Raw genomic sequence first — 56,918 nt, 5'->3', positions numbered from 1 at the left:
CATTGCGCAAAACCGTCGAGGCAACGCAATCCATGGCCGAACGCAGCTTTGGCGATGGGTCCGTTTACTTGGAGCGGTTCATTCCCAAGGCCCGGCATATCGAGATACAGGTTTTCGGGCTTGGCAACGGGCAGGCCGTTCACCTGTTCGAGCGGGACTGCTCGTTGCAGCGACGGTTCCAGAAGATCATCGAGGAAAGCCCCGCCCCCGGTTTCCCTGCCGAGGCCGTGGCCGGAATGGCGGAATCGGCCCGGGCACTGGCCGCGTCGCAGAACTATACCGGGGCCGGAACGGTCGAGTTCGTGGCCGACGCGGAAACGGGCGAGTATTTCTTTCTCGAGATGAACACCCGCATCCAGGTTGAGCACCCTGTGACCGAGATGGTCACCGGCTGCGACCTGGTGGGGTTGCAACTGCGGCTTGCGGCGGGCGAGAAGCTGAATAACGCGCTCGACTCGGTGTCCAGCTCCGGCGTAGCGGTGGAATGCCGCCTCTACGCCGAGAACCCGGCGAAGAACTTCCTGCCATCGCCGGGCGAGCTGTCGGTATTCGACCTACCCCAAGGCATGCCCGGTATCCGCATCGATGCCGGCGTGCGCGCGGGTGATACGATCACACCCTACTATGACCCGATGATCGCCAAGTTCATCGCCTGGGGCGAAGATCGCAACATTGCCATTGATCGCTTGCGTGACGCGCTCGAGGCGACCCGGGTCGAAGGGCCCGCGACGAACCGCGAGTTTCTCATCGCGGTTCTGAACGATCCTGACTTCAGGGCCGGGGCGATCTGGACCGGCTTTGTCGAGGAACGGCGCAAGTCGCTGGTGGCCTGAGCGCCACCTTGGGGGCGGGGGCCCGGCTTATGGCCGGACCCCTGTCTGTGGGCGCGGGCCACGGTCGGTGCGCAGTCTTTCCTGTGCGGCCTCGATCTGGCGGCATAGGTGAAACCGCGTGTCGCGCGGATCAATGATGTCTTCCACGGCAAAAGCCTCGGCGGTTTTGAAAGGGTTGGCATAGGTGCGGAACTCTGCTTCCAGTTCCGCCTCGCGCGCGGCAGGGTCGGGCGCTGTCGCGATCTCGCGACGGAAGGCGACGGCCACACCGCCCTCGACCGGCAACGACCCCCATTCGCCTGAAGGCCAGGCAAGTTTGAGGTTCAGCCCCTTCTGGTTGACCATCGCCATGCCGGCCATGCCATAACATTTGCGGATGATGACGGTCATGCACGGCACGCTGGCCTGCAGCCCGGCATGCACCGCACGAACGCCCGCGCGCAACACGCCGGACCGTTCCGCCGCCGATCCGATCATGAAGCCCGGAACATCGGCCAGGTAGATTATGGGGATACCGAACTGGTTGCACAGGTCTATGAAATGGACCATTTTCTGCGCCCCGGCCGCGTCGAGGGCGCCGCCATAGTGCATCGGATTGTTCCCGATCAGTCCGGCAACATGGCCACCGAACCGCGCAAACTGCGTGATTATGGATTTGCCAAATGTTGGCTGTATCTCGAAAGTCGAGCCCTCGTCCGCGATGATCGACATCAATTTGTGCATGCTATACGGCTGGCGCCGGCTGCGCGGGACCAGCGACAAAAGCCTGTCGTCGCGCCTGTCCGCCGGGTCATGGGTTTCCACGAAGGGCGGTGCCGACCAGACGTTTTGCGGCATGTAGCTCAGGAACTTTCGGATGGCATCCAGGCTGTCCGCTTCGGAAGGGTAGGCGTTGTCGATCGAGCCGGCAGTATCCACCGCGATCGCCGCCCCGCCAAGTTCATCGGCTGTAAGGTTTTCACCCAACGCACGTTCGACCACGGCTGGACCCGCAGCAAATACCTGTGACTTTTCGCGGACCATCGTCGAGAAATGCGCGAGCATCGCCCGTGCGGCGGGCCCACCTGCCGCCGTGCCCATGACCGACGTGATGACCGGCACCTCGCCCAACAGTTCGACCGAGCGACCGAAATCATCGGTTCCCGGCATTGGCGCGTATCCGCGCCGTTTCAGCGATGTCACCGAACCGCCGGCGCCGTCGATCAGGTTGATCAGGGGAATACGGTATTCATGGGCAAGGTCTTCGACAAACCCGCCTTGGCCGCCCTTGCGGCGCGCGGTTGATCCTGTTCCGCCGCGCACGGTGAAATCCTCGCCGCCCAGCGCGACATCACGACCATCGATCCTGGCCAGCCCCATCACATAAGAGGATGGCGTAACGCCGACAGGTTTACCGTCTACATACTCACCCGTTCCGGCCAGCTTACCCACTTCGCGAAACGACCCCGGGTCTACAAGGGCCGAGATTCGGTCACGAATTGTCTGGCGGCCACGGGCCTCCTGCCGGGCGATCCCCTCGGCCCCGCCCATTTCCTCTGCCCAAGCACTTCGTTGGGCGATTTCATCGACTTCTGGCTTCCATGACATGTGTGACCTCCTTCGTTGTGGCTTTTCGTTTGACATTAATTATGTTGACATTCTTTAATGATGGCACAGAAAAGTCCATCCTGAACGCTTGTTTCTTGGCGGCGACATGAAAAAAACTGACTGGAAGGTTGCATGAAACTCACTGAAGACATTGCGAAAAACCTCATGCGGCGCGCGAACCTGCCGGTGCCCGACGGGGCCCCGGCCGAAACGGCGGCCCAGGCTGGCGAATTGGCCGCCGGATATGGCGGTACTGTTGCCCTGAAGGCGCTTTTGCCCACCGGCAGACGCGGAAAGAGCGGGCTTGTGCGCCTGGTCGAGGCCTCCGAAGCGCAAGCGGTTTCATCCGAGATGTTTGGCCAGCAGACCGAGCATGGCCCGGTCGAACGGGTTTATGTCGAGCGGGGCGCCCAGATCGAAGAAGAGTTTTATCTTGCCTTCAGCTTCGCGGACCGGATGCCGATGCTGACGATTTCCACCGCCGGCGGTGTCGAAATCGAACAGGTCCATTCCACCACGCCAGAGCGCATTGTCACGATCGCGATCGACCCGCTGAAAGGTCTGCGGCCATGGGAGGCGATTGACCTTTGGTCGCGTGCCGGGCTGTCGGGGCGCCCGCTTGCCGATGTTGGCCGCCTTACGGCACGGCTGTGGCGCGCCTTCGTCGACCTGGATGCCGAGATGATGGAAATCAATCCGCTTGCACTCGACAAGAACGGACGTCTTTCGATGGTTGGCACGATGATTGAAATCGACGACGGCGCCCTGGGGCGCCATCCCGAATTGCCCGATGCACCATCGCAGCAACCCGATAATCCGCGCGAGCGAATGGTGAACGAGGCAAATCGTGCCAACCCGGGGGGCGACGCCCGATATGTAGAGCTGGACGGCGATATCGGGTTGCTTGTCGCAGGCGGCGGTGCGGGGCTTTTGCAGCACGACATGATTGTCGATCTTGGGGGGCGACCAGCCAACCATTCCGATATCAGCCCCGCCCCTGGCACGGTCAAGACAGAGGCCGTGCTGGATGCCGTGTTCACGAACCCGCGCGCCCGCAGCCTGCTGATCGGATACAATCATCTGCAAATGGCGCCTGTCGACAAGGTGGTGGAAGCGCTTGCAAACGCAGTGCGGCACAACAAGGTCGATACGTCACGCTTTCCGATCATCCTGCGCCTTTTTGGCCCGCGCGAGGCCGAAGCCCGCGCATTGGCCGCCGAGATAGGCGGTGTGACCTACCTGCCACCGGGCACTTCCTTGTTGGAGGGCGCCCGCGCCATTGTCGAAGCCACCCGCAAAGTTACAGCAGAAAAAGAAGAAGGGGCCGCGACATGAGCATCCTGATCGACAAGTCAACGCGCGTGGTCGTGCAGGGCATCACGGGCAACCAGGGGCGTTACGATACGCGGCTTGCGCTTGATTACGGCGTCAATATCGTGGCCGGCGTCACGCCCGGCCGGGGTGGCGAAGAAGTAGAGGGCGTGCCCGTCTTCGATACAGTGGCCGCGGCAGTGGCCGGCACCGATGCAAATGCTGCCGTTCTCTACGTTCCGGTGAACGGCGTTTGCGATGCGGTGACCGAAGCGGCCGAGGCCGGAATTGGCGTCATCCTGGCAACGACCGAGAACGTTCCGCGGCATGATGCGGTTCGCGCGGTCGCCGCGGCGAGGCAAGCGGATGCCTGGCTGGTGGGGTTCAACACGAACGGCGTGATTTCCCCGGGTAAATGCAAGATCGGCGGGATTGGAGGCGACAACCCGGATGCCTTGTACCCGGCCGGGCGCATTGGTGTGGTTTCACGCTCAGGCGGGATGTCGGCCGAGATTTCAATGGCGCTGAATGCTGCGGGCCACGGTGTCTCGACCGCGGTTTCGATGGGCGGAGACCGGACAACCGGGCGATCCATGTTCGAGTATCTCGAACTGTTCGAAGCAGACGACGAAACCGATGCAATGGTCATCTACGGAGAACCCGGAACCGGCAACGAAGCCGAGGTTGCCGCCGCACTGCGCGCCAATCGGTTGAGAAAACCCGTGGTGGCGCTTGTTGCGGGCCGTTTTCAGGAAAACCACCCAAAGGGTGTCAGTTTCGGCCATGTCGCCGCGATGATCGGCGATGACGCCGACAGCGCCAGCGCAAAGATCCGGCTATTGAAAGAGTCGGGCGCCGAGATTGCAAGCAGTCTTGAGGAAATCGGCAAGGCGCTTGATCGGCGCCTTGGATGAATTGCGGTTGATGATAATCGTTGGAAGCCGGTGATGCCGCCGGGGAGTGACCGCGACCCACTAGACCGCCAACCGTTTCAGTGGCGCCTGTCTTGGCCGGGGCGACGGGGCAGGGCCCTGGTTTCGCAACCGGCCGGCGCCATGCGCGGCCCGGGGGGCTGCGTTCAACGCGTCACTCGCCGTTTAAAGGACCGGGCGTGCCGCCGCGATAAGGCTGGAATGACGGGGAGATGGCATTCGCCGTATCCTGGAGCTTTGGCAGGATTTCCCGTTCGACCTTTTCTCGGGTCCAGGTATGGGCCGAAACCGAACACTGCACAGCGGCATGGGCGCGACCCTCATGGCCAATGATAGGCGATGCGACGCTGGTTTCGTTCAACAGCATTTGCCCCGACGAGATGGAAAAACCATCCGTCACCGCCTGTTCGATGGTCTGGCGGATCTCGTCTCGGTCGATCGTCGTGCCCGGCGTGAATTTCTGCACCGGCCAGGTCTCGATGGCATGGTTTCGTTCATCTTCGGGAAAGGTCGACAGCATCGCCCGCCCCGCAGCGGTGGACAGTGCCGGAAGGCGGCGGCCTATGATCGTGGCGGCAAAATGCGTGCGCTTGCAGGGCAGGCGGCTGACATAGACGATGTGATCGCCCGACATTTCGGCCAGGTTCACCGTTTCGCCAAGTTCCTGCGACAGGCCGATCAGCTTGGGCATGGCCTGCCCGACCAGCGGATCGGACCAGTAATAGGCATAGGCCAGTTGCAACCAGGCATGAGATGGCCGAAAGCGGCGCGTGACCGGGTCTTTGTCCAGCATCCCTTCGACATGCAGGGTATTGGCCAGGCGTTGGGTGGCGCTTTTGTTCAGGCCGGTGCGCTGCGCCAGCTCGGACAAGGACATATCGGTGTGGCTTTCATCGAATGCCTTGAGCAGCTGCAATCCCTTGGCAAGCGATCCGACGTAAAGTGTATTCTGCTTTGTTTTCATCGGCTTCCTAAAAATTCCTCGTTCACCCCGATCGGAGGGGTTGACGTTGCGCGCCACCTCGGGGTTTAGTTAATCACAATAAAGTGCGGCGTATCATTATTTGATACAACTGTCACCTAGAAACAAAGCGTGCAGACCGCCGTTTTTATCGGACCAACACACGGAGATATCCAATGACCTCATCATGGCTCAAAACCTCAATCGCCAGCATTGCGCTGATCGCCGCCTCGGGCGCGGCCATGGCTGAAAAGGCCAACGATACGCTGCGCGTGGCCTTTACCAAGGAGCTGGAAAATGTCGACAGCTACTTCAACTCGTCGCGCGAAGGCGTGGTGTTGCAGCGCGCGGTCTGGGATGGCCTGATCTACCGCGACCCGGTTACAAATGAATACAAGGGCAACCTGGCCACATCGTGGGAGTGGATCGACGATACCACGCTGGAATTCAAGCTGCGCGAGGGTGTGACGTTCCACAACGGCGAGCCGTTCAATGCCGATGACGTGGTCTATACCGTCAATTTCGTCGCGAAAGAGGAAAACGGCGTCAAGACACAGCGCAACGTGAACTGGATGGAATCGGCCGAGAAGATCGACGACTACACCGTTCGCATCCACCTGAAAGACAAGTTTCCGGCCGCGATCGAATTCCTGTCGGGCCCGGTGTCGATGTACCCCGATGAATACTATGCCGAGGTCGGCCCGAGCGGCATGGGCCTCAAGCCGGTGGGCACCGGCCCTTACGAGGTCGTCTCGGTGGTTCCGGGGCAGCATTTCGTCCTCAAGAAATACGAAGGGTATCACGACAGCCCCAAGGGCGCGCCCGAGATCACCAATATCGACATCCGCACCATTCCGGACGTGAACACCCAGTTGGCCGAGCTTTTCAGCGGCTCGCTTGACTTGATCTGGCAGGTTCCGGCCGACCAGGCCGAGAAGATGAGCGCGATGGACCAGTTCACCGTGATGAACGAATCCACGATGCGGGTTGGCTATCTGTCGTTCGACGCGGCAGGCCGTTCGGGCGACTCGCCTTTCGGCGATCTGCGCGTGCGCCGGGCCATCAACCACGCGATCAACCGCGAAGAGCTGGTGAATGCCCTGCTCAAGGGGAAATCGAAAGTGATCTGGACGCCATGCTTCCCCAGCCAGTTCGGCTGTGTCGAAGAGGCCGCAACCACGTATGAATACGACCCCGAGAAGGCCCGCGCCCTGTTGGCCGAAGCGGGGTATCCTGATGGTTTCGAAACTGAGTTCTATGCCTATCGTGACCGCGAATATGCCGAAGCGATCCTGAGCTACCTCAATGCCGTTGGCATCGACGCTGATTTCAAGTTCCTTCAGTATTCCGCGCTGCGCGAACTGAACATGAAGGGCGAGGTGCCGATGTCTTTCCAAACCTGGGGCAGCTATTCGATCAACGACGCTTCGGCCATGGTCAGCCAGTTCTTCAAGCACGGGTCGCTTGACGACGCGCGTGACGACCAGGTGCTGGCCGACTTGAACGTTGCCGACAGCGCGACCGACCCCGATACGCGGGTCGAGCATTATGCAAAGGCCATCGAACGCATCACCGATCAGGCATATTGGGCGCCGATGTTCTCGTACAACACCAACTACGTGTTTACCAAAGAGGTCGAGTATACGCCCACCGCCGACGAGGTTCTGCGCTTTACCACCATGTCGTGGAACTGATCTGAACCAATTGCCGGGGCAGGGGCCGCATCACGCGGCCCCTGCCTTTGGTTTTCGTTCCCTCCGATCCAACCTGCGCGTGTTCGGCGCGCAGGCGATGACGCAAAGGTACCTCTGTGCTGACATTCATCCTGAAACGATTGGGCCTTGCCGTTCTGGTGGCCTTTACCGTCTCGTTCATCAGTTTCAGCCTGCTTTTCCTTGCCGGTGATCCGGCTGCGGCGCTGGCTGGTGAAACCGCCAGCGGCGAAGACATTGAATCGCTGCGCAAACTTTATGGCTTTGACCGGCCAATGCTGGTGCAATACGGGGACTGGCTGTTTTCCGCCATCCAGGGCGATTTCGGCGAAAGTTACTATTTTCGCCTGCCCGTGGCGTCGCTTATTGCCGAACGGCTCAGCGTGACCATGACGCTCGGGGTTTGCGGCATTTCCTTCGCGTTGCTTACGGCCGTCCCGCTTGGCGTCGCTGCCGCGATCCGGCCCAATTCGATCATCGACCGGGTGGCACTGTTCCTGTCGGTGGCAGGGCAGGCCATGCCCAGCTTCTGGTTCGGCCTGATCCTGATCGTGATCTTCGCGATCCAACTGGGCTGGCTGCCGCCATCGGGTGCCTCGTCCCCCGTACACTTCATCATGCCGACCATCGTGTTGGGCTATTACGCGATGCCGGCGATCATGCGCCTGACGCGGGCGGGCATGCTGGATGTGCTTTCGTCGGATTACATCCGCACCGCGCGCGCCAAGGGCGCTCCCGAGGGCCGCGTGCTGTTTCGCCACGCGCTGCGCAACGCGATCATTCCGGTGGTGTCGCTGGCCGCCGTGCAGATGGGCTTCATGCTGGGCGGCTCGATCGTGGTCGAGTCGATTTTTGCCCTGCATGGCGCCGGCTACCTGGCGTGGGAAAGCATCGCGCGCAACGACCTGCCCACCGTGCAGGCGCTGATCCTTGTATTTTCGATGTTCTACATCGTTTTCACCTTTCTGGCCGACGTTTTGAACGCTTGGCTTGACCCCCGTATGCGGAGCAGCTGAACATGGCGCATATCGATAATACCGATCCCCTGCTGCAAGAGATCACCGGCCCGACACCGGGCCAGATGCTGCGTAAGCGTGTCTTTGGTCACCAGGGCCTGCTGATCGGCGCCGTGGTGTTGATCATCTTGCTGTTCATCGCCATCTTCGCGCCGCTTCTGGCCCCGCATGACCCCTATGCGCAAAGCCTGATGAACCGGATGGAGCCCCCGGTTTTCCTGGGCGGCACGTGGGAGCATCCGCTTGGAACCGACCACCTGGGCCGCGATTACCTGTCGCGCCTGATCTACGGTGCGCGCGTTTCACTGTTGATCGGTGCCGTGGCGGCGCTGATCTCGGGTGTGATCGGCACCGCCATGGGCGTGGCCGCCGGCTATTTCGGCGGGCGTGTCGACATGGTCGTGACCTTTTTGATCAACGTGCGGCTGGCCATGCCCGTCGTGCTGGTGGCGCTGGCCGTCGTGGCCATCCTGGGCGGCTCGCTCCAGGTGGTCATCGTGGTGCTGGGCCTTTTGTTGTGGGATCGCTTTGCCGTTGTCATGCGCGCCTCGACCCTGCAGGTGCGCGGGCGTGAATACGTGGCTGCCGCGCGCGCCATCGGTGCCTCGACACCGCGGGTGATCCTGTCGGAAATCATGCCGAACATCGCCAACAACCTGATTGTCGTTATCACGCTGGAAATGGCCCACGCCATCCTTCTTGAGGCGGCGCTGTCCTTTCTGGGGCTGGGCGTGCAACCGCCCACGCCGAGCTGGGGCCTGATGGTATCGGAAGGCAAGAACATGATGCTGTTCGAACCTTGGCTGGTGCTTATTCCCGGTGCCGTGCTGTTCCTGCTGGTGCTGGCGATCAATCTCATGGGCGACGGTCTGCGCGACGTGACCGCCCCGGAAAACCGGAGCTGAGACAATGGAAAAACCCCTGCTGAGCGTCCGCAACCTGACCATCGACATCCCTGTCGGGGGCGGCACCCTGCACGCGGTGCGCGGTATCGACTTTGACCTGAACCGGGGCGAAACCCTGTGTATCGTCGGTGAAAGCGGGTCTGGTAAATCGCTGACCTCGCTGGCGGTCATGGGCCTTTTGGGCAAGACCATCCGCCGCACCGCCGATCGCATGGATTTCGACGGAACCGACCTGACCCGCGCCAACCCGCGCACCATGCGCAAACTGCGCGGCGCGCGGATGTCGATGATCTTTCAAGAGCCGATGACATCGCTCAACCCGGCCTACACCATCGGCGACCAACTGACCGAGGCATTGTTGCTTCACAAGCCCGTGGGCCGCGAAGCCGCCCGCGCCCGCGCGGTGGAGTTGCTGGAAAAGGTGGGTATCACCGCCGCCGAAAGCCGCCTTTCGCAATATCCGCACCAGTTGTCGGGCGGGTTGCGACAAAGGGTGATGATCGCCATGGCCCTGATGTGCGAGCCTGAACTTATCATCGCCGACGAGCCAACCACCGCGCTTGACGTGACCATCCAGGCGCAGATCCTGCGCCTGCTGTACGACCTGGGCCGCGAGATGAACATGGCGATGATCCTGATCACCCATGATCTGGGCGTCGTTGCCCGTGTCGCTGACAAGGTGGCGGTGATGTATGCTGGCGAACTGGTCGAAACAGGGCCGGCCGCGGATGTGTTCAATACGCCCTCGCACCCCTATACGCGCGGCTTGCTGCGCTGCATTCCGCTGCCGGGCAAGACGGAACGCGGCAGCACGCTTGGCACCATTCCGGGCATCGTGCCATCCTTGGTGGGCGACATCGAAGGCTGCGCCTTTCGCACGCGCTGCCCCTATGCCGAGGCCGCCTGCCGCAGCGAAATCCCCCGTCAGGGTAGCGCGGGCCATGCCTTTCGCTGTATCCACGAAGACGGTAAACGACAGGCTGAGGAGGCCACCGCATGACCCGGCAAAGCACGCAATCCTCTCCGGTGCTCGAACTGCGCAATGTCACCAAGACCTACAAGGTCAAGCAGGGCCTGTTCGGCAAGGCGCGTCCCCTGACCGCTGTCAATGACGTGTCGCTGTCGCTGCCGCGCGGCGAGGTTCTTGGTCTCGTGGGTGAATCCGGCTGCGGCAAGTCCACCCTGGCCAAGATCCTGCTGGGACTTGAAGCCCCGACACACGGGCAGGTCCTGGTGGATGGGGAAGAGATCGGTGCGCAAGACCGGCTTAGCCTTGCGCGGCGCATCCAGCCCATTTTTCAAGACCCCTATTCCTCGCTCAATCCACGCAAGAGCATCTTCGACATCGTGTCGCTGCCGTTGCGCGTGCATGGTGTGGGCGGCCCGCAGGACTGGGAAAAGCAGGTGCGCGAGATCCTTGATATCGTAGGCCTGCCCGCACGAGTGATGAACACCTATCCCAGCCAGATGTCGGGGGGGCAGCGGCAACGCGTGGCGATAGCGCGTGCTCTGATCATGAAGCCCGAGATCGTTATCTGTGACGAGCCGACCTCGGCGCTCGACGTTTCGGTGCAAAGCCAGATCCTGAACCTTCTGGGCGATCTGCGCCGCGAATTCGGCTTGACCTACCTTTTCATCAGCCACGACCTGGCCGTGGTCGAGCATCTGGCGACGCGCGTGGCCGTCATGTACCTGGGTCGGATCGTGGAAGAGGCCGACGTGGCGGGCCTGTTCGACCATGCGCGCCATCCCTACACGCAGGCGCTTTTGAAATCGGTTCTGACGCCCGAACCGGGTTTGGGCGTGCCTGACACCCAGCTTGGTATGGCCTATCCCAACCCGATCGACCCGCCTTCGGGCTGCCAGTTCCATCCGCGTTGTCCCTTGGCCACGGCCCATTGCAAGGCCAAGGCCCCCCGGCCCGTACCCACGCCGCAAGGCTTGGTGGAATGTCACCTGTACGATACGGAAAGTCCCATGTTCGACAACAAGGCTGCCTGAGATGTCCGTGAACCTGTCGCGCACCGCGCAAACCCGCAAAACCGTCATCGAAACCGAACATGGTGTCGTGGCCGCGCAGCACCGCCTTGCGGCGCAGGCCGGGGCCGAGGTTCTGGCCGCCGGGGGCGATGCGGTGGACGCGGCGATTGCCACCTCTTTCGCCATCGGTGTGCTTGAGCCGTGGATGAGCGGCCCGGCCGGGGGTGGGGCGCTGATGCTGTGGCGGGCCGACAGCGGCACCGCGCAGGCGCTGAACTATGGCATGCGCGCACCTGCGGGCCTGGACCCTGCGGACTATCCGCTAACCGGCAAGGGCGTGGCGGGCGACCTTTTCCCATGGGAAAAGGTGGTGGATGACCGCAACGTGCAAGGCGCCACGGCCGTGGCCGTGCCCGGTGTCGTTGACGGCATGGGCCAGTTGCACGCGCGCTACGGCCGGATGCCCTGGGCCGACCTGCTGTCACCCGCCATCGCCTGCGCCCGCGAGGGGCTGTTGGTAGACTGGTATGCCGCGCTGATCATCGCCTCGACCACCCGCGCGCTGGCCAAGGATGCCGATGCGGCGGCGATGTTTTTGGAAGACGGGCAGTGGCCCACGATCAGCGGCTGGACCGCGCTGGCCGAAAAGCGGCTTGATCAGCGCCGCATGGCAGACAGCCTTGAGCAGATCGCCCGCCACGGCGCGCGCGCGCTTTATGACGGTGATCTGGGGGCGGCGATGGCCGCGGATATCCAGGCCAAGGGCGGCAGCCTGAGCCACGAGGATCTGCGCGCCTACCGGGCGCAATTCAGCGATCCCCTGAGCTTCGATTACCGCGATGCGCGTTTCCACGTGGTGCCGGGCCTGACCGCCGGGCCAACCTTTCGCGACGCGCTGGCCGTGGTCGAGAGCAGCGCCCTGGGCGACGCACCCGATGCGGGGGCCTTCAGCGCCTATGCCGACGGGCTGACCCGCGCCTATGCCGACAGGCTGGGCCGCATGGGTGACACCGGCGAAACCGAAACGCACACGGGTTGCACCACGCATTTTTCCGTCGTGGATCGGCACGGCAACATGGTCGCGCAGACACAGACCCTGCTGTCGATCTTTGGCGCGCGGGTCGTGTCGCCCTCGACCGGGTTTCTGATGAACAACGGTATCATGTGGTTCGACCCGGTGCAGGGGCGGCCCAATTCGCTGGCGCCGGGCAAGCGCTGCCTGATGAACGTCTGCCCTGTCCTGGGTGAGACCGGCGACACGCGCTTTGCCTTTGGTGCCTCGGGTGGGCGCAAGATCGTTTCGGCAATGGTGCAGATGGCTTCTTTCGTTGCCGATTTCGGCATGGATGTCGGTGCGGCCTTTCATCATCCGCGCATCGACGTGTCGGGCGGCAAGGCTGTTGTCGCGGATGAAACCCTGCCGCCCGAGGTGATTTCGGCGCTTCAGGCCCATTACCCGGTGCATACCACGCGGCGCAGCCCGTTTCCCTATGCCTTTGCCTGCCCTGCCGGGGTGATGCGCAAAGGCGCGGCCAATAGCGGCTGCACCGAGATAATGTCGCCCTGGGGCGATGCCGTTTCCGAAACTTCGACAGGTTCAAAATGACACGACAAAGCGCGATTGACAGCATTTCCGCCTATTTCGACGACGGGCGGTTCCAGGCCGATCTTGCCGATCTGGTGGCCTTTGAGACCGAAAGTCAGAACCCCGAGCAGGCGCCGGAGCTGGCGCGCTACCTGACGCAGGCGATGATCCCGCGGCTGTCGGCCCTCGGGTTTGAAACGCGGCTCCATGACAACCCCGAACCGGGGGCGGGCCCGATCCTGACGGCCGAGCGGCACGAGGGCGACGAACTGCCCACGGTGCTGACCTATGGACATGGCGATGTCATTCGCGCGCAAACTGATCAATGGCGCGAGGGGTTGCATCCGTTCCGCCTGACCGAAGAGGGCGACCGCCTGTATGGGCGCGGCAGCGCCGACAACAAGGGCCAGCACCTGATCAACCTTGCCGGGCTTGAGGCGGTATTGCAGACGCGCGGCAAGCTGGGCTTCAACTGCCGGGTGGTGATCGAAACCGGCGAGGAAACCGGATCGCCCGGCCTGCACGCCTTTTTCGAGCAAAACAAGGAGGCGCTGCGCGCCGATGTGCTCATCGCCTCGGACGGGCCGCGCCTGCAACCGGAAACGCCCACGATGTTCATGGGATCACGCGGGGGTGTCAGTTTCGACCTGGTGGTTGACCTGCGCGAGGGCGCGCATCATTCGGGCAATTGGGGCGGGCTTCTGGCCGATCCGGCGATGATCTTGGCGCAGGCGCTGTCCACCATCACCGACAAGCGTGGCCAGATCCGCATCCCGGAGTGGCGGCCCGACAGCCTGACCGACGCGGTGCGCGCGGCCTTGCGCGGCCTGCCGATCGAGGGCGGTGACGGCCCTGCCATCGACCCTGACTGGGGCGAAGAAGGCCTGACCCCGGCCGAACGCGCCTATGGTTGGAACAGTTTCGCGGTTCTAGCGATGAAAAGCGGCGTGCCCGAGGCCCCGGTCAATGCCATATCCGCCCATGCGCGTGCCACTTGCCAGCTGCGTTACGTGGTTGGCACCGACCCCGAAGACATCCTGCCCGCGCTGCGCCGCCACCTGGATGCGCACGGGTTCGAGGCGGTACAGATCGTGCCGCATGACCGCGGCTTTTTCCGCGCCACGCGGCTTGACCCCGATCATCCGTGGGTCAAGTTCGTGGCCGCCTCGCTCGAGGAAACCTCGGGGCAGCCGCCGCATGTCCTGCCCAACCTGGCGGGCTCGCTGCCCAATGATGCCTTTGCCGAAATCCTGGGTGTGCCTACCGTCTGGGTGCCTCATTCCTACCGAGGATGTTCGCAGCACGCCCCGGATGAGCATGTGCTCAAACCCGTATGCCGCGACGCGTTGCGGCTGATGGCCGGCGTGTTCTGGGATATCGGCGACGGCAAAAGCCCGGATTGAGCCAATGGGACGAGAGACAGCTCAGCCAAGGCGGCGCAGGCTGTCGCCGCGCCGAACACCAGCCCGGGCCTTTGCGTCATGACCTGGTCAGGCATACTTCGCCGGGTTGTCGTGCTGGTGGCGATATATGTCGGGGCGCTTTTGTTCGGGCTTGTGGCGCATTGGATGCGCTTTCCGCTGCCCTGGATGATCGGGGCGATCGTTTTCGCCTCGACCGTGCGCCTGGCGGACCGTCCTCTGCCGGTGCCAGGGCAGACCCGTCAGATCGGCCAGATCCTGGTGGCCACGTCCGTGGGGTTGTCTTTCACCCCCGAGGCGGTCGGCGCGATGGGCTCGCTTCTGATCCCCATGATCGGTGCGGCTATCCTGACCATCGGCCTTGGCTTTGTCGTGGCGGTCTTCCTGGTGCGGGTGTCGCACATTGATTTCATCTCGGCACTTCTGGCCTCGATCCCCATGGGCCCGGTTGAAAGTGCCACGCTTGCCGTGCGGCACAACGTGCTTCCCGGCCCTGTCGTCTTTGCCCAGACCTTGCGGATCATGTTGCTGGTGATCCTGATCCCGCCCGCGATCGTTGCGCTTGACGGCACGGTCAAGGACCCGGTCGCCGCCCTGAGCCGGATGGAGTGGACGGTTTCGGGCGCGGCGTTGCTGGCCGTCACGGGCGTTGCCGGCGCCTTGGCCGCCCGGGCGGTTCGCCTTGCCAACCCGTTTTTCGTGGGGTCGTTGGGCGGGGCGGCGCTGGCGGCCGCGCTGAGCCTGCCGATCACCGCCTATCCCTATCCGCTTTTGGTGCTGGCCCAGGTCTTCCTTGGGGTCTGGCTGGGCGGTGTTTTCGACCGAGAGCTGCTGCGCCGCGCGCGCGGGTTCATTCCGGGGGCTGTCCTGGCCTCTTTCCTGCTGATCTTCCTGTGTGGCGCGATGGGCGTTGGCCTGACGTGGATCACCGACGAGACTTGGCAGGTCATGCTGCTGTCGACCGCACCGGGCAGCGTGACGGAAATGGCGCTGACCGCGAAAATACTTGAGGATGGCCTGGCGGTCGTCACGGCCTTTCACGTTGTGCGTATCTTTATCATCCTGCCGTTTTCCAGCCCGATCATCGCGCTGACCGCGCGGATGGCCGCCCGCTGGGGCGCGTAGAAAGGTGCCTGAGTGCCGTCTTAGCCGTGCGGCTTTGAAAAAGGGAGTATGGCGCGAATTGGCGCCGCATACCAGGAAAGCGCAAATGCTTGCCAAGCGTCGTGCCCACGTTTCGGGCGGCGGCGAAAATTGTTGGCCCGATGCAGAATTGGCCCCGGACATGGCAACGCCAGGTAGCCCTTGCACCGGGAAGTTGCTGGACGGGGGCGAACCAACCCAAACACCCCGCGCGCCAACAATGAGGCGATGGTAGCGTTTTGGCAGCGACGACTGTTTCGCTGCCCGCGGCGTTGGAATTCCTGGGGCCCTTCATCTTGGCTGCGCAAGTTGTCCTTGCCTTGCGACCAATTTTACGAATGGTTGGACCCATGACAAATTGGTTCCAATGGGTGCGGTATGGCTGATCGCTATTGCGACAACTTGCCTCTCGCGTTGGAGCGCCAGCACCGCGAACTGGTGGATCCCATTGCCGACCATGATCCGGTGCGGCGATGCGGGCGCATCTCGTGTCGCGGTACGCAGGCATTTTGCGCCTGGCGTCGCTGGAGGCGCTCGATGACGCATCATGATCCCTTGCGTGCGCCTCGCCCGCGCGAAAGTTGACCAACCGGAGGAATTGGATGTCTGCCTTTACTACGCGCCCCGAGGTTCTGGGCCGGTTCGGGGTTGTCACCTCGACCCATTGGATTGCATCTGCCGTGGGGATGAAAATCCTTGAACAGGGCGGTAATGCCTTTGATGCCGCGGTGGCCACGGGGCTTGTCTTGCAGGTGCTTGAGCCGCATCTGAACGGGCCGGGGGGCGATCTGCCGGCGATCATCTATTCAAAGGCCAAGGGCAAGGTCGAGGTGATCTGCGCCCAAGGCCCGGCGCCCGCCGGAGCCACGATTGATCATTACAAGGCCGAAGGGCTGGATGTCATTCCCGGCGACGGGTTGCTGGCCACCGTCATTCCCGGCGCGTGGGATGGCTGGATGCTGATGCTGCGCGATTACGGTCGGCTGTCTCTGCGCGATGTGCTGGAGCCTGCGATTTTCTATGCCGAGAAAGGCCACCCGGTTCTGCCGCGCGTGGCCGCGACGATTGCCGGCCTGGGCGATTTCTTTCGCGATGAATGGCCAAGCTCGCATGATACGTGGCTGCCGGGCGGTGTCGCGCCGGACCCGTGGGCCAATGTCACCAATCCCGCGTTGGCGGCAACGTGGAGGCGTATCCTCGCCGAAGCCGAGGCAAAACAGGGCCGCGAGGCGCAGATAGACGCCGCGCGCGATGCCTTCTATCGTGGGTTCGTGGCCGAGGAAATCGCGAATTTCCTTGCCAAGGCCGAGGTCATGGATGCCTCGGGCGCAAGGCACAGGGCCGTGCTGACGGCCGATGACCTGGCCGGTTATGCTGCCCATGTCGAAGACCCGTTGACCTATGACTACCATGGATGGACGGTGGCGAAATGCGGGCCATGGACGCAAGGCCCGGTGCTGTTGCAGGCATTGTCGTTGCTCAAGGGGGTCGACATGGGTGCGATGGACCCGAATGGCGCGGATTTCATCCATCATGTCGTCGAGGCCAAGAAGCTCGCCTATGCGGATCGGGAGGTATATTATGGGGACCCCGAGTTCACCAATGTGCCCTTGGACGTTCTGTTGTCCGACGGCTATGCCGACGCGCGTCGCCAGTTGATCGGCACCAGTGCCAGCATGGAACTGCGTCCGGGCAGCGTGCCCGGATTTGACGATCAGGCCGAGAAAACGATGGCCATGCTGGGCGCCTTCAGCCGCACGGACGAGGCGGTTTACGAACCGACGATGGCGCACCTGTCGGAAAAGAAGGGCGACACCGTCCATGTCGACGTGATCGACAGCGACGGCAACATGGTGTCGGTGACACCTTCGGGCGGGTGGTTGCAATCGTCGCCCACCATTCCGGGGCTGGGCTTCTGCCTGAATAGCCGTGCGCAGATGTTCTGGCTGGAGCAGGGGCTGCCCACATCGCTTGAGCCGGGCAAGCGGCCACGCACCACGCTGACGCCGTCGCTTGCGATGAAAGACGGGGTGCCGCAACTTGTATTCGGCACGCCGGGAGGCGACCAGCAGGACCAGTGGCAGTTGGTGTTCTTCCTGCGCTACGTCCATCACAAGATGAACCTGCAAGAGGCGATCGACGCGCCGCTGTTCCATTCGTCGCATTTTCCGTCCAGCTTCTACCCGCGCTCGCGCCAGCCGGGGATGATCATGGCCGAGAAAAGTTTTGGCGCCGACGTGCTGAACGATCTTCGCGCGCGCGGCCACCTTGTGACCGAGGCAGACCCCTGGACCGTGGGGCGCCTGACCGCCGCAGGGCGCGACCCCGATGGCCTGTTGCGCGCAGCGGCCACCCCGCGCCTTATGCAGGCTTATGCTGTAGGACGTTGAGGCATGACATATTCCATCGTTGCACGTGACCCCGCCACCGGCCATCTGGGCATCGCCGTTGCCAGCCGGTTCTTTGCTGTCGGCGGGTCGGTGCCGTTTCTGAAAGGGCGGGTCGGCGCGATTGCCACACAAGCCTTCGTAAACCCGACATTTGGGCCGGATGCCTTGCGCCTGTTGGAGGCCGGCGCCCCGCCGGATGCGATCGTGCCGATCCTGCGTGACCGGGACAACGGGCATGCCAACCGCCAATTCCACCTGGTCGACGCCCAGGGGCGAAACGCTGCCTTTACCGGGGATGACTGCGTTGACTGGTGCGGGCATTGCGTGGCCGATGGTGTATCGGTGGCGGGCAACATGCTGGAAGGCCCCGCGGTTATCGACGATACGCTGGCCACCTACCAGGCGGCCATGGACAGGCCGCTGATCGAACGGCTGCTTGTCGCGATGCAGGCTGGCGAAGATGCGGGCGGCGACAAGCGCGGCAAGCAATCCGCCTGCCTGGTGGTCTGTCGCGATCAGGATTACGCTTGGCTCGATATCCGCGCCGATGACCATGCCGACCCGCTGGAGGAGTTGCGCCGTCTTTACGCTGTGGCGCAGGAACGGTTCCTGCACTTGGCCGAAACCATGCCGACGCGTGAAAACCCCCATGGCATGATGGACCGCCGCCCCATCGACGCTACCATCGAAAGGCTTGAAGCCGAACGGGTCGCGGCTGGGCGGCCCACCGCGTCGCACATGGTCAACAAGGGTTGAGCCGGTATCGAGGGGCTTTCCCTGCGGGCGCCCCAAGGCGTTGGTCGTTCGCGCGGACGCGATCATGCCATGATCGCGCCCGCTTGCCTTGGCCGATGCTGCAACCCCGTTTCAGGCCGACCTTGTGCGCCCGTCGCGGTCAAAGAAACGCAACGCGCCTGCTTCGACGGCGACCTTGATTTCGGCGCCGGCATCAAGGGCCAAACCATGCCCGCTGCGCATGATCAGCTTGTCCGCGCCCATCTTCAGGTGAACAAGGGTTTCGGCGCCCAGCGGTTCGACCAACGTGATCGTGGCGGGTATGCCGTTGTCACCGATTGACATCAACTCGGGGCGGATACCGACATGGCCCAGGTCGTCGGGCACGCGGGCCTCTTGCGCAAGGAACGCGCGCGCGGCCTCGCCGGTGACGGGCAGCACGTTCATTGGCGGCGCGCCGATGAACTCGGCAACGAAGGTGCTGGCGGGATTGGCATAAAGTTCCATCGGTGTGCCGATCTGCTCGATCCGTCCGGCGGACATGATGACGATGCGATCTGCAAGGCTCATCGCTTCGATCTGGTCATGGGTGACATAGATGAAGGTGGCGCCCAGGCGTTTGTGCAGGTCTTTCAACTCGGCCCGCAACTGGGTGCGCAGCTTGGCATCGAGGTTCGAAAGCGGCTCGTCGAACAGGAACACCGACGGCTCGCGCACGATGGCGCGGCCCATGGCAACGCGCTGACGCTGACCGCCCGAAAGGGCGCTGGGCTTGCGATCAAGATAGGGTTCAAGCTGCAAGAAGCGCGCGGCCTCGGCAATGCGAGCCTCGACCTCGGGTTTCGGCATGCCCTGGTTTCTCAGCCCATAGGCCATGTTGCCCCGCACGGTCATGTGCGGATAAAGGGCGTAATTCTGGAACACCATGGCGATGTTGCGGTCGCCCGGTTCGACCCCGTTCACCGAACGATCGCCGATCTGCACGTCGCCATCGGTGATTTCTTCCAGCCCGGCGATCATGCGCAGCATGGTGGATTTGCCGCATCCAGACGGGCCCACCAGCACGATGAACTCGCCATCCGCGATCTCGAAGCTTGCGTTTTCGACGGCGCTTACGCCACCCGCATAGGTCTTGCCCACACGGTCCAATTTCAGATTTGCCATTTGTTATTTCTCGCTTTCGACAAGGCCCTTGACGAACAGGCGCTGCATGACCAGCACGACCAGAACTGGCGGGATCATTGCAAGAATCGCCGTGCCCATCGTGTAGTTCCAGATCGGAACCCCTTCGCCCACGTTCACCATGCGCTGGATGCCCATGACGACGGTGTAGAGGTCTTGATCGGTGGTGATGAGGAAAGGCCAGAGGTATTGGTTCCAGCCATAGATGAACAGGATGATGAACAGGGCCGCGATATTGGTGCGCGACAGCGGCAGCAGAATATCCCAGAAGAACCGCAGGGGGCCCGCGCGGTCGATGCGCGCGGCCTCGACCAGCTCATCCGGGATGGTCATGAAGAACTGCCGGAACAGGAAGGTTGCCGTGGCCGAGGCAATCAACGGAATGATCAGGCCGGGATAGCTATTGAGCATTCCAAGGCTGGCCACAACGTCGTAGGTGGGCAGGATACGCACCTCGACCGGCAGCATCAGCGTGGCGAAGATCAGCCAGAAGAACAGCATGCGGAACGGAAAGCGGAAATACACGATCGCAAAGGCCGAGATCAGCGAAATCGCGATCTTGCCAACGGTGATCCCCAGCGCCATGAACAGCGAGTTCAGCATCATCGTCGATAGTGGCACACCGCCCGCGGCGGGCACCCCTTCGCGCAGCAGTTGACTGTAATTCGCGAACCCCTGGTCGCCGAACCACATGGGGATCGGCGAGCGTTGCAGCGCCTCGCCCGGATGGGTGGATGCGACCAGCGCGACCCAGACGGGAAAGCACAGGAAGACGATACCGGCAATCAGGACCACGTGGGTCAGAATGGCGGCGAGTGGACGATTTTCGACCATCAGTATTGCACCTTCCGTTCGATGAAGCGGAACTGGACAACGGTCATTGCAATGACCAGCACCATGAGAATGACCGACTGCGCCGCCGATGAGCCGTAATCCTGCCCGACGAAGCCCGTGGAATAGACCTTGTAAACAAGGATCGAGGTCGCGTCGGCCGGGCCGCCATTGGTCGTGGCATGGATGATCGCGAACGTGTCAAAGAACGCGTAGACCAGGTTCACCACCAGCAGAAAGAACGTCGTTGGCGACAGCAGCGGGAACACGATCGTCCAGAACCTGCGCGTCGGGCTGGCCCCGTCGATTGCCGCGGCTTCGATCAGTGATTTCGGGATGGATTGCAGCCCGGCAAGGAAGAACAGGAAGTTGTAGCTGATCTGCTTCCAAGCGGCGGCGATGATCACCAACAGCAACGCCTGGTTGCCGTTGACGTAATGGTTCCAATCCACGCCGAAGGTGCCTTCCAGCATGTAGGCCAGAATACCGAGCGAGGGATTCATCATGAAATACCACAAGACCCCGGCCAGCGCGGGGGCGACCGCGTAGGGCCAGATCAGGAAGGTCCGGTAGGCGGTTGCAGCTTTCAGCACGCGGTTGGCGGCCACGGCCAGCGCCAGGGCCATGCTCATCGACAGGAACGTGACGGACAAACCGAATACCAGCGTTGTCCAGAAGCTGCGTAGATAGCCCTTGTCGGCGAACAGGCGTGTGAAGTTTTCGAACCACACGAAGTTGCGCGAAAAGCCGAACACGTCCTCGACGAAGAACGAGGTCTCCAGCGCCTGATAGGCAGGCCAGATGAAGAAGATCAGGGTTACGGCAATCTGGGGCGCCACCAGAAGGTAAGGCAGCCAGCGATTGCGAAAGACGACACGTTTCTGCATGGTGATCCAAGAATAAAAGTGACCGGCCGGGATGCCCGACCGGTCTTTGCAAGGTCCGTCGACGGTTTAGCCGGCGGTGGCTTCGAAGCGGCGCAGCAGTTCGTTGCCGCGCTCGACAGCCGCGTCCATTGCTTCCTTGGCGGTCTTGTTGCCCGACCAGACGGCCTCAAGCTCTTCGTTGATCACGTCGCGGATCTGGACGAAGTTGCCAAAACGCAGGCCGGCGCTGTTGGCCGTCGGTTCGTTCAGCGTAAGCTGCGAAATCGCCACGTCGGTGCCGGGGTTTTCGGCGAAGAAGCCGCGCTCTTCCATCAGCTCGGCCGCGGCCAGCGTGATCGGAACATAGCCGGTCGCCTGCGCCCAATCTGCCTGCTGTTCGGTGCCCGACAGGAAATCAAGGAACTGCGCGGTGCAGGCATATTCAGGGTCTTCATGCCCCTGAAGCACCCAAAGCGTCGCGCCGCCGATGACTGAGTTCTGGGGCTCGGACCGCACGGCCGGGTCGTAGGGCATCGGAACCTGGGTAAACTCGAAATCCTCGATATCGGCCTTGAAGCCGCCGAAATACCCTGACGAGTTGATCCACATTGCCGCTTCGCCGTTGACGAATTGCGGACGGGAGTCACCGCGACGACCACCATAGGTGAACAGGCCCTCTTCGGCCATGTCGGCCAGGCGCTGGATATGGCCAACAACGTGGTCGTTGTTGATTGTCAGTTCGGTGTCGGTGCCACCAAAGCCGTTCGACTTGGTGCCGATCTGCAGGTCGTGCCAGGCCGAGAAGTTCTCGATCATGGTCCAGCTCTGCCAGCCCATACCGAAGGGCGAGGGAACGCCAGCGGCTTTCAGCGCGCGGGCGGCTTCGACAACGCCATCCCAGGTGGTCGGGATCTCAAGACCGTTTTCCTCGAACACGGTCTTGTTCACCCACATCACGGGGGTCGACGAGTTGAAGGGCAGCGACAGCAGGTTGCCGTCGGTATCCGAGTAGTAGGAAATGACGCCGGGCAGGTAATCGGACTCGTTGAACTCGACGCCCTGATCGGCCATCAGCTGGTGCACGGGGTAAACCGCGCCATTGTCGGCGGCTGACATCATGGTGGCGGTGCCGACCTCGAACACCTGCACGATATTGGGCTGCTCGCCCGCGCGGAATGCCGCGATCGCCGCGGTCATCGTTTCGGTGTAGTTGCCCTGGTAGACCGAGTTCACGGTGCAAGTGTCTTGGAGGCTGTTGAAGGTGGTCGCGAAGGCGTCGGTGCGCTCGCCCAACTGGCCGCCCATGGCATGCCAGAACTGGATCTCGATGCGCTCTTGTCCCTGGGCGGCAACGGCGCTCAGGGAAATGGCCGCAGCCGTGGCAAGGAGTTGCGTTTTCATGTATTTCTCCATCATCTGCAAAGCGACACCGGCCTGCGCGCAATTGCTGCGCGCCAGTCCCAAGTCGCTGGTCGTTTCCGCCTAATGCGCGATTGTGAAGGCCAGCCAAAACTTATGTGTCGGTTTCATGAACTTTGCAGGGCCGTGGCCGATCATGGGCGCAGGGGGCGCGGTGCCGCGCCCGCCGGGGCGGCGCCATGGCCCGGATGGAATTCGGATTGCTGGTTGGGTTCCTGCAGGCGGCCCGCCGGCATAACGCCCGACATTCCCTTGCAGCAGGGCCAAGGGCGTTACGGCGCAGCCGCGCCCCACAAGGGGAGCGCACCCGGACTGCGCTGAAGCGTGTCACAGGTATTTCGTCGGGATCGCCGTTGTGAACTTCAGCTCTTCCATCGAGATCATCGAGTTGACCTGGCTGAATTCAAGCCGTTCGATCATCTTCTTGTAGACGGTGTCGTAAGTGGTGATGTCGGGTACCACCACTTTCAGGATGTAATCCACCGTGCCCGTCAATCGGTAGGCTTCGACCACCTCGGGGATCTCGTCTATCAACTCTCGGAATTGCGTCAGCCATGACATTTCGTGACGGGGCGTGGATACGCCGATGAATACCGTCATCGGCACGTTGGCCCGGCTTTGATCGACCAGCACGACGCGTTTCTTGATCACGCCCGCTTCTTCCATGCGCTTGATCCGCCGCCAACAGGGCGTCGCAGACAACCCGACCTCTTCCGAGATCGTCGTCAGCGGGGTGTCACTGTCGTGTTGCAGGATTTCCAGAATACGCTGATCTATCTCGTCGAAGGTGATGGTTTCCGCGGGTTTCGATCCGGTTTTCCTGGGCTTGGGTGAACTCATGCCGTGACAAACTCCACGATTGTTCCGGATGTATGCTCGGGTGCAACCGCCAGCCCCAGCGCGGTTTCAATCGGCGTAATTCCGGCCTTTTCCAGGCAGGCGCGCAGCGCGGTCATGTCGGCGACTTTTACTCGCATTGCCGTGAATGCGCCCTTGGGCGTGCCCGACAAGTCGATGCCGGGATAGATCTCCGCCATGGCATCGCGCGACATCAGCAGCAGCGGCGCCGAATTGGGGCCGGTCGCAACGGTGTAAACCTTGCCGTCATCGCTGACCTGTCCGTCGGCCCAAAGCCGTGCGAACCTTGCGGCATCGGCTGCCGGGTCGGCGGAGATCGCCAATATGCCCCCCAGCCCGCAGGCGGTGTTGGCATGGCTCAGCAATTCGGGAATCCAGACGGTATCGCGTGTCTTGTGCTGGCACATGAACACGGTTCCCAGCGGCACCTCTTCGGGGGTGAAGGCCACGGTTGAAAACGCGGCCTCGCCGGTACCACCACCTGGCAGCGGCACGGGCCGTGCAAAGCTGCCAAGCCCGTGGGTCGCAATACCCAGGGCTTCCAACTCCTGCGCAGCCTTTTCGGCCGTGTCGATCCGGCAGGCGATCGCGTGAAGCCCTTCACCCATGTCATCCAGCATCTTTCGGCGCGGCGCATTCATTTCCGTCGGTTTGATAAGGCCCAACAGCTCGAAATAATCGTCCGGGAACATGATCGTGTAGTTTGCCGATCCCTTTGCCTCGGAATGCAGGCCGCGTGGCGACAGGGTGAATCCCAGCGCCGCGAACTGTTCCGCGGCCTTGTCGAGATCTTTCACCAACGAGAAACAGTGATCTATGCCTTTGACGGGATGAGACATTTGGAAATTCCTTTTCAACTGTGCGCGACGCGCCGGCGCGATCAGTGGCGCACGGGGGCCAATACGATTTCGTGGATGGCGACAGAGGGGTTCATACGCGCCACGTAAAGCGCGGTCTCTGCCATGTCTTCGGGTTGGATCATTCCTGCCAGCCGCGAGGTGTCAAACGCCGGGCGCTTGGACAAGAGCGGGGTGGCAACCTCGGCCGGACACAGCGCCGTGGACCGGATGCCATTTGCGCCCTCTTCGCCGTTCAGGCTGGCGGATATGTCTGACAGCGCGTGTTTTGATGCACCATATGCCACGCCGGATACCGACGAATGGAAACGCCCCGCCCAACTGGACGTGTGGATCATGATGCCGTTCTTTTGTGCGCGCATCACCGGCAGGCAGGCCCCGATCACGTTCAGCGCGCCGGTGACATTCACCTCGAGCACCCGATCCCAGCTTTCCCAGTCCAACTCGGCCCATGTGCGTTTCGTGATGTTCACCCCGGCATTGTTGCACAAGACATGCAGCCCACCACCCCAGTCGGCGATCTGCCCGGCCAACCCGGCCATCGCCTTACGGTCGGTCACATCGCCCGGTACGATCAGCGCCCTGTCGCGATCGGCAAGCGATGCGGCGACATCTTCCAGGCTGTCGCGGTTTCGCGCCGTGAGTGCCACGTTGTAGCCAGCCCCGGCAAAGGCACGTGCCATGGCCGCGCCAATCCCGGAACCTGCGCCTGTTATCCACACGGTTTGCCGCATTTTATACCTCCGTTTTCGCCTATACCGGGTTTTCTATACCAATCTTTAAACAGAAGAGAGGAATTTTTTCCAAAAAACAACATTAATATAAAATCAAGTTGACATGCGACATTCTGTTCCGCACCCTTGCAACCCTATAGCAAGACCTCGCGCCTTCGACGGGGTTTGCAACCGACCGGGAGTGATAGAATGAAACTGAAACTCAGAAGTCTGGGTTTGGCGCTTGCCAGCACCGCAGCTGTGACCATGGCTTCGCAGGTCATGGCTGAAGAGGTCAAAAGGGGTGGCACGGCCGTCGTGCACATGATTTCGGAGCAACGCATCCTTAATCCTGCGCTGCGGGCCTCCACCGGCGTCTACAACATATCTGGCAAGATCGTCGAACCGCTGATCGACAAGAGCTATGATGGGTACGAGCCGGTTCTCGCAACAGACTGGTCGTCCTCTGACGATGGCCTGGCGATCACAGTCAAGTTGCGCGAGGGCGTCAACTGGCATGATGGCGAGCCTTTCACCTGTGATGATGTCGCGTTTACCGCGATCGAGATGTGGAAGAAGCTGCTGAACTATTCGTCGGCGTTGCAGGCCAGCCTTGAAAGCGTGGATTGCACCGATCCACACACGGCTGTTTTCAACTATTCAAAGCCGATGCCGCTGGACCTGTTCGTGGCGGCCATGCCCGACCTTGGTCATCCGATGCCAAAGCACCTGTATGAAGGCACGGACATCCTGAAGAATGAATACAACACCGCGCCCGTGGGCACCGGCCCGTTCAAGTTCGTTGAATACGAACGCGGCCAGTACGTGTTGGCCGTGAAGAACGAAGATTACTGGCGCGAAGGGTACCCTTACCTGGACCGCATCGTATGGCGCTTCATCAAGGACAAGTCGGCTGCCGCTGCAGCGCTGGAAGCTGGCGAAGTTCACGAATCCGGCTTTATCGGCGTGTCGATGGCCGACGTGGAGCGCCTGTCGGATGATGACCGTTTCGATGTTGGCACCGATGGCTACGAGAACAACGTTGCCCACTCGACCGTCGAGTTCAACCACCGCAACCCCATCCTGGCCGATGTGAAGGTTCGCCAGGCGATGTATCATGGCCTGGATATCGACTATGCGATCGAGACCATCATGCGTGGCTTTGCAAAGCCGGGCCGCGGCCCCGTGCCCAGTGCGGGCGGTGCGAACTATACCGACGACGTGCCAACCTATGAGTATGACCCCGAGCTGGCAAAAACCATGCTGGACGAGGCGGGCTATCCCGTCACCGACAGTGGTTATCGGTTCAAGTTGCGCCACCGTCCGGCGCCTTGGGGCGAATATACACAGCTTTGGGCCGAGTATTACGCGCAGGCGATGCGCGAGATCGGCATCGACGTGGAAATCCTGACGAACGATGCGCCGGGCTTTTTGAACGGCGTGTACCGCGATCATGATTTCGACACGGCCAATGGTTGGCACCAGTTCCGGTCCGACCCTGCGGTTTCGACGATGGTCTGGCTGCGCTCGGGGCAACCCGCGGGCACACCCTGGAGCAACCAGTTCGGCTGGCAAAGCGACGAGATGGACCAGATGATCGACGACGCGGCATCCGAGCTGGACCCGGAAAAGCGCGCGGAGATGTATCACGAGATCCAGGCCAAGGCGATGGAAGAGCTGCCGGTGATCTTCGCGATCGAGCATCCCTTCATCTCGGTCACGTCCAAGAAGTTGAAGAACCACCACAACACGCCACGTTGGAATTCTTCCAGCTGGTATGATCTGTGGCTTGACGACTGATCAGACAGCGGCCGGGCCTCCTTTGCGGGGCCCGGCCACCTCTGGCCGGTGCCTGATCATCCCTTGGCTTGCTGCGCTGCGGTTCGATCGTAGCCGGCAAAAGCCGTTTGGGCGGATGTGCACATAAGCCCGGCAACAGCGCGCCGCCGCGTTCTTTCGATTCAATGATGACGTTACACGACTTCAACCTGCGAAAGCTTGCCCAATGAAACTGCGAATTCCACCAATCATGATCTACGCGCTGCGCCGGTTGATACAGGCCGTGCCGGTGATCGTGCTGATCATGATCGGTACCTTTCTTCTGCTGAAACTGGCCCCCGGTGACACGGTGGATGCACTGGTCGGCGACATGGGTGGCGCCGATGCCGAGTTCATCGCGCGGCTGCGCGCGGAATACGGGCTGGACCAGCCGGTGTGGGTGCAGCTTTGGCGCTACATGCTCAAGCTGGCGACCTTCGATTTCGGGTGGTCCTTCGTCTATGAGCAACCCGTCGCCACGATCCTGCTGGATCGGCTTGGAACCACGTTGTTGCTTATGGCCACGTCGCTCAGCTTTGCCTTTACCATCGGCATTGCCCTGGGCGCCATCGCTGCACGGCGCGTCAATTCGGCCACCGACAACCTGATCTCGACACTTGGCCTGGTGTTCTATGCAACGCCCAGCTTTTTCCTGTCGCTGATGATGATGCTGCTGTTCTCGGTGAAACTGGGGTGGTTGCCCGTGGGCGGGATCAAGACAATCGCCGGGTTCTACACCGGCTGGGATCATGTGTTGGATGTTGCGCGCCACCTGGTGATGCCGACGGCGGCACTGTCGTTGATCTATCTCTCCTTCTACCTGCGCCTGATGCGCGCCTCGGTGATCGAGGTGGCAGATCTTGACTACGTGCGCACCGCCCGCGCCAAGGGGGCGGGCGAGTGGCGTTTGATGATCCACCACATCATGCGCAATGCCCTGTTGCCGGTCATCACGCTACTGGGGCTGCAATTCTCGACCGTTCTTGGCGGATCGGTCGTGGTGGAAACCATCTTTACCCTGCCCGGGCTGGGGCAGCTTGCCTATCAGTCCGTCGTGCAGCGCGACATGAACACGTTGATGGGGATCATCTTCCTGTGCTCCATCATCGTCGTTGTCGTCAATTTCCTTACCGACCTGCTTTATGCACGTCTTGACAGCCGGATCGAACTCGCATGACCACGCTTGACACTGACCTGCGCCCGCCTCAACCGCCGCGGCTTGTCGTTTTCTGGCATCGCTATCGTCGCAACCGGGCGGCGCTGCTGGGCCTGTTCCTGTTTGCCATCGTCGTTCTGATGGCGCTGACCGCCGGATTGATCGAGCCGGGCGACCCGCTGCGCCGCGCCGGGCCGCCGCTGACCCCGCCATTCGTGGACATGGCGACCCCGCTGGGCACCGACCAGCTTGGCCGCGACATCCTGGCGGGCATCTTTTACGGCGCCCGGATCTCGTTGCTGATCGGTGTGGCGGCGACGCTGATCTCCATCGCCATCGGCGTGGTGATCGGCGCCTTGTCAGGCTATTTCGGCGGCTGGGTCGATGATCTTCTGATGCGCATCACCGAGGCGTTCCAGACCATCCCGAACTTTGTTCTCTTGCTGACGCTGGTGGCCATCCTGGGGTCGAAGATCGAATGGATCACGCTGGCCATCGGCCTTGTCAGTTGGACCGCGCCGGCCCGCATGGTGCGCGCCGAATTCATGTCGCTGCGCGGGCGTGAGTTCGTGGATGCTGCCCGCAATCTGGGGGTGACGAACACATCGATCATCTTCAAGGAAATCCTGCCCAACGCCTTGCCGCCCATCATCGTCTATGCGTCGGTCATCATGGCGCTGGCGATCTTGCTGGAAAGCGCGCTGGCGTTTCTCGGGCTTGGCGATCCCAACTATGCAAGCTGGGGCAACATGATCGGGCAAGGCCGCGCCGTTCTGCGCACCGCGTGGTATTGTGCCGCCATCCCGGGCATCGCCATCGTTCTGACCGTGCTGTCCTTTTCGCTGCTGGGCGAGGGGCTGAACGACGCACTTAACCCGAGGCAGAAAAAGTAATGACCAACAATACACCTGTTCTCGAGATCCAGGATCTTACCGTTGCGCTGCCCAAGGGGGCAGATCGGCCTTTCGCGCTAGAAGGGCTGAACCTGACGGTGAACTCCGGTGAAATCGTCTGCCTCGTGGGTGAGTCCGGCTCTGGCAAATCCTTGTCAGCCGGCGCGGTGATGCGCCTGCTGCCCGAGCCGGACGTGCACGTGGCGGCCGGCTCCATCCGGTTCAACGGCCAAGACCTTCTGGCCATCTCCGAAACCGAGATGAAAGCCATTCGCGGCAACCGGATTTCCATGATCTTCCAGGAGCCGATGACGGCGCTGAACCCGCAGAAAACCGTGGGGTGGCAGATTGACGAAGTCTTGCGCCTGCACATGAAGGGCAACAGGGCCGCGCGAAAGGCCCATGCGATTGAAATGCTCAACCGGGTTCATATCCCCGACCCGGTATCGGCCTACAATGCCTACCCGCACCAGATTTCCGGCGGGCAGCGTCAACGGGTGATGATCGCGATGTCGTTGTGCCTGTCCCCCAGGTTGATCATCGCGGATGAACCGACAACTGCGCTGGACGTGACTACGCAGCTGCAGATTCTCAAGCTGATCCGCGAATTGCAGGAACAGGAAGGGGCGGGTGTGTTGTTCATCACCCATGATTTCGGCGTCGTCGCCGAGATCGCCGACAAGGTCGTCGTGCTGCGCCAGGGCGAAATGGTGGAACACGGCCCGGCAGCCGAAGTTCTTAATAGTCCGCAGCATCCTTATACGCAGGCGCTTATCGCGTCGGTTCCCGCGCTGACCCCGCCACCCGCAAAGCCGGTTTCAACCATGCCCGTGGTTCTGAAGGGCACCGGCCTGAACAAGACCTTTGCCGCACGCGGCGGGCTGTTGTCGGGAAAACGCAAGGCCGTCACCGCGGTAAAAGACCTGAGCTTTCACCTGCACAAGGGGGAAACCTTGGGTGTGGTCGGCGAGTCCGGGTCAGGCAAGACCACCGTGTCGCGAATTGTTACCCGCTTGCTTGAGGCCGATTCCGGCGCGGTAGAGGTGGACGGTACTGACCTGTTGGCCTGTTCGCCGCGTGAACTGCGCGCCATGCGCAAGGAAATTCAGATGGTGTTCCAGGACCCGATGGCATCGCTGAACCCGCGCAAACGCGTGGTCGACCTGATCGCGCAGGGCCCCATCGCGCATGGGGAAAAACCCGAAAAAGCGCGCGCACGGGCCCGCGACCTGTTGGAACTGGTCGAGCTGTCGCCCTCGGCCGCCACCCGGTTCCCGCATGAATTCTCGGGCGGGCAGCGGCAACGCATCGGCATCGCGCGGGCCTTGGCGATGGAGCCCAAGGTTATCGTGGCCGACGAACCCGTGTCCGCGCTGGATGTCAGCGTGCAGGCGCAGGTTTTGAAACTGTTGGCCGATTTGCGCGACCGGATGGATCTGTCGTTGCTGTTCGTCACCCACGATCTGCGGGTTGCCGCGCAATTGTGCGACCGGATCATCGTGATGCAGAAAGGCGAGATCGTGGAGCAGGGCGAAACCGCATCGGTATTTGCCGATCCTAAGCACGAATATACCCAGAACCTGCTGTCCTCCATTCCCGGGCGTGACTGGACACCGCCGACGCGCAACACGGATGCCGCATAAGGGCTTATCATGACACTACAATTCAAAGACATCCGCAACGCGATCATCGGCGAGGGCTGTGCGATTCCCGGCCCGTTCGGGCCGCGCCCGCTGATGTACGCGGATTACGTCGCCTCGGGCCGGTCGCTGTCGTTCATCGAAGACGCGATCCGCGCTCATGTTCTGCCATATTACGGCAATACACATACCGACACGTCCTTTACCGGACGCCGGACCACGCAGTTGCGCGAAATGGCCCGCCAGGCCGTGCGCAGCGCGGTTGATGCCGATGCAGATCATGCGGTGGTCTTCACCGGGTCGGGCGCCACCGGCGCGGCGGACAAGCTGGTGCGCGCGCTGGTGCTTCTGGGCATGGATGAAAGCTCGGTCGTGTTCGTGGGCCCTTACGAGCATCATTCCAACGATTTGCCGTGGCGCGAAAGCGGTGCGCAGGTGGTTCGGATTCCACTGGATGCGCAGGGCAGTATCTGCCTGTCTTCGCTGCGCACGCAACTGGAGGCCCACCGGGATGCACCGATAAAGGTCGGTGCGTTTTCGGCGGCTTCGAACGTGACGGGCGTGCGCACCGATCTGCGCGCGATTGCCAACCTGCTGCACGCCCATGACGCGTGGTGCGTTGCCGATTTCGCGGCGGCAGCCCCCTATATTCCCGTCCGGCTGTCCGAGACCGAACCCGGGGCGGATGATCGGATTGATGCGGCGTTCATCTCGCCGCACAAGTATCCGGGCGGGCCCGGCGCCTCGGGTCTGCTGATCGCCGACAGGCGGTTCCTGGATACAAGGCGCCCGACCGTAACCGGGGGGGGCACCGTTTCCTATGTAACCGCCGCTGGCCATGAATACGTTGCCGACCCTGAACGCCGCGAAGAGGGTGGCACACCATCGATCGTTGAGAATATCCGCGCGGGCATGGTCTTGCAGTTGAAGCGCGACATGGACGAGGGGCTTGTAGAAGCCAGCGAAACGGCGATGACACGGCGCATGGAGACGGCATTGCGCGCGATTCCGGGGCTTGAGCTTCTGGGGCCGCAAGACGTTCCGCGCATCGGGATTTTTTCTTTCAACATCAGGGTGAAGGGGAAATACCTCCACCACAATTACGTGGTGGCCCTGTTGAATGACCTGTTCGGCATCCAGGCCCGGGGCGGTTGTTCCTGCGCAGGCCCCTATGGGCACGAGCTTCTTTCGATCGACCTTGAAACCACGGAACGCCATCAAGAGGCCGTCAGCCGTGGCCATTCCGCGTTTCGGCCCGGATGGGCGCGGCTGGGAATCAACTGGTTCTTCTCGGAAGAAGACGTTGACCGCATGGCTCGGGCCATCCGGTTCATTGCCGAAAACGGGCTGGCCCTGTTGCCGCTTTACCGGCTGGACGTGACGGGCGGGGTATGGCGGGCAAACCGTCCGCTTGATGACGGCCCGCCTTCCAGCCTGTCCGCGCTTTGGTCAGGGACGCAGGCGATGCGTGCCGATTTGCCCGACTTCGACGCTTGCCTGGCTGAAGCGGCGGACCTGGTGCGCGCGGCAGCAAAGCAGCCCATGCCGGACAGGCCGGCCCTTCCGCCGGACGAGGACGCCTTGCGCTGGTTCTGGTTGCCAACCGAGGCTGCAAACCCGATCACATCGCAAGAAGGAGCCGCCTGATGGACAAGCCCGTGGAATTTCCGCCGTCGCTTTGGGCCGCAACCGCCCCCGAACGCAGCCCCGCGCCGGCCTTGAACGGCACCGTGGAAACCGACGTGGTAGTGATCGGTGGCGGCTTTACCGGCCTGTCGGCCGCGATCGAGGCCGCCCGGCGTGGCAACGCTGTTACCTTGCTTGAAGGCAAGGCTGTCGGTTGGGGCGCGTCGGGGCGCAACAATGGCCAGGTGATCCCGATCCTGACGGCGGCCGAGCCCGATATGTGGGTCAGCCGCTTTGGCGCCGCGGGCGAACGGATGGTGCAGTTGATCGGCAATTCCGCCGATATCCTGTTTGACCTCGTGCGCGAATTCGACATGCGGGCCGAGGCCGAGCAATCGGGCTGGTTCCAGCCTGCGCACAGCCCCGGACGGGTGGCGCTGTCGCGAAAGCGGGTAGAGGCGTGGCAAAGGTTCGGGTTCCCGGCCGAGCTGAAAGACAGCAAGGAAGCGGCCGAAATCCTTGGTTCGGATTTCTGGTACGGCGGGATGTACAACCCGTCCGGCGGGCATATCAATCCGCTGGCGCTGTCGCGCGCGATGGCAAAGACCGCCGAGTCACTGGGCGCGACGATCCACGAGAACTCGCCGGTTTCGACCTTCGAACGTGAAGGCGCGCAATGGGTCGCGCGCACCACGAACGGAACGGTCAAGGCGCGTGCCCTGATCCTTGCCACCAACGCTTATACCGGGGAACTGGCACCGGGGCTGGCGCCGCGCCTGGCGCGTTCGATCGTGCCGGTACACAGTTGGCAGATGGCGACCGAGCCGGTGGGCGACAACCTGCGCCAAAAGCTGTTGCCTGGCCGCCAGGCCGTGTCGGACACGCGCGGTGATCTGCGGTTCTTCCGCTATGACGCGCGCAATCGTCTGATTACCGGCGGGGCCGTCATCGGTAGTTTCGACGTGGCCAACCGCGTGCGCAAGAAGGCCGCCAACAGCCTTGCCGAGGCTTTTCCCGAACTGGGCGTGCCCGAGATGACGCATGTCTGGTCCGGTTTCATTGGCATGAACTGGGACCGTTTCCCGCGCATTCACAAGCTTGGCCCCGATGGCTGGGCCTGGGTGGCGTGCAACGGGCGCGGCGTCGCGCTGGGCACGTCGCTGGGCCGCGAGCTTGCCAGGGCGGTGACAGGCATCGACGAACACGAACTTGCCTTGCCCGTCACCGAACCGAAACCCTTTCCCGCGCATGGCCTGGTCCGTCGCGTGGCGCCCGCCTACCTGGCGTGGCTCAAACGCAAAGACCTGAGCGAACCGAAACTGTAAGGAGCACCGCATGTCTGACAACGAAGCCCCCCGGACCGACACCATGGATATCAATGACATCCCGATCCTGCTGCGCCGCAAGATCGAGGCCATGATCCTCAAGCACGTGTTGGAGGTGATCACCGAACGGTCCGGTCGCGAAGAGGCAGAGGCCGTGATCGGCGATACCTGTTCGCGATCCGCCATCGAACAGGGCGAACAACTGGCCGAAGCGCTTGGCCGAACACCCAACCTGACCGATTTCGCTGAAATCCTGCCGAACTGGACCCGCGAGGACGCGTTGCAGATCGAGTTGCTGGAAGCCACCGAAGACAAGATGGACTTCAACGTGCGCCGTTGCCGCTATTCCGAGATGTACAAGGAAATGGGGCTGGGCGACATCGGGCACCTGCTGTCATGCAACCGCGATGGCGATTTCTGCATCGGCTACAACCCGGATATCGAGCTGACCCGCACCCAGACCATCATGAAGGGTGCCAGCCATTGCGATTTCCGTTACCGCATGAAGAAGGGCGCCTGATATGGCTGTTGAAAACTGGGTTGCGAAGGAAATCGAAGGTATCACGGCCTTTCGCCGCGATCTGCATCAGAACCCGGAGCTTTTGTATGATGTGACGCGCACGGCCACGGCCGTTGCCGCCGCCCTGCGCACCGCGGGCGTGGACGAGGTGGTTGAAGGCGTCGGCCAGACCGGCGTCGTCGGCGTGATCCACGGTCAAAGCAACACGTCGGGGCGCATGATCGGCCTGCGCGCGGATATGGACGCGCTGCCCATCGCCGAGGCGACGGGCAAGCCCTGGGCCTCGCTCGTGCCCGGAAAGATGCATGCCTGTGGCCATGACGGTCACACCGCGATGTTGCTGGGTGCGGCCAAGCACCTGGCCGAAAGCCGTGCATTCGACGGCACCGTGATCGTGATCTTCCAACCGGCTGAAGAGGGCGGCGCAGGCGCCAAGGCGATGATCGACGACGGGTTGTTCACCCGCTGGCCTTGCAACGAAGTCTACGGGATGCACAACCGCCCCAACCTGCCGATCGGCCAATTCACCATCGCGCCTGGGCCGATCATGGGTTCGGTGGATGAGGTGAAGATAACGATCGAGGGCCGAGGCGGTCATGCGGCCCGGCCGCATGACACGATCGACCCCTTGCCGATAACCGCCGCGCTTATTCAGGCGGTTCAGACCGTCACGGCTCGCACCGTCGACCCGATGGATAGCGCGGTGGTGTCATTGTGCACGCTCAAGGCGGGCAATGCGTTCAACGTCGTTCCCCAATCCGTCGAGGTGACGGGAACGGTGCGAACCTTGCGCGAAGAGGTACGCGCGCATGTCGAGACGCAATTGGCACAACTGGTCAACCACATTGCCGCGGGGTTTGGCGGCGTCGGCACGCTTGACTATATCCGCCAGTACCCGGTGACGGTGAACCACGAAAGCGAAACGGGCCTTGCCGCGCGCGCGGCGCAGGAGGTGGCCGGAGAGGAGAATGTTCATCTGGACATGCCGCCAACGCTGGGTGGTGAAGATTTCTCTTTCATGCTCAACGAGGTTCCGGGCGCGTTGATCAATATCGGTAACGGGCCATCGGCCGGGTTGCATCATCCCGAATACGATTTCAACGATGACGCCATCGCCTGGGGGTGCTCTTATTGGACAACATTGGTGCGGCAACGCCTGCCCTTGGGCTGACGCCGCACTGGGGGCAATGGCCTGAATGGCCCCTGGCCTGTCACTTTTCGGAATTGCGGGGCGCGCCCGTTCAGGGCGTGCGCCCCGGGGCAGGCTGCCCGGCGCCAAGCGCTGCGCCGAGTCGGGTATGGGGCTGGCCAGTAGCACGACAAATTGGATGACATGATCCGTGCCAAGCATGGCGCAAGCCCTTGGTTCGGCCTGGAAGCAATTAGCCCCGCCGGACGAGGTAAAACGCGGCGGGGCTCATACGGTGGCAGCGTCAGCCCTTGCGCGGGCTGTTCTTTGCCTTGCCGGATGTATTGTGAAAGACCGTGTCGGTCTTGCTCGTCTTCCCGTCAGCCTCACGGGACTTGTACTGGGACAGCTGCCTTGGGGCCGTCGAGTCGCCGGCTGCCTTCTTCTTTTTCTTCTTTTCCATTGTCCTGACCTTTCTGTTCCTTCCGGTAACTCCGGTCTCGGTCCTTTCGCGGGTGACATTCGCCTTGCCATATGCCGCCTTGACCGACCCAGGGGCCTGTATGGCCCTTCCGTCGGCCTCGTGGCGGTTTGTCCGCTCGCGCGCGTTGCCAAAATTGCCCTGATGGTGCCGTCAGCCGGTTTCTGACCCGGAAGCGGGATCGCCGGACCTGCACCCAGGGAACAAGGGAAACGGTGCAGGTCCGGCGCCACGATACCCACAATCGCCGCTTGGCAACCGCGCCGCACTAACCTGCGTCAGCCCAACCCGACGTCGCCGCAGGTAAGGTCGGCTCTGCCCGACACGCCGTCAGCCGCATCGCGCGGCCGGTGCGGGCCCATGTATGAAGTGAGATTGCAACCAGTGCCGGCTACCGGAAGGATTTCCAGGCTCGATCGTGGCGCGATACAGACCGTATCGCTGGGCATCATCGCCAGCGTCATGATCATCGCGGCGCTTGACGCGGCAAGCCTGATCGCGGTGCCCACGGTACTCGCCGTGCTTTGTGCGATAGCCCTTGCACCTTCGGTCCGCTGGTTGGAGCGCACGGGGGCCCCGGCCTCGCTTTGCGCGGCCTTCGTTGTCGGCGGCCTGCTTTCGGGCGCGGCAGTCACCGCCTATTCGCTTTCTCCCTCTGCCGAAGCCTTGAATGATCGCGCGCCGCAGATCCTGCGCGAAGCGGAATGGCGCGCACGCCAAATCATATCTGAGCTATCGTACTCGTCTTCGTCCGACGACGAAGCCGCCCCCGCACCGGCAGTCGTGCCGGAAAACAATTTCCAGACCGCGCCGGACGATGCGCCCGCGACCGACTCGCAGGAAGAAACCGGCGACGACACGGGTGACAACGGGGCGAAGGAGCAAGATGACGATGCGGTGGACAGGCTGGTCGAAGGAGGCCAGAGAATGTTGACCGACTGGGCGATAGGAACTCCGAGAATTGCAGGCGGAGCCGCGTTCTGGGCCATGCTCACCTTCTACATGCTGCGCGATCGCGTGATGTTGGCCCGCTGGGTCATATCCGTAGTGCCCGGCGGTTCGGCGCGGCGGGCGGTCGGCCGGGCCATGCGTGACGTGCGCACGAACGTCGCGCGCTACCTGTTGGCAATGTCCGCTGTCAACCTGGCGCTCGGAATCTGCATTGCCGTGGCGTTCCAGCTTCTTGGCGTGGCGAATGCTCCGCTATGGGGCGTTGCCGCGGCGCTTTTGAACTTCATGCCTTTCTTGGGGATCGCCATCCTGGCGCTGATCACGTTGGGCATAGGGATTGCCTCGTTCGAAGACCCTGTCGTTGCCTTCGCGCCCTTCGCGGTCATCGTCGTGCTGAACATTTTGGAAGGTCAGATAGTTACGCCAATGGTAATCGGTGCGCGCATCCGGATCGCCCCCATCGCCGTTTTCGTGGCGATCGCCTTCGGCGCCTGGCTGTGGGGCGCCGGTGGGGCATTGGTGGCTACGCCAGCACTTATCGTTGCGGTGGCCTTCGTGCGCCGGCTCAACGCGGCCTCGCTCAGCGCAGACCGAAATAGCCCAGAATGAACAGGACGATCACGATAAGGCCGACAATGTATATGATCCGGTTCATTGGTTTCCTACCTGTTGGATGATTTGCAATCAGCGAGTCGCCGGAAAAATACCCGCTTGCAAAGCGTGCGAAATAACATGGATCAGTATGTGGCCGACGCGCAGGATATCCTTGGCGCACACGGTCGTTCCTGCTCCAGGGCCGGTGGCAGACCCGCGCCAACGCCAACGCCGACATAATGCACGGTACGCACCGCTGGCTGACCTGCATCAGTCTGGGATGGTGGATTGAAGGGTATGTTGACCTTGGCGGGCGAATCTCCGGCCGCCAAGAGGTTTATTCCAGACATCGCGGAAACACGTGCAGGCCATTCACAGGTCTGTCGAGAATCCTGAAACCGCGATGGGCGGGATTAGGCCAGTAGGAGTTTCAAATGACTATCAAGCTCACTTTGGGTACCACGCTTGCCGGTTTGGTTCTTGCCACATCAGCTTTCGCAGAAACCACGGCAACAGCCTGGACCGACCTCAACCTTCGGGCGGGGCCAAATACGACATATGATATCATCTCGGTAATTCCGGCAGCGCAAAGCGTTGTGGTGGACGGATGCCTTGACGAGTCCAACTGGTGCCGGGTCACGCATGGCGAGATCAACGGCTGGGCATCGGGGGATTACCTGACCGCGATGGTCGAGGCGCCCATCGCGGGCAACCGTGAACGGCTGGCAGTCAAATCCGTGACCTATGAAAAGGATCCTGGCGCGGCAGTTGGCAGCGGCGCGGTCGGCGCGGTTGCGGGCGCCGCCGTGGGGGGGCCGGTTGGAGCTCTCATCGGCGCGGCAATCGGTGCGAGCGCCGGTTCGGCGGCCACACCGACGGACAAGGTAACAACCTATGTCCGCGCCAATCCGCTTGATCCGGTTTATCTCGACGGAGAGGTTGTCGTGGGTGCTGGCATTCCCGAAACAGTCACCCTGTCCGAGGTGCCTGACAGCGAATACCATTATGCCTATGTCAACGGTGTTCCGGTTCTTGTCGAGCGCGAGAAGCGCCGCGTGGTGTATATCGTTCGCTAGGGTTTCGCCCTACAGCGTCGACACATGATTGCTGGCCAATTTCATTGAGCTTTGGCGATCCGGGAAGCCGGGTCGCCTTTTCATGTTCAAGGTCGCGAAACGAATTGAAAACATGATGTCCCCATGTCTGCATGCCACGACATTCCCGGGTCGGGGCAACGGACTGACGCGTGCAAACAACCGGGGCTTCCGGGGAAAAGGGGGTGCCGGTGGGGTTCGCCGCCACACACACAGACGGCACTCCGCGGCGGTTGACGTGATCCATCACGCCGATATTGCGCGCTTTCTCATGACGCATCCGCCCGTCGAAGATCCTTCGACATTTTACGTCATAGTTGCAAAACTTTGCGGGTAAGTGGCTGGGGTGGTAGGATTCGAACCTACGGTACACGGTACCAAAAACCGCTGCCTTACCGCTTGGCTACACCCCAACAGTGACGCGCTAATTACTGTCTTGTGCCCGGGGGTTCAAGACCGGATTTGCGAAAAATTTGTCGATTATTCGCGCGGGGCATCTTCCTTGAGCAAGTCTTCTTCGCCGCCCACCTCTCGTTCTTCCTTGACGATGCGTTCCAGTTGATGTTCGGCCTTGGCCTGCACATCGGGCGATTCGCTCGGATCGTTCACCGGGGTCACATGCCCAGCCTGGGTGGGCACCGCGGTGGTGGCGATATCGCGGGTCAACAGGCGATAGGTGGGTTCGGGCATTTCGATCTCCGCTGCCTCGAACGCGGACAGGATCTGGCGGATCGCCTCGCCACGCGCGGCCAGGAGCGACGTGTTGCCCTGGTTGATCCAGGCGGTCATGCGCAGCGTGATGTCCGACCCGTTCAGCGACTCGGTCCAGATTGCCACGGCGGGCGTGTCCAGAACGAAGGGCAGGGCATTCATCGTGTCGGTGGCCAGTTTGATCGCCGCGGCCAGGTCAGTGCCATATCCCACGCCCACGTCGAACACGAAGCGCCGTTCCGGGTTGCGGGTGAAATTGACGATGCGGCTTTTGAACACGGTCGAATTGGGAATGCGTATATGGTTGCCATCATAGCTGAGCAAGATGGTCGCGCGGCTGGTCAGGCGGATGACCTTGCCCTCGTCGCCGCCAATCTCGATGGCATCGTTGGGGCGAAAAGGCTGCCGGATGGACAGCATGACCGAGGCGATGAAGTTTTCAACGGTGTCGCGGACGGCAAAGCCGATGGCCAGGCCGATGATCCCGGCCGCGCCCAGTATGGTCGAAAGCAGCGCGGTCGCGCCAAGTATATCAAGCGCGACGACAAGTCCGCCGATGGCAAAGGTCAGCCGGATGATCTGGCGATAGATGTCGGCGATGAAGGCGTTCGGCGCCAGCCGATTCCACAGGTTCCGCATCCGGGCGATCATAATGCCCAAGGCAAGCACAAGCGCGAAGGCCAGCAGTGCCACGGCCAGAAGCGGGGTGTAATTCACCAATTGCCACATGCGTTTCTTGAACCGCTCAAGCGCGGGGTCGAGGCGGCGGGCGACATCCGTTGTTTCGCTTACTTCGTTCTCGATCGCCACGACACCATCAACCCGGCTTGCCAGTTCGTTCAGGCGTGCGGCTTGCACGGCCTCCAGCGTGGTGCCGCGCAGCGTGACGATGCCCGATGACACGGTAACCGTGACGTCTTCATACCCCCCCAGTTCAGAAAGGATGTTGCGAATTCGCACGGCGATGGCGGCGTCATCCTCGGCGGTGTCGGTCACGTCGATGGTGCCGGTGGGCTGCTGGTTGGCAGATTGGGCATGCAGGGCGGCAAACGGCAGGATCGACAGGCAGGCGACAAGCGCAAGACGAATGATCATGGGAAATTCTCGTTAAGCGAAATGAAAGACCTTCGCGAAGGCTAAGACAAAACCCGCCCCATGCCCAGCCACGCCGCGCAGTGGAATTGGGGGCTTGTCTAATCTGACTAAAACAGTCATGATTTGCGAAGCCACCCCAGACCTGCGGGCCAGCCGACATATGCAATGTGAAACGCGTGAACAGGAATGTTGCGAATGACCCGTCAAAGCCCACCGGCGCCGATGCGCCACATGCCCAATGGCCCCGACCGGGCCGAAATCGTCAGCCTGCTGCATGACAGCCTCGTGCCCGACCTACTGGCACTGGAAACGCTACTCGACCGGATCGAACACAGGGAGAGCCGGGCATGATCGAGCGGCAGAATTTTTCCCAGAACACCCCCGCCACCAGGATACCCGAGCATGACGCGCGCGATCTGACCGGCAATGACGGGTTGGCCCAGATCAAGCTGGATGACCAGGTTTACGTCTTGCGCATCACCCGCGCCGGAAAGTTGATCCTGACGAAATAGGCCATGACAATGGCGTGCCGCGTTTCGTCGGTTGCACTTTGCGCGCCTGGCCCTGCCGGAATTGCATGTCCAGGTCGTTCGATACGGCCCCAAGGCCGAGCGACCTGTTCTAATCGCGAATTTCGTCCGGCTTGACGCCCCACAGCGCGTCCTTGGGCGCCCAGCCGCGATATCCCGCGACCGACAGGCGGCACCAATCCGGCACACATTCGCCCAGTCGCGCGATCACCCCCAGTTCAAGCTGCGCGGTGATCGTGCTGGCCGGGTCGGGCCGGGTGCGCATTTGCAGCATGTCTCGGTCGACGATCACCGTACGCACACCAGACAGCAACGAGTAATGCACCCAGCCGCCGGCGCCTTCATGGTCACGCACGCGACGCCAGTGACCGTGCTCGGCGGTGATCTCAACCGGCATGTCCTTTTGCGTAAAAACCCAGTCGATGCGATGCGTCAGCGATGGGCCGCGCCGCACATTGGCCTCGCCCGCGCGGATCGACACGTAGCGCGGCATTGGCAGGTTCGTTACCGGTCCGCGCTCTTGCGCCTGCGCCACGCCTGCCAGAACAAGCCCCGCACATAGCAAAAGACGCCCGATCCACGATGTCATGGTGCCTGTTCCAATCGCCCGATGTTTTTGCCCCCGGGTTCTTGTGCCCCGGCTATTCATCGGCCACTCTGCCACCAAGACCCGAGATTGAAAACCCTTTGGGAGGAGTGCGATGCCATCTGATCGTCTGAGTGTTGTCGTTACGCGACGTTTGCCCGCCGCTGTCGAAACCCGCATGACCGAGCTCTTCGACGTGCGCTTGCGCGATGACGACACTCCGATGACCCGGGATGAGCTGATCGTGGCAATGCAGCAGACCGATATCCTGGTGCCGACGATCGGCGACCACATCGATGCCGGCATGCTGGGCCAGGCCGGTCCGCGGCTAAAGCTGATCGCGAACTATGGCGCGGGGTTCGACCATATCGACGTGTCGACCGCCCGGCAGCGCGGAATCCTGGTGTCGAACACGCCCGGCGTGCTGACCGATGACACCGCCGACATGACCATGGCGCTGATCCTTGCGGTGACGCGGCGCATACCCGAGGGGCTGGCGATGGTTCAGTCGGGCGATTGGGAAGGCTGGTCGCCCACGGCGCTGTTGGGCGCGCGTGTCGGCGGCAAACGCCTGGGCATTCTCGGGATGGGGCGGATCGGGCAGGCGGTGGCACGGCGCGCGCGGGCCTTTGGCATGCAGATCCATTACCACAACCGGCACCGCCTGCGTGCCGAGGTGGAAGAGGCGCATGAAGCGACCTATTGGGAAAGCCTGGACCAGATGGTGGCACGAATGGACGTGATCAGCATCAATTGCCCGCACACGCCTTCGACCTTTCACCTGATGAACGCGCGACGGTTGAAGCTGCTCAAGCCAGAGGCGGTGATCGTGAATACCAGCCGGGGCGAGGTGATCGACGAAAACGCCCTGACGCGCGGGCTGCGCGCCGGCGAAATCGCGGGGGCGGGGCTGGATGTTTACGAACAGGGGCACGACATGAACCCGCGCCTGCGCGAGATGCCCAACGTGGTGTTGTTGCCGCATATGGGCAGCGCCACCCGCGAGGGGCGGCTGGAGATGGGCGAAAAGGTCTTGATAAACATCAAGACCTTCGCCGACGGCCATCGCCCGCCCGACCAGGTGGTGCCGTCCATGCTGTGACCCGGCAGGGCGTCGCGGCACGGTGAAATTACCGGCGGCAATTTGCCGGGCGAGTTGAAAGGGGGAGTCATGCGTGGTGTCATTCTTTCCTTGGTTCTGGGCCTGTCCGCCGGCATGGCCTGCGCGCAAGAGGCGGCAGATAGCGTCGCCCCCGAGGCGGGCGGTGCCGGTGTCGTCGTCACATCCGACGCGGTGGCTGCCGCGCAGGCGGCCAAGGCCGCGGGCCAGCCCGTGCAGGCGCGCGAGTGGATGGTGGCGGTGGCCAACCCGCTGGCGGCCGAGGCGGGCGCGCGGGTTCTACGCACTGGCGGCACGGCGGCCGATGCAATGGTGGCAGTGCAGGCGGTTCTGGGGTTGGTCGAGCCGCAAAGCTCGGGCCTGGGCGGCGGGGCATTCTTGGTATGGTACGATGGCGCGACGGGCGAGGTGACCACGCTGGACGGGCGCGAAACCGCGCCATTGGCGGCCACGCCCCGGCTGTTCCAGGATGACGCCGGTGAACCTCTGGGCTTTTTCGAGGCCGTGGTCGGGGGGCGATCGGTGGGCGTGCCGGGCACCCCTGCCTTGATGGAAACCGCCCACAGGCGCTGGGGTGGGGTCAACTGGGGCAGCCTGTTCGACGAGGCGATTGCGCTTGCCGAGGGCGGGTTTGCCGTGTCGCCACGCCTGGCGGCATCAGTGGCACGCGATGCGGAGCGTTTGGCCAGCCACCCTGTGACAGCGGATTATTTCCTGCCCGGCGGCACGCCGATTGCCGAAGGCGACAGGCTGCAAAACCGGGATTACGCCGATGTTCTGCGTCGGATCGCCACGGAAGGTGCCGAAGTGATGTATCACGGCGAGATCGCCGCAGATATCGTGCGGGCCGTGCGCGAGGCGGCAAACCCCGGTGTCTTGTCGGCGCTTGACCTGGCCATTTACGCGGTGCGCTCGCGGGCGGCCGTATGCGTGCCATATCGCGACACGCAGGTATGCGGAATGGGCCCGCCAAGCTCGGGCGGGCTGACCGTGGGGCAGATCCTGGGAATGCTCAACGGCCATGACTTGCCCGGCCCCGACAGCGCCGAGGCGTGGCGCCTGATAGGCGATGCCAGCCGCCTGGCCTTTGCCGACAGGGGCCTCTACATGGCCGACAGCGATTTCGTGCCGGTGCCGGTCAAGGGGTTGATCGCCGCCGATTACCTTGCGCGTCGCGGGGCGCTGTTGACAGGCGATGACGCGCTGCCCGAGGTGGCGCCGGGCGCACCGGAATTCGACCATGCCTGGAAATATGGGCCGGGGGCAGACATGGCGCAGCCGGCAACTTCGCATATCTCGATTTCCGACACGTACGGAAATGCGCTCAGCATGACCACGACGATCGAGAATGGCTTTGGCAGCCGGGTGATGGTGCGGGGCTTTCTGTTGAACAACGAGTTGACGGATTTCTCGTTCCGCTCGCATCGTGACGGGCGGCCCGTGGCCAACGCGGTGGCGCCGGGCAAGCGGCCGCGCTCGTCCATGGCGCCGACAATCGTTCTGCGCGACGGCAAGCCCGTTCTGGTGGTGGGCAGCCCCGGCGGCAGTCGCATCATCGGTTTTGTCGCCAAGACGATCATTGCCTTCGTCGACTGGGGGCTGGACGTGCAGCAGGCGGTTGACCTGCCGCATTTGGTAAACCGGTTCGGCACGTTTGACCTTGAGGAAGGGACCGAAGCCGAGGCATTGGCCGGGCCGTTGCGCGCCTTGGGATACGAGGTGGCCATCGGCGGATTGAACTCGGGCCTGCACGCGATCTCCATCGGGCCGGATGGCCTGCGCGGCGGGGCCGACACGCGGCGCGAGGGCGTGGCCCTCGGTGAGTGATGCAGGCGCTTGATACGGCTGGCAACGCCGGATCAAGCGGCCGTTCCGGTGCGTTCGGTGCCACATGCGCGCGGCGTTCCCTGTCTCGGCCCGCCGCGCAGTGGGCGGCCTATTTCTGGCCTATCTTCGGCTCGGTCCCGGCGCGCAGGCGGGCGATGTTGGTGCGGTGGGTCCAGAACACCAGAAGCGTCACCGCGACACCAAGGAAAAACGCATGGCCATGGCCCAGCAGGGTAAGCCAGAAGGTCGAGCTTGCCGCCGCCGCCAGGGCCGCAAGCGACGAAATACGCCCAAGCACCGCGGCGACCAGCCACGTGGCGCATAGTGCCAGCCCCACGGGCCAGGCCAGCGCCAATACCAGCCCCAGGAATGTTGCCACGCCCTTGCCACCGCGAAAGCCCAGCCAGACGGGGTAGACGTGGCCAATAAAGGCCATCACCCCGGCCAATTGCGCGGCATCCTCCGCCGCCAGCGCACGGGCCAGCAGCACCGCCACCGCGCCCTTGGCCCCGTCAAGCAACAGCGTTGCCGCCGCCGCCGCCTTGTTGCCGGTGCGCAGAACGTTGGTCGCGCCGATATTGCCCGAGCCGATCTGGCGCAGGTTTCCCAGCCCCATCGCCCGCGCGATTACCATGCCAAAGGGGATCGAGCCCAGCAGGTAACCGATCACGCCCCATGAAAGCAGCAACGGCAGGGCGGTTTCCAACGCGGGCATCAGGCGGTCTCTCCATGCACAAGCTGGCCGCCCACATAGGTGGCGCGCAGCCGCCCTTGCAGGCGGGCCCCGTCAAAGGGCGTGTTCTTCGATTTCGACAACAGCGTGAAGCGGTCCAGCACAAAGGGCGCGTTCGCGTCGAACACGATTAGGTCGGCGGGCGCGCCGGCGGTCAACCGGCCCTGCGGCAGGCCCAGCCGGTCGGCCGGGTTCAACGCCATCGCGCGGAACAGGTGCGGCAAGGTCAGGTCGCCCGAATGATACAGGCGCAGCGCGGCGGGCAGCAGGGTTTGCAGGGCGACGGCCCCGCTGGCGGCCTCTTCGAAGGGAAGGCGTTTTGATTCCTCGTCCTGCGGCGTGTGCATCGAACTGAGAATGTCGATCAGCCCCGCGCGCAGCGCATCGACCGTGGCAAGACGGTCGTCTTCCGAACGCAGCGGCGGCTTGACCTTGTAGAAGGTGCGATAATCGGCAACGTCCAGCTCGTTCAGCGTCAGGTGGTGGATCGAGGTTCCGGCGGTCACGTCCAGCCCGTTGCGCTTGGCACGTTCCAGCGCGGGCAGGGCGCGGGCGGTGGTGATCTGGTCGAAGTGCACGCGCGCGCCCGTCATCTCGATCAGGGCGATATCGCGGTCTATCCCCATCCGTTCGGCCATGGCCGAAACGGCGGGCAACCCGCGCAGCGAGGCGAATTTGCCGCTCGTCGCGGCGGCGCCTTTCGACAGGCCGGGTTCCTGCGGATGCAGTTGTACCAGCGCGCCAAGGCTGTGCGCATAGCTGAGCGCGCGTGTCAGCACCTTGGTATCAGAGGTGACGTTGTCGCAATCGGTAAAAGCCACGGCCCCGGCATCGAGCAGGAAACCGATCTCGGTCATCTCGCGCCCTTGCCGCCCCTTGGTCAGTGCCGCCATCGGCAAAACGCGTACGGGCGCGGCCTCGGACGCGCGGCGGGCGACGAATTCCAGCGTTTCGGGGTTGTCGATGGCGGGGTCGGTATCGGGGCGGGTGATCATGGTTGTCACGCCGCCCGCCGCCGCCGCCAACCCGGCCGAGCGGAACGATTCCTTGTGCCGTTCGCCCGGTTCGCACACCTTGACGCCCAGGTCGACGATCCCGGGGGCCAGGTAGTGCCCGCCGCAATCAATCACCTTGGCACCATCGGGGATGGCCAGTTCGGCGCCATGCCCGACGATCTTGCCGTCGCGCACCAGAAGCGCACCGTGGGTCACGTCGCCGGCCTGCGGGTCGATGATGCGGGCGTTGGTAAAAAGCGTCGCGGTCATGGGCCTGTCCTTCCTGGCACGCGGATCACGGTAAACACGCTTGCGCGCGCGGGGGCAAGGGGGGGGCGGTCAGTGCCGCCGCCATTCTTGTTCCTCTGTGGGGGACAGGGGTTTTCGAAAGACGGCACCAATGCCGCGGGCCGCACGGCTACTGCACGCCGCTTGTCCAATACACTTACTGAAGCTTTTTCTGGCGTTGCTTTTGATCACTCTTTCTTTTTGCAATTATTGTTTCAGCGCGTTGCGCGACAGCGTCGAAGATGGGCAGGAATTCGTCGTTCAGTATGCCGCGGCCAGTTGCCAATTGGTAAAGCGTGTGATGCGGGTTGACGTTACACTCGACTATCATTGGACCGCTTTCGGTGATAGCGACATCCCAGCCCAAGACACCAAAGTGAGGGAAAAGCGCATGGCATCTGGTGGTCATGTCCCGAACCTCGTCCCAATGGGGGATTTCGACCTGACGGAACACCTTGCCGCTCTCAGGGTGAGTTTCAGGCTGTTCCAGGCATGGCCCCGTTCCCTTGCGGCATTGAATGATCTGACCCGTTTTCCGGTCTAGCTCGGCCAGCATGCTGCCATCTTGCCAGTAATTGTCTGACATCGCAGTGGGCGAAGGGATCTTCCACAGCGTGTAAAGAATTTCGGGTTCTTCATCGCGCAAAACTGTGACCACGCGGATGGTGCCAACAGCAGATCCAGTGACATTATACAGGGCAGGGTGTTGTTGAATTGCCGATTGAATCAGAAAACCGGCTGCATAGTCTTCAAAGATTTCCTCGGAGAATTTGCGAACCGTGATTTTGCTGCCGTTCAGCAATTGAAGTTCACCCGTGGAGCGATCAAACTGTTCTACCAGCGCAGATCCGACGCTACCGGAGCCTGCCTCAGGTTTGACGAAGATCGGATAGCGTGCCTTTTCTGAAAGGAAGGTTTCGATCTCTGCCGCCGTACGGAGAGATGGAATGCTCCCATAACTTGCATTGCATGACAAAATTGCTTGTGTCTCTGTCGTGGGAAATCCCAGCTTAGAAATCAATGCCTCAGTGAAAGGCTTTTTTGTCAGGAACTCCCGCATCGAACTGGTCAGGTCGTGTGGCGATAACCGTTTGTTTAGTTTGAGATTTCCGCGAAGACCGACAAAGGCGCGCTTTTGTGTGGAACTGTGGATCGGGTCATACACTCTGTGGGTGTAATATTCGTTGAAGCGGAGGCTCTGTTTCCCATAGCGAGTCCTCATCATCTCGAACAACTGGCGAAATGGGCTGAGTCCGTGTTGGCGAGCGACGTCCACGATCAGCTTTGGACCTGGTGGAAGTGCTTTTTCGGGGGCGCCAGCAAAGCGCTCTGCGCGGTAATCTCGGTCATGGTTTTTGCCTCGTTATGCTGCCTGCAATTCAGAGTAGGCTCCAGAATCTGGCCAAAATTTGGCAAGAGAAGGTTTATTTCCTGCATGAGCACATTGAGTGAACAAGCTTGTCTAATACGAAATGACCGCTGCCTGAGGGGCGCGACTACGTTTGGCCTTGTGATCGGTCGCATGCGACCCGCCCCTGTACGCCGCGCAGCAAGGCATAGACGCTGCGGCCATCGTGGATGCGTTCAAAGCCCAACATCCGCAGGCGCGTGTTGCGCTTTAGCGGAACGGGTTTGAAAGCAAAGCCGATCGAGGCGGGTTCGCAATCATCGAAGGTAAGCAGCGTGTCGCTCGTGATCGGGTAGCTGTGCAGCTGCTTGCCTAGAAAAGGCAGCTTCGTGGCGATGAAGGCGCGCCTGTCGCTGAGCGTGTACCAGGTGCGTGCGCGCCGGTAGGCATCCCACAGGACGTGGCCGAACAGGTTGAACAGGCCCACAGCCAGCAAGGCAAACCCGGCCCCCGCCAAAAGCACGTCGGCAAGCGGTCGATTGACAGGGGCAAGCACGTTGCCGGCCAGGCCGATCCAGAGCGCCGCCACGAGTGTTGTCACCGCGCCCACCGTCGCCCGTCGTGCCGAGAGTGCCCGCCAGTCGATCCGGGCGTCGGGCCGGCCCTGCCACAGGATGATTTCATCGGGCTCGAGGATGCCCAGCCAGGGGTCGGGGGCGTTCATGCCGTGCCCTCGCGCAGTCGTGCAAGGTCGTGACGCAGGGCGGGCAGGCCGCGAACATAGGCGATTTCGATGATTTCGCGTTCTTCCCCCACCACGAAAAGACGCCACCACATCAGGCGGCGCAGCCGTGCGATCTCGGCGATTGGCAAGGCGCGCAGGCCAAGCGGGTCTTGGGTGTCGACCTGCAGCAGGCGCTTGTCGGTAAGCACCCAGTTGAGCGTGCGGTTGCGCCGCCAGTCGCCCAGGTTGTCGAAGACGAAAAGATCGACCAGCATCACCAGCGGCAGGATGACCCAGGCGCGCGGCTCGTCCAGATAGAGCACCAGCGGCGCAAAGGCCACGGCGGTCAGGACGACCACGAACAGCTCGCGTTGCAGGTAGATGCGAAAGGACGGGCGAAAGGTGGCACGCAGGGTTTCGCCCGGGTCCAGAATATCGGCCACCGGGTCAGCCATCGCGCCGCCCGGCCAGTGCAGCCGCGATGCGCGCGCGGGTCGCGTCGCGGTCGTGCTGGTATTTCAGCATGTGCTTGTCGCCGCCCTGGGTCACGATCTGCACCGCGCTGCCAAGGGTGTTGATCGCCTTGATCCGGTTCAGTGGCACGGCGCGGGTGCCAGGGCCCAGCAAGCGGCGGTCGGTCAGATCCCAGCGCGTGGCCAGCTCATCCGAGGCGACGAACCAGGCACGAAAGGCCACCGCTGCAAGCCCGCCCACCGCGCCCGTCCAGACATGCGGGTTGCCGATCGCCCAAAGCAGCCCCATCCCCACCGCCATTGCCACCGCCGCCAACCATGCGTGATCGCGGATATAGGTGCCACGGTCCGGCGCGAAGCTGGCCAGAACTGCCTCGTCCTCGGTAAGCGCGGTTTTGGGCGTGTTGGCGTAATCACTCATGCCGCGATCCAGACCACGAGTGCGACCAGAAGGAACATCACCAGCAGCGCGATGGCCGCCACGCGCCCCGACATGGCCGCGTCGCTGGGCCGCGCGGGCATGGGGGCGCCCTGGGCGGCAGCGGATGTCAGCGGGGTGAAATTGTTCTGGGGGCCAGGCTCGGCATAGGTGCCGATCCAGCGAAGCGGGGTGCGGGGTGACAGCTCTTGCGCGGTACCGGCAAAGGCGCGCGATGGCAGCACCAGAACGTAGCCGCGCAGCGCGCGCAGGCGGGCGCGGTCGGCGGCGATCTCGTCCTGGGCGACGCCCAGGCCGTCAACCAGGTAGCCATCGAGGCCCAACTCGCCCAGCTCGGTCACGCGCAAGAAATCGACATGATCGGGTGACAGCACCTCGGCCCCCAGCGCATCGCGGATTGCGGCGATATCGGGGGCGTCGGGGTCGGTGAACTCGGCGACGGCATCGGCCGGCAGGTCGATGGCGAAAACGCGCACCAGACCGGCCTCGGTCGCGCTGATCTTCATGCGGTCGGTCACGCCATGACCCCCTGGTCCGCCTCGCGCGCCGCGCGCAGGTTGCGCGCGAGCAAATCCATCGCGGCCATGCGCACGGCGACCCCCATTTCCACCTGTTCCTGGATGACGCTGCGGTTGATGTCATCGGCGATGGTGCCGTCGATCTCGACGCCGCGGTTCATCGGGCCGGGATGCATCACGATGGCATCGTCCTTGGCAAATGACAGTTTCTCGGCGTCCAGTCCGAAGCGATGGAAATACTCTCGTTCCGAGGGGATGAACCCGCCATCCATCCGCTCTTTCTGAAGGCGCAGCATCATCACCACGTCGACATCGCGCAGCCCTTCGCGCATGTCGTCGTAAACTTCGACCCCGAAATCCGCGATTCCGGTGGGCATAAGGGTGGGCGGCCCCACAAGGCGCACGCGGTTTTCCATCTTGCCCAGCAGGATGATGTTCGAACGTGCAACGCGGCTATGGGCGATGTCGCCGCAAATGGCGATGTTCAACCTGTGCAAACGGCCCTTGGCACGCCGGATTGTCAATGCGTCAAGCAGGGCCTGCGTGGGGTGTTCGTGCCGCCCGTCGCCGGCGTTCAGTACCGCGCAGTTCACCTTTTGCGCCAAAAGGTCCACCGCGCCCGAATGGGGGTGACGTACCACAAGAAGGTCGGGGTGCATCGCGTTCAGCGTCAGCGCTGTGTCGATCAGCGTTTCGCCCTTCTTGAGCGAACTGGCCTGCATCGCCATGTTCATCACGTCTGCCCCCAGACGTTTGCCCGCCAGTTCGAAACTGGCCTGCGTGCGTGTGGAGTTTTCAAAGAACATGTTGATCTGCGTCAGCCCCGTCAGGGCGTCGGCATGTTTGTTGGCCTGCCGGTTCAGCTCGACATACCTGTCGGCGAGATCCAGGATGGCGGTGATCTCGGTCGGGTGCAGGGGCTCGATCCCCAGCAGGTGCTTTTGGCGAAAGCTCATGCGCGTTTGTCCCTTGGCTGGCCCGTGCCCGTTATAGGCGCGCTGCGGGTGCGGGGCAACGGGGGGAAAGGTGCGCGGGGCCTGGATGTTTGCCCGGTCAGGCGCGCCCGGAATCGGCCGAGAGCGTCAGCGCGCCCACACCTATGGAATTCAGCGCGGCCTCCCACTTGGCCGCATCGGCTGTTTCGAACACGATCCGACGCGAGGCGTCACAGGTCAGCCAGCCGTTTTCGGCCAGTTCACTTTCCAACTGGCCGGGCCCCCAGCCGGCATAGCCCAGTGCCACCAATGCCTGCGTTGGCCCGGTGCCGCGGCCCATCTCTTCCAGCACGTCCAGCGTTGCGGTCAGCCCGAAACCACCGTCGATCTGCAACGTGTTCAGCGCCGAGGTGAAATCGGCGCCGTGCAACACGAACCCCCGCCCGGTTTCGACCGGGCCACCGAAATAGACCGGCGGGTTGGAAACGTCCGGTGTCATTTCGATTTCCAGTTGTTCCAGCAGGTGGTCGAGCATGATGTCGCCGGTGGGTTTGTTGATGACCAGCCCCATGGCGCCGTCATCGGAATGGGCGCAAACGAAAACCAGAGATTTGACGAATCTTGGGTCGCCCATGCCCGGCATGGCGATCAAAAGCTTGCCTGTAAGGTCGAGTGTGTCGCTCATCTGCGTCATTCCGGTCATATGGGGGCGCGGTTGGCCTGCGTCCAGCATGAAGCGGGGCGGGGCGCCGCGCAAGGGGCGGGCGGTGCTCGCGCAACTCTCGCCGGGATGTGACTTGGATTTCACCGCGGTTTGGCGCAACTGTATGATATGAAAAATGTCCTGAGCTTGCTGATCGTGGCCATCGCCCTCGCCCTGCCCGCACCCGTTGCGCGCGCCAACCCCTATGAGCAGATGGTAAGCGCCGAGCTGCTGCCGGGCTGGCGGCGGCCTGATGGTGTACACGTGGCGGCCTTGCGGCTGGTTCTGGCCGATGGATGGAAGACCTATTGGCGCGCGCCGGGCGATGCCGGCATCCCGCCGCTTTTCGATTGGAGCGGATCACGCAACATGGGTGGCGTGCAGCCCGTCTGGCCCACGCCGATCGTTTTTTCGCAAAACGGGATGCGGTCGATCGGCTACAAGCGTGAATTGGTGCTGCCACTGAAGATCACGCCGCGCGATGCGGGCGGGGACATGACCCTGAACGCGCAGATCCAGATCGGGATATGCGACGACATCTGCGTGCCCGCCGATCTTTCGGTGCAGGCATCGCTGCCTGCGGGCGGGCACCCCGATCCGCGTATCGTGGCTTCCATGGCCGATGTGCCGGTGCCCGCCGCCGAGGGCGGGGTGCGCGGGGTCAGTTGCGCGGTGACACCCACCGAAAACGGGTTGCGCGTGACGACGCGGGTGACACTGCGCCGCGCGGGGCAGGCGACGGCGCTGGTCGTGGAAACCGCCGATCCGCAAATCTGGGTGTCCGAGCCCGAAATGCACCATGACAACGGGACGCTGGTGGCCACCAGCGACTTGGTTCACATTGATGGTGGCCCCTTCGCGCTGGACCGCTCGGGCCTGCGGTTGACGGTGCTGGGCACCGCGCCGGCGGTCGATATTCGCGGCTGCCCGGCGCCCTGATCTATTCCGCGGCCAGGGGCCGTTTCTCGGGTGACGGCGCGGGATAAAGGTAATCGCGCGTCAGCGGCACCGCATCCTGCGCCTTGGTCAACTGCAACTGGAACACGACCTGCCCGGCGTTTCGAAATGTGAACTCGCTTGCCAGCAGGTAGAACCGCCACATCCGGCAGAACCGCTCGTCATACAGCGCGCGTGCCTTTTTCTCGTTCGCGACGAAACGGGCGTGCCATTCCTTCAGCGTTTCGGCGTAATGCAGGCGCCACACCTCTATATCGGTGGCGCCCAGCCCCGTGGGCTCGATCGCGGCCACCGTTTCCGACAGGGCGGGGCAATAGCCGCCCGGAAAGATGTACTTGGTGATCCAGGGGCTGGTCGCGCCGGGTGGCGTTGTGCGCCCGATGGTGTGGATCAGCGCGATGCCGTCAGGTGACAGCAGATCATGTACCTTGGAAAAATACTCGTGGTAGTGCGGCACGCCCACATGTTCGAACATGCCCACCGACACGATCCTGTCGAAGGGGCCGGTGATATCGCGGTAATCCATCAGGTGGAATTGTGCGCGGTCGGTCAGACCGGCCTCGGCGGCGCGGGCATTGGCCATCGCGTGTTGTTCGCGCGACAGGGTCACGCCCGTAACATGCGCGCCGAAATCGCGTGCCAGCGTCAGGCCCATTCCGCCCCAGCCACAGCCAATATCCAGCACGCGCATTCCCGGTTCGATCCGCAGTTTCCGCGCGATATGCTGTTTCTTGGCCTCCTGAGCCTCGTCCAGGGTCATGTCGGGACGGGCGAAATAGGCGCAGGAATACTGCCTGTCGTCATCCAGGAACAGATCATAAAGTTCGCCAGACAGGTCATAATGATGCGCCACGTTGCGTTGGGCGCGCGCGGCCGGGTTGAACTGCGCCAGCCGGCGCCCCAACCTGCGCAGCGCCGCGACAGGTTTGTGAAACCCCGGCAGGCCGTTCTGGGCCGCGTTGCGCGTGATCAGGTCGATGAAGCTGCGCAGGCCGTCGTCTTCGATGGTCAGTTCACCATCCATGTAAGCCTCGCCCATGGCCATATGCGGCGTCAGAACCAGGCGCCGCGGCAGGTTGGCCGCGTGCAAGGTTACCGCCGCGCGTGGCGTGCCGCTGCCGTAAACGCGCGTCGTGCCATCGGGATAGGTAACGCTCAACTCGCCGTGTCGAACCAGATGCGACAACAGCCGATCCAAGCCTTGTGTCCACATGTTTCACCCCTCCAGTTCCGGCGCCATCCGGCGCCATCTCGATACGGTAGAAACCTGCCATTTGCCGCATGATGCCCGCCATGGCGGGGCGCGTGTGCGGTGGTGCTCGACCCGTATAGCCTACCGCAGAATCGCGATCTGTAAAGAATCACGCGGTCTGCTGGGGGTTTTGCGCGGGCAGAAGCCTGCAAAACCAGCACGCGACCTTGACTTCCGGGCGCAAGCGCGGTGTATCGGCCCGAACCGCGAAACACCCTGAGGGAACAGCTATCATGCACGCCTATCGCAGCCATACTTGCGCCGATCTGACCAAGGAAAACGTGGGCGAAACCGTGCGCCTGTCGGGCTGGGTGCACCGTGTGCGCGACCATGGCGGCGTCTTGTTCATCGACCTGCGCGACCATTTCGGCATGACGCAGGTTCTGTGTGACCCCGACAGCCCGGTTTTCGCCCAGGTGGAAAAACTGCGCAGCGAATGGTGCGTGCGCATCGACGGCGCGGTAAAGGCCCGCGCGCCCGAGCTGATCAACGCCAAGATCCCCACCGGCGAGATCGAGGTATATATCCGCGACATGGAGGTTCTGGGCGCCGCGAACGAATTGCCGCTTATGGTCTTCGGCGACCAGGAGTATCCCGAGGAAACGCGCCTGCGCTATCGGTATCTCGACCTGCGCCGCGAAGAGATGCAGCGCAACATGACCTTGCGCTCGGACGTGGTGGCCAGCATTCGCAAACGCATGTGGGGGCAGGGTTTTCGCGAATACCAGACGCCGATCATCACCGCCAGTTCGCCCGAGGGCGCGCGCGATTTCCTGGTGCCCTCGCGCCTGCATCCGGGCAAGTTCTACGCGCTGCCGCAGGCGCCGCAGCTGTTCAAGCAGCTGATCATGGTTTCGGGCTTCGACAAGTATTTCCAGGTTGCGCCCTGCTTTCGCGACGAAGACCCCCGCGCCGACCGCAGCCCCACCGATTTCTACCAGTTGGACATGGAGATGTCGTTCGTTGAACAACAAGACGTGTTCGACACGATCCAGCCGGTGATCGAGGGCGTGTTCGAGGAATTCGGCGGTGGCAAGAAGGTCGACAAGCATTGGCCGCAGATCTCTTACCGTGACGCGGCGCTGTGGTACGGCACCGACAAGCCCGACCTGCGCAACCCGATCAAGATGGCCGATTGCTCGGAGCATTTCCGGGGCAGCGGCTTTGCCATCTTCGCCAAGCTTCTGGAGCAGGACGGGACGGAAATTCGCGCCATTCCCGCGCCCGGCGGCGGCAGCCGCAAGTTCTGTGATCGCATGAACAGCTTTGCCCAGAAAGAGGGCCTGCCGGGCATGGGCTACATCTTCTGGCGTGAGGGCGAGAACGGCATGGAAGCGGCTGGACCGCTGGCCAAGAATATCGGCCCCGAGCGCACCGAGGCGATCCGCCAGCAGCTGGGCCTGGGCAAGGGCGACGCCGCGTTTTTCCTGGGTGGCAAGCCTGCGCAGTTCGAACGCGTCGCCGGCAAGGCGCGCGACGTGATCGGCGAAGAGCTGAACCTGACCGACAAGGACAGGTTCGCATTCTGCTGGATCGTCGATTTCCCGATGTACGAGGCCGACGAGGAAACCGGCAACATCGATTTCAGCCACAACCCGTTTTCCATGCCGCAAGGGGGTATCGACGCGCTGTCGGGCGACCCGCTGCAGGTGCTGGGCTATCAATATGATCTGGCTTGCAACGGGTACGAGCTGGTTTCGGGCGCGATCCGCAACCACAAGCTGGACATCATGATCAAGGCGTTCGAACTGGCAGGCTATGGTGAGGACGAGGTGCGCAAGCGGTTTGGCGGCCTGGTCAACGCCTTCCAGTTCGGCGCACCGCCCCACGGTGGCTGCGCGGCGGGCATCGACCGTATCGTGATGCTGCTGGCAGAAGAGCAGAACATCCGAGAGGTGATCATGTTCCCGATGAACCAGCGCGCCGAAGACCTGATGATGGGCGCCCCGTCCGAGCCGGCAAGCGACCAGTTGATGGAGTTGAGCCTGCGGGTGATCCCGCAGGAGTGACTGCGCGAAATAGCGCCGATGTGATCGGCACGGGCCACGCGCCATCGTTTCAAACGGTGGCGCGTTTGCTATTGTCACTCCACGTTGCGTGGGAGTGTGCCGATGTTTGACCCTGAACTGGCCGAAATGCGCTTTGGCTGCGGGCTCAGCCCTGTTGTTGCGCCGCCGGCCTCGGTGCCTGACATGCTGGCGCGCCTGACCGGCCCCGATGAAATAGCCCTGCGCTTTCCGGTCGAGGATTTGACGCAGTTCCGCGAGCGGATGAAGCGCTCGGCCGAGTATCTGAAAACGCGCCGTACCATGCGGGGCACCCCCGAGGCCAAGATTGCCCGCAAGGCACAGCAGGTGGAAAAGAAAAACGCCCGCATCGCGCAGGCCCGGTGGACGGCGCAGCGGCTTTTGCGCCGTGCCTGGACGTCGGATGGCCTGCGCGAACGGCTGACCTGGTTCTGGGCCGATCATTTCACCGCCGTGGGCAAGCAGGGTACGATAAAGCGCGCCGCCACCCCCCATGTCGAAGAGGCCATTCGCCCGCATGTGACGGGCCGTTTCGCCGACCTGCTGCGCGCGGCCATCACCAGCCCGGTCATGCTGCACTATCTCGATCAACAGCGCTCGATGGGGCCGAACAGCAAGCGCGCGCAGAAAAAACAGGGCGGCGCCGGCCTGAACGAGAACCTTGCCCGCGAGGTGCTGGAACTGCACACGCTTGGGGTGGATGGCCCCTATTCGCAGGCCGATGTGCGCGAATTGGCGGAACTGTTCACCGGCCTGTATTTTGACGCGCGGGCCGGTTTCAAGTTTCGCAAGGATTTTGCGGAACCGGGGGCCGAACGGGTGCTTGGCCAGCTTTATGGCAGCGACAAGCCCAACGTGGCCGACATTTTCGCGGTGCTCGATGATCTGGCCGTGCATCCGTCCACGGCGGCGCATGTGGCCGAAAAACTGGCTGTGCATTTCGTGGCCGACCGCCCCGATCCCGATCTTGTTGCGCATCTGACCGTGCGGTTCCTGGATACGGACGGAGATTTGCTGGCCGTCACCGAGGCATTGCTGCGCCACCCCGCCGCATGGGCGCCCGATTTGCACAACGTCAAGCAACCGTGGGAGTTCATGACATCTGCGGCTCGCGCGCTGGCCGTGCCGCCGGGCCGGTTCGACGGTCTGAAGGAAAACGAGCTGCGGCCCCTTCTGCATCGTCCGCTGGTCGT

At 62.7% G+C, this 56,918-nt stretch carries 52 protein-coding genes and 1 tRNA gene (2 of these 53 only partly in view); 30 read left to right on the top strand and 23 right to left on the bottom strand.

Annotated features, from left to right (window positions below):
• A protein-coding gene (locus tag M8744_RS05825; protein ID WP_251410869.1) for an acetyl-CoA carboxylase biotin carboxylase subunit crosses the window boundary here: on the top strand, window positions 1-833 show its 3' portion. 526 nt of this gene lie to the left of the window's left edge; the window shows 833 of its 1,359 coding nt (coding positions 527-1,359); the start codon falls outside the window, past its left edge; it ends in the stop codon at window positions 831-833.
• Between the two features lie 27 nt (window positions 834-860).
• Here the strand turns inward: M8744_RS05825 and M8744_RS05820 are convergent, their stop codons facing one another.
• Complete coding sequence (locus M8744_RS05820) at window positions 861-2,420, bottom strand: acyl-CoA carboxylase subunit beta (RefSeq protein WP_251410865.1); 1,560 nt, start codon at window positions 2,418-2,420, stop codon at window positions 861-863.
• A gap of 132 nt (window positions 2,421-2,552) precedes the next feature.
• Between M8744_RS05820 and M8744_RS05815 the strand changes: the two genes are divergently transcribed.
• Window positions 2,553-3,755 (top strand): ATP-grasp domain-containing protein, encoded by a 1,203-nt coding sequence (locus M8744_RS05815; protein ID WP_251410862.1) that lies wholly within the window; start codon window positions 2,553-2,555, stop codon window positions 3,753-3,755.
• Entirely contained in the window at window positions 3,752-4,645 is an 894-nt protein-coding gene (locus M8744_RS05810; RefSeq protein ID WP_251410860.1) for a succinate--CoA ligase subunit alpha, read from the top strand. The genes M8744_RS05815 and M8744_RS05810 overlap by 4 nt, the downstream gene beginning before the upstream one ends.
• Window positions 4,646-4,817: 172 nt before the next feature.
• On the opposite strand, the gene M8744_RS05805 is transcribed toward M8744_RS05810, so the two are convergent.
• Window positions 4,818-5,627 carry an IclR family transcriptional regulator gene (locus M8744_RS05805; RefSeq protein ID WP_251410857.1) on the bottom strand — a complete coding sequence of 270 codons (810 nt, stop codon included), beginning with the start codon at window positions 5,625-5,627 and terminating at the stop codon, window positions 4,818-4,820.
• Window positions 5,628-5,800: 173 nt separating this feature from the next.
• Here M8744_RS05805 and M8744_RS05800 point away from each other — a divergent pair, with 173 nt between their 5' ends.
• The 10 genes from M8744_RS05800 (at window position 5,801) to M8744_RS05755 (ending at window position 18,532) form a co-directional block, all read left to right on the top strand.
• The gene (locus tag M8744_RS05800) at window positions 5,801-7,318 is read left to right on the top strand and encodes an ABC transporter substrate-binding protein (RefSeq protein ID WP_251410854.1); all 1,518 of its coding nucleotides are present in this window, start codon (window positions 5,801-5,803) and stop codon (window positions 7,316-7,318) included.
• 116 nt (window positions 7,319-7,434) lie between these two features.
• Window positions 7,435-8,352, top strand: coding sequence for an ABC transporter permease (locus M8744_RS05795; protein ID WP_251410851.1), 918 nt, complete (start codon window positions 7,435-7,437; stop codon window positions 8,350-8,352).
• Window positions 8,353-8,354: 2 nt separating this feature from the next.
• Window positions 8,355-9,257 carry an ABC transporter permease gene (locus M8744_RS05790; RefSeq protein ID WP_251410848.1) on the top strand — a complete coding sequence of 301 codons (903 nt, stop codon included), beginning with the start codon at window positions 8,355-8,357 and terminating at the stop codon, window positions 9,255-9,257.
• Between the two features lie 4 nt (window positions 9,258-9,261).
• The gene (locus M8744_RS05785; protein WP_251410845.1) at window positions 9,262-10,257 is read left to right on the top strand and encodes an ABC transporter ATP-binding protein; all 996 of its coding nucleotides are present in this window, start codon (window positions 9,262-9,264) and stop codon (window positions 10,255-10,257) included.
• Window positions 10,254-11,258 (top strand): ABC transporter ATP-binding protein, encoded by a 1,005-nt coding sequence (locus M8744_RS05780; protein WP_251410842.1) that lies wholly within the window; start codon window positions 10,254-10,256, stop codon window positions 11,256-11,258. Before M8744_RS05785 ends, M8744_RS05780 begins: the two co-directional genes overlap by 4 nt.
• Window position 11,259: 1 nt before the next feature.
• Window positions 11,260-12,843 carry a gamma-glutamyltransferase gene (locus M8744_RS05775; protein ID WP_251410839.1) on the top strand — a complete coding sequence of 528 codons (1,584 nt, stop codon included), beginning with the start codon at window positions 11,260-11,262 and terminating at the stop codon, window positions 12,841-12,843.
• Complete coding sequence (locus M8744_RS05770) at window positions 12,840-14,225, top strand: M20 family metallopeptidase (protein WP_251410836.1); 1,386 nt, start codon at window positions 12,840-12,842, stop codon at window positions 14,223-14,225. The genes M8744_RS05775 and M8744_RS05770 overlap by 4 nt, the downstream gene beginning before the upstream one ends.
• A gap of 78 nt (window positions 14,226-14,303) precedes the next feature.
• Entirely contained in the window at window positions 14,304-15,368 is a 1,065-nt protein-coding gene (locus tag M8744_RS05765; protein WP_251410834.1) for an AbrB family transcriptional regulator, read from the top strand.
• Between the two features lie 620 nt (window positions 15,369-15,988).
• Window positions 15,989-17,776, top strand: a complete 1,788-nt coding sequence (locus tag M8744_RS05760) for a gamma-glutamyltransferase family protein (RefSeq protein ID WP_251410831.1) — start codon at window positions 15,989-15,991, stop codon at window positions 17,774-17,776.
• 3 nt (window positions 17,777-17,779) lie between these two features.
• Complete coding sequence (locus tag M8744_RS05755; RefSeq protein WP_251410828.1) at window positions 17,780-18,532, top strand: DUF1028 domain-containing protein; 753 nt, start codon at window positions 17,780-17,782, stop codon at window positions 18,530-18,532.
• A gap of 111 nt (window positions 18,533-18,643) precedes the next feature.
• On the opposite strand, the gene M8744_RS05750 is transcribed toward M8744_RS05755, so the two are convergent.
• The 7 genes from M8744_RS05750 to M8744_RS05720 form a co-directional block, all read right to left on the bottom strand.
• On the bottom strand, window positions 18,644-19,675 hold the full coding sequence (locus tag M8744_RS05750; protein WP_251410825.1) for an ABC transporter ATP-binding protein: 1,032 nt from the start codon (window positions 19,673-19,675) through the stop codon (window positions 18,644-18,646).
• A 3-nt stretch (window positions 19,676-19,678) separates the two neighbouring features.
• Entirely contained in the window at window positions 19,679-20,527 is an 849-nt protein-coding gene (gene ugpE / locus M8744_RS05745; protein WP_251410822.1) for a sn-glycerol-3-phosphate ABC transporter permease UgpE, read from the bottom strand.
• Window positions 20,527-21,411: a sn-glycerol-3-phosphate ABC transporter permease UgpA gene (gene ugpA / locus M8744_RS05740; RefSeq protein ID WP_251410818.1), complete on the bottom strand. Its 885-nt coding sequence runs from the start codon at window positions 21,409-21,411 to the stop codon at window positions 20,527-20,529. Before ugpA ends, ugpE begins: the two co-directional genes overlap by 1 nt.
• A gap of 66 nt (window positions 21,412-21,477) precedes the next feature.
• Window positions 21,478-22,791 (bottom strand): sn-glycerol-3-phosphate ABC transporter substrate-binding protein UgpB, encoded by a 1,314-nt coding sequence (gene ugpB / locus M8744_RS05735; RefSeq protein ID WP_251410815.1) that lies wholly within the window; start codon window positions 22,789-22,791, stop codon window positions 21,478-21,480.
• A 345-nt stretch (window positions 22,792-23,136) separates the two neighbouring features.
• Window positions 23,137-23,649, bottom strand: coding sequence for an Lrp/AsnC family transcriptional regulator (locus M8744_RS05730; RefSeq protein ID WP_251410812.1), 513 nt, complete (start codon window positions 23,647-23,649; stop codon window positions 23,137-23,139).
• On the bottom strand, window positions 23,646-24,506 hold the full coding sequence (locus M8744_RS05725) for a VOC family protein (protein WP_251410810.1): 861 nt from the start codon (window positions 24,504-24,506) through the stop codon (window positions 23,646-23,648). Before M8744_RS05725 ends, M8744_RS05730 begins: the two co-directional genes overlap by 4 nt.
• A gap of 41 nt (window positions 24,507-24,547) precedes the next feature.
• On the bottom strand, window positions 24,548-25,258 hold the full coding sequence (locus tag M8744_RS05720) for an SDR family oxidoreductase (RefSeq protein ID WP_252474049.1): 711 nt from the start codon (window positions 25,256-25,258) through the stop codon (window positions 24,548-24,550).
• Between the two features lie 189 nt (window positions 25,259-25,447).
• Here M8744_RS05720 and M8744_RS05715 point away from each other — a divergent pair, with 189 nt between their 5' ends.
• The 8 genes from M8744_RS05715 (at window position 25,448) to M8744_RS05680 (ending at window position 35,386) form a co-directional block, all read left to right on the top strand.
• Window positions 25,448-27,037, top strand: coding sequence for an ABC transporter substrate-binding protein (locus M8744_RS05715; protein WP_251410804.1), 1,590 nt, complete (start codon window positions 25,448-25,450; stop codon window positions 27,035-27,037).
• A gap of 229 nt (window positions 27,038-27,266) precedes the next feature.
• Window positions 27,267-28,232 carry an ABC transporter permease gene (locus M8744_RS05710; RefSeq protein ID WP_251410801.1) on the top strand — a complete coding sequence of 322 codons (966 nt, stop codon included), beginning with the start codon at window positions 27,267-27,269 and terminating at the stop codon, window positions 28,230-28,232.
• Window positions 28,229-29,104 (top strand): ABC transporter permease, encoded by an 876-nt coding sequence (locus M8744_RS05705; protein ID WP_251410798.1) that lies wholly within the window; start codon window positions 28,229-28,231, stop codon window positions 29,102-29,104. Before M8744_RS05710 ends, M8744_RS05705 begins: the two co-directional genes overlap by 4 nt.
• Window positions 29,104-30,747 (top strand): ABC transporter ATP-binding protein, encoded by a 1,644-nt coding sequence (locus M8744_RS05700; protein ID WP_251410796.1) that lies wholly within the window; start codon window positions 29,104-29,106, stop codon window positions 30,745-30,747. Before M8744_RS05705 ends, M8744_RS05700 begins: the two co-directional genes overlap by 1 nt.
• A gap of 9 nt (window positions 30,748-30,756) precedes the next feature.
• Window positions 30,757-32,391, top strand: a complete 1,635-nt coding sequence (locus M8744_RS05695) for an aminotransferase class V-fold PLP-dependent enzyme (protein WP_251410792.1) — start codon at window positions 30,757-30,759, stop codon at window positions 32,389-32,391.
• The gene (locus M8744_RS05690; protein ID WP_251410789.1) at window positions 32,391-33,695 is read left to right on the top strand and encodes an NAD(P)/FAD-dependent oxidoreductase; all 1,305 of its coding nucleotides are present in this window, start codon (window positions 32,391-32,393) and stop codon (window positions 33,693-33,695) included. The genes M8744_RS05695 and M8744_RS05690 overlap by 1 nt, the downstream gene beginning before the upstream one ends.
• Before the next feature lie 10 nt (window positions 33,696-33,705).
• Window positions 33,706-34,215 carry an L-2-amino-thiazoline-4-carboxylic acid hydrolase gene (locus M8744_RS05685; RefSeq protein WP_251410787.1) on the top strand — a complete coding sequence of 170 codons (510 nt, stop codon included), beginning with the start codon at window positions 33,706-33,708 and terminating at the stop codon, window positions 34,213-34,215.
• Window position 34,216: 1 nt separating this feature from the next.
• A complete protein-coding gene (locus M8744_RS05680; RefSeq protein ID WP_251410784.1) occupies window positions 34,217-35,386 on the top strand; it encodes a M20 aminoacylase family protein in 1,170 nt (389 codons plus the stop codon).
• Window positions 35,387-35,648: 262 nt separating this feature from the next.
• Here M8744_RS05680 and M8744_RS05675 read toward each other — a convergent pair whose 3' ends face one another.
• On the bottom strand, window positions 35,649-35,807 hold the full coding sequence (locus M8744_RS05675) for a hypothetical protein (protein WP_251410781.1): 159 nt from the start codon (window positions 35,805-35,807) through the stop codon (window positions 35,649-35,651).
• Between the two features lie 378 nt (window positions 35,808-36,185).
• Between M8744_RS05675 and M8744_RS05670 the strand changes: the two genes are divergently transcribed.
• Complete coding sequence (locus M8744_RS05670) at window positions 36,186-37,385, top strand: AI-2E family transporter (protein ID WP_251410778.1); 1,200 nt, start codon at window positions 36,186-36,188, stop codon at window positions 37,383-37,385.
• A 419-nt stretch (window positions 37,386-37,804) separates the two neighbouring features.
• The gene (locus M8744_RS05665; protein WP_251410775.1) at window positions 37,805-38,446 is read left to right on the top strand and encodes a DUF1236 domain-containing protein; all 642 of its coding nucleotides are present in this window, start codon (window positions 37,805-37,807) and stop codon (window positions 38,444-38,446) included.
• A gap of 356 nt (window positions 38,447-38,802) precedes the next feature.
• Here M8744_RS05665 and M8744_RS05660 read toward each other — a convergent pair.
• Together M8744_RS05660 and M8744_RS05655 are read right to left on the bottom strand one after the other, a co-directional pair.
• Window positions 38,803-38,877: transfer RNA gene (locus M8744_RS05660), tRNA-Gln, on the bottom strand.
• Window positions 38,878-38,944: 67 nt separating this feature from the next.
• Window positions 38,945-40,270 (bottom strand): mechanosensitive ion channel family protein, encoded by a 1,326-nt coding sequence (locus tag M8744_RS05655; protein ID WP_251410773.1) that lies wholly within the window; start codon window positions 40,268-40,270, stop codon window positions 38,945-38,947.
• Window positions 40,271-40,465: 195 nt separating this feature from the next.
• Here M8744_RS05655 and M8744_RS05650 point away from each other — a divergent pair, with 195 nt between their 5' ends.
• Window positions 40,466-40,621, top strand: coding sequence for a hypothetical protein (locus tag M8744_RS05650; RefSeq protein ID WP_251410770.1), 156 nt, complete (start codon window positions 40,466-40,468; stop codon window positions 40,619-40,621).
• Complete coding sequence (gene hemP, locus M8744_RS05645; RefSeq protein WP_251410767.1) at window positions 40,618-40,782, top strand: hemin uptake protein HemP; 165 nt, start codon at window positions 40,618-40,620, stop codon at window positions 40,780-40,782. The genes M8744_RS05650 and hemP overlap by 4 nt, the downstream gene beginning before the upstream one ends.
• A 109-nt stretch (window positions 40,783-40,891) precedes the next feature.
• On the opposite strand, the gene M8744_RS05640 is transcribed toward hemP, so the two are convergent.
• Window positions 40,892-41,389 (bottom strand): SH3 domain-containing protein, encoded by a 498-nt coding sequence (locus tag M8744_RS05640; protein ID WP_251410764.1) that lies wholly within the window; start codon window positions 41,387-41,389, stop codon window positions 40,892-40,894.
• A gap of 112 nt (window positions 41,390-41,501) precedes the next feature.
• Between M8744_RS05640 and M8744_RS05635 the strand changes: the two genes are divergently transcribed.
• Together M8744_RS05635 and ggt are read left to right on the top strand one after the other, a co-directional pair.
• Entirely contained in the window at window positions 41,502-42,488 is a 987-nt protein-coding gene (locus M8744_RS05635; protein WP_251410761.1) for a 2-hydroxyacid dehydrogenase, read from the top strand.
• Window positions 42,489-42,557: 69 nt separating this feature from the next.
• Window positions 42,558-44,333: a gamma-glutamyltransferase gene (gene ggt, locus M8744_RS05630; protein ID WP_251410758.1), complete on the top strand. Its 1,776-nt coding sequence runs from the start codon at window positions 42,558-42,560 to the stop codon at window positions 44,331-44,333.
• A gap of 109 nt (window positions 44,334-44,442) precedes the next feature.
• On the opposite strand, the gene plsY is transcribed toward ggt, so the two are convergent.
• The 9 genes from plsY to M8744_RS05585 form a co-directional block, all read right to left on the bottom strand.
• Window positions 44,443-45,048, bottom strand: coding sequence for a glycerol-3-phosphate 1-O-acyltransferase PlsY (gene plsY / locus M8744_RS05625; protein ID WP_251410754.1), 606 nt, complete (start codon window positions 45,046-45,048; stop codon window positions 44,443-44,445).
• Entirely contained in the window at window positions 45,048-46,331 is a 1,284-nt protein-coding gene (pyrC, locus tag M8744_RS05620) for a dihydroorotase (protein WP_251410751.1), read from the bottom strand. Before pyrC ends, plsY begins: the two co-directional genes overlap by 1 nt.
• A 175-nt stretch (window positions 46,332-46,506) precedes the next feature.
• Window positions 46,507-47,574 carry a sugar-transfer associated ATP-grasp domain-containing protein gene (locus tag M8744_RS05615; RefSeq protein ID WP_251411147.1) on the bottom strand — a complete coding sequence of 356 codons (1,068 nt, stop codon included), beginning with the start codon at window positions 47,572-47,574 and terminating at the stop codon, window positions 46,507-46,509.
• A 271-nt stretch (window positions 47,575-47,845) separates the two neighbouring features.
• Entirely contained in the window at window positions 47,846-48,421 is a 576-nt protein-coding gene (locus M8744_RS05610) for a hypothetical protein (protein ID WP_251410748.1), read from the bottom strand.
• A complete protein-coding gene (locus M8744_RS05605; RefSeq protein WP_251410745.1) occupies window positions 48,418-48,876 on the bottom strand; it encodes a hypothetical protein in 459 nt (152 codons plus the stop codon). Before M8744_RS05605 ends, M8744_RS05610 begins: the two co-directional genes overlap by 4 nt.
• Window positions 48,869-49,315: a hypothetical protein gene (locus M8744_RS05600; RefSeq protein ID WP_251410742.1), complete on the bottom strand. Its 447-nt coding sequence runs from the start codon at window positions 49,313-49,315 to the stop codon at window positions 48,869-48,871. The genes M8744_RS05605 and M8744_RS05600 overlap by 8 nt, the downstream gene beginning before the upstream one ends.
• Complete coding sequence (locus tag M8744_RS05595; protein ID WP_251410738.1) at window positions 49,312-49,851, bottom strand: aspartate carbamoyltransferase catalytic subunit; 540 nt, start codon at window positions 49,849-49,851, stop codon at window positions 49,312-49,314. Before M8744_RS05595 ends, M8744_RS05600 begins: the two co-directional genes overlap by 4 nt.
• A complete protein-coding gene (locus tag M8744_RS05590) occupies window positions 49,848-50,807 on the bottom strand; it encodes an aspartate carbamoyltransferase catalytic subunit (protein WP_251410735.1) in 960 nt (319 codons plus the stop codon). The genes M8744_RS05595 and M8744_RS05590 overlap by 4 nt, the downstream gene beginning before the upstream one ends.
• Window positions 50,808-50,904: 97 nt before the next feature.
• Window positions 50,905-51,480 carry a YqgE/AlgH family protein gene (locus M8744_RS05585; protein ID WP_434481347.1) on the bottom strand — a complete coding sequence of 192 codons (576 nt, stop codon included), beginning with the start codon at window positions 51,478-51,480 and terminating at the stop codon, window positions 50,905-50,907.
• Window positions 51,481-51,618: 138 nt separating this feature from the next.
• Here M8744_RS05585 and M8744_RS05580 point away from each other — a divergent pair, with 138 nt between their 5' ends.
• Entirely contained in the window at window positions 51,619-52,428 is an 810-nt protein-coding gene (locus tag M8744_RS05580) for a protein-disulfide reductase DsbD domain-containing protein (protein ID WP_251410728.1), read from the top strand.
• Between the two features lies 1 nt (window position 52,429).
• Here M8744_RS05580 and M8744_RS05575 read toward each other — a convergent pair whose 3' ends face one another.
• On the bottom strand, window positions 52,430-53,659 hold the full coding sequence (locus M8744_RS05575; protein ID WP_251410725.1) for an SAM-dependent methyltransferase: 1,230 nt from the start codon (window positions 53,657-53,659) through the stop codon (window positions 52,430-52,432).
• 272 nt (window positions 53,660-53,931) lie between these two features.
• Between M8744_RS05575 and aspS the strand changes: the two genes are divergently transcribed.
• A complete protein-coding gene (gene aspS / locus M8744_RS05570) occupies window positions 53,932-55,707 on the top strand; it encodes an aspartate--tRNA ligase (protein WP_251410721.1) in 1,776 nt (591 codons plus the stop codon).
• Window positions 55,708-55,809: 102 nt separating this feature from the next.
• A protein-coding gene (locus M8744_RS05565; RefSeq protein WP_251410718.1) for a DUF1800 domain-containing protein crosses the window boundary here: on the top strand, window positions 55,810-56,918 show its 5' portion. The gene runs 274 nt beyond the window's last position; 1,109 of the gene's 1,383 nt are visible here — the first part of the coding sequence; the start codon lies at window positions 55,810-55,812; its stop codon lies beyond the right edge, outside the window.

The sequence above is a fragment of the Lutimaribacter degradans genome (assembly GCF_023703375.1).
Lineage (GTDB): Bacteria > Pseudomonadota > Alphaproteobacteria > Rhodobacterales > Rhodobacteraceae > Lutimaribacter > Lutimaribacter degradans.
This window is presented reverse-complemented; position numbering and strand designations above follow the sequence as displayed.

Excerpts from the sequence above, each read along its gene's own strand:
- M8744_RS05820 (WP_251410865.1), bottom strand. The coding sequence starts at position 2,420 with ATGTCATGGAAGCCAGAAGTCGATGAAATCGCCCAACGAAGTGCTTGG.
- M8744_RS05815 (WP_251410862.1), top strand. The coding sequence starts at position 2,553 with ATGAAACTCACTGAAGACATTGCGAAAAACCTCATGCGGCGCGCGAAC.
- M8744_RS05810 (WP_251410860.1), top strand. The coding sequence starts at position 3,752 with ATGAGCATCCTGATCGACAAGTCAACGCGCGTGGTCGTGCAGGGCATC.
- M8744_RS05805 (WP_251410857.1), bottom strand. The coding sequence starts at position 5,627 with ATGAAAACAAAGCAGAATACACTTTACGTCGGATCGCTTGCCAAGGGA.
- M8744_RS05800 (WP_251410854.1), top strand. The coding sequence starts at position 5,801 with ATGACCTCATCATGGCTCAAAACCTCAATCGCCAGCATTGCGCTGATC.
- M8744_RS05790 (WP_251410848.1), top strand. The coding sequence starts at position 8,355 with ATGGCGCATATCGATAATACCGATCCCCTGCTGCAAGAGATCACCGGC.
- M8744_RS05785 (WP_251410845.1), top strand. The coding sequence starts at position 9,262 with ATGGAAAAACCCCTGCTGAGCGTCCGCAACCTGACCATCGACATCCCT.
- M8744_RS05780 (WP_251410842.1), top strand. The coding sequence starts at position 10,254 with ATGACCCGGCAAAGCACGCAATCCTCTCCGGTGCTCGAACTGCGCAAT.
- M8744_RS05775 (WP_251410839.1), top strand. The coding sequence starts at position 11,260 with ATGTCCGTGAACCTGTCGCGCACCGCGCAAACCCGCAAAACCGTCATC.
- M8744_RS05770 (WP_251410836.1), top strand. The coding sequence starts at position 12,840 with ATGACACGACAAAGCGCGATTGACAGCATTTCCGCCTATTTCGACGAC.
- M8744_RS05765 (WP_251410834.1), top strand. The coding sequence starts at position 14,304 with ATGACCTGGTCAGGCATACTTCGCCGGGTTGTCGTGCTGGTGGCGATA.
- M8744_RS05760 (WP_251410831.1), top strand. The coding sequence starts at position 15,989 with ATGTCTGCCTTTACTACGCGCCCCGAGGTTCTGGGCCGGTTCGGGGTT.
- M8744_RS05755 (WP_251410828.1), top strand. The coding sequence starts at position 17,780 with ATGACATATTCCATCGTTGCACGTGACCCCGCCACCGGCCATCTGGGC.
- M8744_RS05750 (WP_251410825.1), bottom strand. The coding sequence starts at position 19,675 with ATGGCAAATCTGAAATTGGACCGTGTGGGCAAGACCTATGCGGGTGGC.
- ugpE (WP_251410822.1), bottom strand. The coding sequence starts at position 20,527 with ATGGTCGAAAATCGTCCACTCGCCGCCATTCTGACCCACGTGGTCCTG.
- ugpA (WP_251410818.1), bottom strand. The coding sequence starts at position 21,411 with ATGCAGAAACGTGTCGTCTTTCGCAATCGCTGGCTGCCTTACCTTCTG.
- ugpB (WP_251410815.1), bottom strand. The coding sequence starts at position 22,791 with ATGAAAACGCAACTCCTTGCCACGGCTGCGGCCATTTCCCTGAGCGCC.
- M8744_RS05730 (WP_251410812.1), bottom strand. The coding sequence starts at position 23,649 with ATGAGTTCACCCAAGCCCAGGAAAACCGGATCGAAACCCGCGGAAACC.
- M8744_RS05725 (WP_251410810.1), bottom strand. The coding sequence starts at position 24,506 with ATGTCTCATCCCGTCAAAGGCATAGATCACTGTTTCTCGTTGGTGAAA.
- M8744_RS05720 (WP_252474049.1), bottom strand. The coding sequence starts at position 25,258 with ATGCGGCAAACCGTGTGGATAACAGGCGCAGGTTCCGGGATTGGCGCG.
- M8744_RS05715 (WP_251410804.1), top strand. The coding sequence starts at position 25,448 with ATGAAACTGAAACTCAGAAGTCTGGGTTTGGCGCTTGCCAGCACCGCA.
- M8744_RS05710 (WP_251410801.1), top strand. The coding sequence starts at position 27,267 with ATGATCTACGCGCTGCGCCGGTTGATACAGGCCGTGCCGGTGATCGTG.
- M8744_RS05705 (WP_251410798.1), top strand. The coding sequence starts at position 28,229 with ATGACCACGCTTGACACTGACCTGCGCCCGCCTCAACCGCCGCGGCTT.
- M8744_RS05700 (WP_251410796.1), top strand. The coding sequence starts at position 29,104 with ATGACCAACAATACACCTGTTCTCGAGATCCAGGATCTTACCGTTGCG.
- M8744_RS05695 (WP_251410792.1), top strand. The coding sequence starts at position 30,757 with ATGACACTACAATTCAAAGACATCCGCAACGCGATCATCGGCGAGGGC.
- M8744_RS05690 (WP_251410789.1), top strand. The coding sequence starts at position 32,391 with ATGGACAAGCCCGTGGAATTTCCGCCGTCGCTTTGGGCCGCAACCGCC.
- M8744_RS05685 (WP_251410787.1), top strand. The coding sequence starts at position 33,706 with ATGTCTGACAACGAAGCCCCCCGGACCGACACCATGGATATCAATGAC.
- M8744_RS05680 (WP_251410784.1), top strand. The coding sequence starts at position 34,217 with ATGGCTGTTGAAAACTGGGTTGCGAAGGAAATCGAAGGTATCACGGCC.
- M8744_RS05675 (WP_251410781.1), bottom strand. The coding sequence starts at position 35,807 with ATGGAAAAGAAGAAAAAGAAGAAGGCAGCCGGCGACTCGACGGCCCCA.
- M8744_RS05670 (WP_251410778.1), top strand. The coding sequence starts at position 36,186 with ATGTATGAAGTGAGATTGCAACCAGTGCCGGCTACCGGAAGGATTTCC.
- M8744_RS05665 (WP_251410775.1), top strand. The coding sequence starts at position 37,805 with ATGACTATCAAGCTCACTTTGGGTACCACGCTTGCCGGTTTGGTTCTT.
- M8744_RS05655 (WP_251410773.1), bottom strand. The coding sequence starts at position 40,270 with ATGATCATTCGTCTTGCGCTTGTCGCCTGCCTGTCGATCCTGCCGTTT.
- M8744_RS05650 (WP_251410770.1), top strand. The coding sequence starts at position 40,466 with ATGACCCGTCAAAGCCCACCGGCGCCGATGCGCCACATGCCCAATGGC.
- hemP (WP_251410767.1), top strand. The coding sequence starts at position 40,618 with ATGATCGAGCGGCAGAATTTTTCCCAGAACACCCCCGCCACCAGGATA.
- M8744_RS05640 (WP_251410764.1), bottom strand. The coding sequence starts at position 41,389 with ATGACATCGTGGATCGGGCGTCTTTTGCTATGTGCGGGGCTTGTTCTG.
- M8744_RS05635 (WP_251410761.1), top strand. The coding sequence starts at position 41,502 with ATGCCATCTGATCGTCTGAGTGTTGTCGTTACGCGACGTTTGCCCGCC.
- ggt (WP_251410758.1), top strand. The coding sequence starts at position 42,558 with ATGCGTGGTGTCATTCTTTCCTTGGTTCTGGGCCTGTCCGCCGGCATG.
- plsY (WP_251410754.1), bottom strand. The coding sequence starts at position 45,048 with ATGCCCGCGTTGGAAACCGCCCTGCCGTTGCTGCTTTCATGGGGCGTG.
- pyrC (WP_251410751.1), bottom strand. The coding sequence starts at position 46,331 with ATGACCGCGACGCTTTTTACCAACGCCCGCATCATCGACCCGCAGGCC.
- M8744_RS05615 (WP_251411147.1), bottom strand. The coding sequence starts at position 47,574 with ATGATGAGGACTCGCTATGGGAAACAGAGCCTCCGCTTCAACGAATAT.
- M8744_RS05610 (WP_251410748.1), bottom strand. The coding sequence starts at position 48,421 with ATGAACGCCCCCGACCCCTGGCTGGGCATCCTCGAGCCCGATGAAATC.
- M8744_RS05605 (WP_251410745.1), bottom strand. The coding sequence starts at position 48,876 with ATGGCTGACCCGGTGGCCGATATTCTGGACCCGGGCGAAACCCTGCGT.
- M8744_RS05600 (WP_251410742.1), bottom strand. The coding sequence starts at position 49,315 with ATGAGTGATTACGCCAACACGCCCAAAACCGCGCTTACCGAGGACGAG.
- M8744_RS05590 (WP_251410735.1), bottom strand. The coding sequence starts at position 50,807 with ATGAGCTTTCGCCAAAAGCACCTGCTGGGGATCGAGCCCCTGCACCCG.
- M8744_RS05585 (WP_434481347.1), bottom strand. The coding sequence starts at position 51,480 with ATGACGCAGATGAGCGACACACTCGACCTTACAGGCAAGCTTTTGATC.
- M8744_RS05580 (WP_251410728.1), top strand. The coding sequence starts at position 51,619 with ATGAAAAATGTCCTGAGCTTGCTGATCGTGGCCATCGCCCTCGCCCTG.
- M8744_RS05575 (WP_251410725.1), bottom strand. The coding sequence starts at position 53,659 with ATGTGGACACAAGGCTTGGATCGGCTGTTGTCGCATCTGGTTCGACAC.
- aspS (WP_251410721.1), top strand. The coding sequence starts at position 53,932 with ATGCACGCCTATCGCAGCCATACTTGCGCCGATCTGACCAAGGAAAAC.